The organism is Casimicrobium huifangae (genome assembly GCF_009746125.1).
GTDB lineage: Bacteria > Pseudomonadota > Gammaproteobacteria > Burkholderiales > Casimicrobiaceae > Casimicrobium > Casimicrobium huifangae.
The window spans coordinates 4305278-4362948 of sequence record NZ_CP041352.1 but is presented as its reverse complement, the minus strand read 5'-3'; the positions used below and the strand labels follow the sequence as shown (position 1 = coordinate 4362948).

Annotated in this window: 47 protein-coding genes, 1 tRNA gene and 1 pseudogene (2 of these 49 running past the window's edge); 36 read left to right on the top strand and 13 right to left on the bottom strand. The window is 62.7% G+C overall.

The genetic code is table 11. The features are described 5' to 3' along the window. Both FKL89_RS19700 and FKL89_RS19695 read right to left on the bottom strand, forming a co-directional pair. Window positions 1-193: the beginning of an ATP-binding protein gene (locus tag FKL89_RS19700; protein WP_156864410.1), read on the bottom strand. 1283 nt of this gene lie to the left of the window's left edge; 193 of the gene's 1476 nt are visible here — the first part of the coding sequence; it begins with the start codon at window positions 191-193; its stop codon lies off the left edge, out of view. A gap of 191 nt (window positions 194-384) precedes the next feature. After that, a complete protein-coding gene (locus FKL89_RS19695) occupies window positions 385-894 on the bottom strand; it encodes a peroxiredoxin (RefSeq protein ID WP_156864409.1) in 510 nt (169 codons plus the stop codon). 130 nt (window positions 895-1024) lie between these two features. Between FKL89_RS19695 and FKL89_RS19690 the strand changes: the two genes are divergently transcribed. The 17 genes from FKL89_RS19690 (at window position 1025) to FKL89_RS19610 (ending at window position 19789) form a co-directional block, all read left to right on the top strand. Next, entirely contained in the window at window positions 1025-1813 is a 789-nt protein-coding gene (locus tag FKL89_RS19690; protein ID WP_156864408.1) for an inositol monophosphatase family protein, read from the top strand. Between the two features lie 49 nt (window positions 1814-1862). Beyond that, complete coding sequence (locus FKL89_RS19685) at window positions 1863-2624, top strand: ABC transporter permease (RefSeq protein ID WP_162527602.1); 762 nt, start codon at window positions 1863-1865, stop codon at window positions 2622-2624. Further along, window positions 2621-3778, top strand: coding sequence for an ABC transporter ATP-binding protein (locus FKL89_RS19680; protein ID WP_156864406.1), 1158 nt, complete (start codon window positions 2621-2623; stop codon window positions 3776-3778). Before FKL89_RS19685 ends, FKL89_RS19680 begins: the two co-directional genes overlap by 4 nt. Before the next feature lie 312 nt (window positions 3779-4090). Continuing rightward, window positions 4091-4474, top strand: coding sequence for an ATP synthase subunit I (locus FKL89_RS19675; protein WP_162527601.1), 384 nt, complete (start codon window positions 4091-4093; stop codon window positions 4472-4474). Window positions 4475-4539: 65 nt separating this feature from the next. Next, a complete protein-coding gene (gene atpB, locus FKL89_RS19670) occupies window positions 4540-5361 on the top strand; it encodes a F0F1 ATP synthase subunit A (protein ID WP_156864404.1) in 822 nt (273 codons plus the stop codon). Window positions 5362-5447: 86 nt separating this feature from the next. After that, window positions 5448-5720, top strand: coding sequence for a F0F1 ATP synthase subunit C (atpE, locus tag FKL89_RS19665; RefSeq protein WP_156864806.1), 273 nt, complete (start codon window positions 5448-5450; stop codon window positions 5718-5720). 36 nt (window positions 5721-5756) lie between these two features. After that, window positions 5757-6227 (top strand): F0F1 ATP synthase subunit B, encoded by a 471-nt coding sequence (locus FKL89_RS19660; RefSeq protein ID WP_156864403.1) that lies wholly within the window; start codon window positions 5757-5759, stop codon window positions 6225-6227. 2 nt (window positions 6228-6229) lie between these two features. Further along, window positions 6230-6766, top strand: a complete 537-nt coding sequence (locus FKL89_RS19655) for a F0F1 ATP synthase subunit delta (protein WP_156864402.1) — start codon at window positions 6230-6232, stop codon at window positions 6764-6766. Window positions 6767-6802: 36 nt separating this feature from the next. Continuing rightward, window positions 6803-8344, top strand: coding sequence for a F0F1 ATP synthase subunit alpha (gene atpA, locus FKL89_RS19650; protein WP_156864401.1), 1542 nt, complete (start codon window positions 6803-6805; stop codon window positions 8342-8344). A 34-nt stretch (window positions 8345-8378) separates the two neighbouring features. Further along, a complete protein-coding gene (gene atpG, locus FKL89_RS19645) occupies window positions 8379-9257 on the top strand; it encodes a F0F1 ATP synthase subunit gamma (RefSeq protein ID WP_156864400.1) in 879 nt (292 codons plus the stop codon). Between the two features lie 45 nt (window positions 9258-9302). Continuing rightward, window positions 9303-10712 carry a F0F1 ATP synthase subunit beta gene (gene atpD / locus FKL89_RS19640; protein ID WP_156864399.1) on the top strand — a complete coding sequence of 470 codons (1410 nt, stop codon included), beginning with the start codon at window positions 9303-9305 and terminating at the stop codon, window positions 10710-10712. A gap of 9 nt (window positions 10713-10721) precedes the next feature. Next, complete coding sequence (locus FKL89_RS19635) at window positions 10722-11135, top strand: F0F1 ATP synthase subunit epsilon (RefSeq protein ID WP_156864398.1); 414 nt, start codon at window positions 10722-10724, stop codon at window positions 11133-11135. Window positions 11136-11270: 135 nt separating this feature from the next. Continuing rightward, entirely contained in the window at window positions 11271-12830 is a 1560-nt protein-coding gene (gene glpD, locus FKL89_RS19630; RefSeq protein WP_162527600.1) for a glycerol-3-phosphate dehydrogenase, read from the top strand. After that, window positions 12827-13654: a Cof-type HAD-IIB family hydrolase gene (locus FKL89_RS19625; protein ID WP_156864396.1), complete on the top strand. Its 828-nt coding sequence runs from the start codon at window positions 12827-12829 to the stop codon at window positions 13652-13654. Before glpD ends, FKL89_RS19625 begins: the two co-directional genes overlap by 4 nt. Beyond that, the gene (locus tag FKL89_RS19620; RefSeq protein ID WP_162527599.1) at window positions 13651-14172 is read left to right on the top strand and encodes a DUF1499 domain-containing protein; all 522 of its coding nucleotides are present in this window, start codon (window positions 13651-13653) and stop codon (window positions 14170-14172) included. Before FKL89_RS19625 ends, FKL89_RS19620 begins: the two co-directional genes overlap by 4 nt. A gap of 162 nt (window positions 14173-14334) precedes the next feature. Then, window positions 14335-19572 (top strand): beta strand repeat-containing protein, encoded by a 5238-nt coding sequence (locus FKL89_RS19615; RefSeq protein ID WP_162527598.1) that lies wholly within the window; start codon window positions 14335-14337, stop codon window positions 19570-19572. A 140-nt stretch (window positions 19573-19712) separates the two neighbouring features. Further along, window positions 19713-19789: transfer RNA gene (locus tag FKL89_RS19610), tRNA-Met, on the top strand. A 29-nt stretch (window positions 19790-19818) separates the two neighbouring features. Here FKL89_RS19610 and FKL89_RS19605 read toward each other — a convergent pair. After that, window positions 19819-21414: a M81 family metallopeptidase gene (locus FKL89_RS19605; RefSeq protein WP_156864393.1), complete on the bottom strand. Its 1596-nt coding sequence runs from the start codon at window positions 21412-21414 to the stop codon at window positions 19819-19821. A gap of 161 nt (window positions 21415-21575) precedes the next feature. On the opposite strand from FKL89_RS19605, the gene FKL89_RS19600 reads away from it, so the two are divergent. Next, window positions 21576-23141, top strand: coding sequence for an ABC transporter substrate-binding protein (locus FKL89_RS19600; protein WP_156864392.1), 1566 nt, complete (start codon window positions 21576-21578; stop codon window positions 23139-23141). 3 nt (window positions 23142-23144) lie between these two features. Here FKL89_RS19600 and FKL89_RS19595 read toward each other — a convergent pair whose 3' ends face one another. Continuing rightward, window positions 23145-24065 (bottom strand): histidine phosphatase family protein, encoded by a 921-nt coding sequence (locus FKL89_RS19595; RefSeq protein ID WP_156864391.1) that lies wholly within the window; start codon window positions 24063-24065, stop codon window positions 23145-23147. Window positions 24066-24476: 411 nt separating this feature from the next. Between FKL89_RS19595 and FKL89_RS19590 the strand changes: the two genes are divergently transcribed. The 3 genes from FKL89_RS19590 to FKL89_RS19580 all read left to right on the top strand — a co-directional run bounded on the left by FKL89_RS19590 (window position 24477) and on the right by FKL89_RS19580 (window position 28667). Next, a complete protein-coding gene (locus FKL89_RS19590; protein WP_156864390.1) occupies window positions 24477-25247 on the top strand; it encodes a TetR/AcrR family transcriptional regulator in 771 nt (256 codons plus the stop codon). Between the two features lie 33 nt (window positions 25248-25280). Then, a complete protein-coding gene (locus FKL89_RS19585) occupies window positions 25281-26579 on the top strand; it encodes an acetyl-CoA C-acetyltransferase (RefSeq protein WP_156864389.1) in 1299 nt (432 codons plus the stop codon). 144 nt (window positions 26580-26723) lie between these two features. After that, the gene (locus FKL89_RS19580; RefSeq protein WP_156864388.1) at window positions 26724-28667 is read left to right on the top strand and encodes a 3-hydroxyacyl-CoA dehydrogenase NAD-binding domain-containing protein; all 1944 of its coding nucleotides are present in this window, start codon (window positions 26724-26726) and stop codon (window positions 28665-28667) included. Between the two features lie 21 nt (window positions 28668-28688). Here FKL89_RS19580 and FKL89_RS19575 read toward each other — a convergent pair whose 3' ends face one another. Next, window positions 28689-29765 carry a potassium channel family protein gene (locus tag FKL89_RS19575; protein ID WP_156864387.1) on the bottom strand — a complete coding sequence of 359 codons (1077 nt, stop codon included), beginning with the start codon at window positions 29763-29765 and terminating at the stop codon, window positions 28689-28691. Here FKL89_RS19575 and FKL89_RS19570 point away from each other — a divergent pair. Next, entirely contained in the window at window positions 29757-31838 is a 2082-nt protein-coding gene (locus FKL89_RS19570; protein WP_156864386.1) for an O-linked N-acetylglucosamine transferase family protein, read from the top strand. The two genes, FKL89_RS19575 and FKL89_RS19570, sit on opposite strands and share 9 nt — an antisense overlap. 123 nt (window positions 31839-31961) lie before the next feature. On the opposite strand, the gene FKL89_RS19565 is transcribed toward FKL89_RS19570, so the two are convergent. After that, a complete protein-coding gene (locus FKL89_RS19565) occupies window positions 31962-32867 on the bottom strand; it encodes a phosphoribosylaminoimidazolesuccinocarboxamide synthase (protein ID WP_156864385.1) in 906 nt (301 codons plus the stop codon). On the opposite strand from FKL89_RS19565, the gene FKL89_RS19560 reads away from it, so the two are divergent. Then, the gene (locus FKL89_RS19560) at window positions 32851-33396 is read left to right on the top strand and encodes a GNAT family N-acetyltransferase (RefSeq protein ID WP_272953712.1); all 546 of its coding nucleotides are present in this window, start codon (window positions 32851-32853) and stop codon (window positions 33394-33396) included. The two genes, FKL89_RS19565 and FKL89_RS19560, sit on opposite strands and share 17 nt — an antisense overlap. Window positions 33397-33633: 237 nt before the next feature. Here the strand turns inward: FKL89_RS19560 and FKL89_RS19555 are convergent, their stop codons facing one another. The 5 genes from FKL89_RS19555 to FKL89_RS19535 form a co-directional block, all read right to left on the bottom strand. Beyond that, window positions 33634-35001, bottom strand: a complete 1368-nt coding sequence (locus FKL89_RS19555) for an NAD(P)/FAD-dependent oxidoreductase (RefSeq protein WP_156864383.1) — start codon at window positions 34999-35001, stop codon at window positions 33634-33636. Between the two features lie 151 nt (window positions 35002-35152). Then, on the bottom strand, window positions 35153-35806 hold the full coding sequence (locus FKL89_RS19550; protein ID WP_156864382.1) for an amino acid ABC transporter permease: 654 nt from the start codon (window positions 35804-35806) through the stop codon (window positions 35153-35155). Between the two features lie 75 nt (window positions 35807-35881). Then, window positions 35882-36565 carry an amino acid ABC transporter permease gene (locus tag FKL89_RS19545; protein ID WP_156864381.1) on the bottom strand — a complete coding sequence of 228 codons (684 nt, stop codon included), beginning with the start codon at window positions 36563-36565 and terminating at the stop codon, window positions 35882-35884. Between the two features lie 203 nt (window positions 36566-36768). After that, window positions 36769-37560 carry a transporter substrate-binding domain-containing protein gene (locus FKL89_RS19540; protein ID WP_156864380.1) on the bottom strand — a complete coding sequence of 264 codons (792 nt, stop codon included), beginning with the start codon at window positions 37558-37560 and terminating at the stop codon, window positions 36769-36771. A 120-nt stretch (window positions 37561-37680) separates the two neighbouring features. Further along, window positions 37681-38589, bottom strand: a complete 909-nt coding sequence (locus FKL89_RS19535) for a LysR family transcriptional regulator (RefSeq protein ID WP_156864379.1) — start codon at window positions 38587-38589, stop codon at window positions 37681-37683. 108 nt (window positions 38590-38697) lie between these two features. Between FKL89_RS19535 and xdhA the strand changes: the two genes are divergently transcribed. From xdhA to FKL89_RS19475, 12 genes and pseudogenes are all read left to right on the top strand, one after another. Next, the gene (gene xdhA / locus FKL89_RS19530) at window positions 38698-40257 is read left to right on the top strand and encodes a xanthine dehydrogenase small subunit (RefSeq protein ID WP_238363438.1); all 1560 of its coding nucleotides are present in this window, start codon (window positions 38698-38700) and stop codon (window positions 40255-40257) included. Window positions 40258-40350: 93 nt separating this feature from the next. Beyond that, a pseudogene (gene xdhB, locus FKL89_RS19525) lies at window positions 40351-42699 on the top strand (xanthine dehydrogenase molybdopterin binding subunit); the annotation flags it as partial. 79 nt (window positions 42700-42778) lie between these two features. After that, window positions 42779-43729, top strand: a complete 951-nt coding sequence (xdhC, locus tag FKL89_RS19520) for a xanthine dehydrogenase accessory protein XdhC (RefSeq protein WP_238363437.1) — start codon at window positions 42779-42781, stop codon at window positions 43727-43729. Between the two features lie 106 nt (window positions 43730-43835). Further along, window positions 43836-45353, top strand: a complete 1518-nt coding sequence (locus FKL89_RS19515; protein WP_156864377.1) for an ABC transporter ATP-binding protein — start codon at window positions 43836-43838, stop codon at window positions 45351-45353. Then, entirely contained in the window at window positions 45350-46075 is a 726-nt protein-coding gene (locus FKL89_RS19510; protein ID WP_156864376.1) for a hypothetical protein, read from the top strand. Before FKL89_RS19515 ends, FKL89_RS19510 begins: the two co-directional genes overlap by 4 nt. Before the next feature lie 435 nt (window positions 46076-46510). Beyond that, window positions 46511-47590, top strand: a complete 1080-nt coding sequence (locus FKL89_RS19505) for an ABC transporter permease (protein WP_156864375.1) — start codon at window positions 46511-46513, stop codon at window positions 47588-47590. Continuing rightward, window positions 47590-48510, top strand: coding sequence for an ABC transporter permease (locus FKL89_RS19500; RefSeq protein ID WP_156864374.1), 921 nt, complete (start codon window positions 47590-47592; stop codon window positions 48508-48510). Before FKL89_RS19505 ends, FKL89_RS19500 begins: the two co-directional genes overlap by 1 nt. 78 nt (window positions 48511-48588) lie before the next feature. Next, complete coding sequence (locus tag FKL89_RS19495; protein WP_156864373.1) at window positions 48589-49740, top strand: BMP family ABC transporter substrate-binding protein; 1152 nt, start codon at window positions 48589-48591, stop codon at window positions 49738-49740. A 716-nt stretch (window positions 49741-50456) separates the two neighbouring features. Then, window positions 50457-50735, top strand: coding sequence for an FHA domain-containing protein (locus tag FKL89_RS19490; protein WP_156864372.1), 279 nt, complete (start codon window positions 50457-50459; stop codon window positions 50733-50735). A gap of 6 nt (window positions 50736-50741) precedes the next feature. After that, window positions 50742-51044: a hypothetical protein gene (locus FKL89_RS19485; RefSeq protein WP_156864371.1), complete on the top strand. Its 303-nt coding sequence runs from the start codon at window positions 50742-50744 to the stop codon at window positions 51042-51044. Between the two features lie 193 nt (window positions 51045-51237). Continuing rightward, window positions 51238-51897 (top strand): sterol desaturase family protein, encoded by a 660-nt coding sequence (locus FKL89_RS19480; protein WP_162527597.1) that lies wholly within the window; start codon window positions 51238-51240, stop codon window positions 51895-51897. A gap of 26 nt (window positions 51898-51923) precedes the next feature. Then, window positions 51924-52712, top strand: a complete 789-nt coding sequence (locus FKL89_RS19475) for an InlB B-repeat-containing protein (RefSeq protein ID WP_156864369.1) — start codon at window positions 51924-51926, stop codon at window positions 52710-52712. Between the two features lie 4 nt (window positions 52713-52716). On the opposite strand, the gene FKL89_RS19470 is transcribed toward FKL89_RS19475, so the two are convergent. Beyond that, the gene (locus FKL89_RS19470; RefSeq protein WP_156864368.1) at window positions 52717-54675 is read right to left on the bottom strand and encodes a sensor histidine kinase; all 1959 of its coding nucleotides are present in this window, start codon (window positions 54673-54675) and stop codon (window positions 52717-52719) included. Between the two features lie 3 nt (window positions 54676-54678). After that, window positions 54679-57021, bottom strand: a complete 2343-nt coding sequence (locus FKL89_RS19465) for an ATP-binding protein (protein ID WP_162527596.1) — start codon at window positions 57019-57021, stop codon at window positions 54679-54681. A 61-nt stretch (window positions 57022-57082) separates the two neighbouring features. Between FKL89_RS19465 and FKL89_RS19460 the strand changes: the two genes are divergently transcribed. After that, window positions 57083-57671, top strand: partial view of a LuxR C-terminal-related transcriptional regulator gene (locus FKL89_RS19460; RefSeq protein ID WP_238363436.1) — the 5' portion only. Its footprint extends 86 nt past the window's final position; only the first 589 of its 675 coding nucleotides appear in the window; it begins with the start codon at window positions 57083-57085; the stop codon falls past the right edge of the window.

The window sequence follows — 57671 nt, the reverse complement described above, 5'->3', positions numbered from 1 at the left end:
GGTTTTCCTCGATGCCGAAAAGCCGTGCACTCGGCGGTGCCCCAGGTTTCAGGTCTTTCGCATCGCCGATGCCAATAGCGATGATGCCGCCGTCGGTGTTGGCAAAGGCGCAGACGGTTTCCATCATTCGCGTGGCCTGCCCTTTGCCAATGCGCTTGAAATCCAGCGTACGGCTTTCCGCTGCGGCGAGCAACAGCTCATGCGTGCCTTGGCGCGTTCACTGGGTAGATCAATCATCACTTGAAGAATTGTTAGGCACTCGGATGTTCGTGAATTGCAAAGGATGTAACGAACCAAAAGCCTAGATTAAAGCCTTGTCCAGAACTAAATATGAAAAAAGCCCGGGACGCTGGCGCGTGCCGGGCCTTGCGGGTGACTCGTGGCCTAGCCGAGCTGCGCCAGCATGTTCTCCGCAAAGGAGCAGTTGGCTGGGCCGACGCCTTCGACGTTGACCTGCTTCACAACACCATTTTCGACCAGCAGCGAGAAGCGCTGGCAGCGCACACCCATGCCCTTGGCGGTAAGGTCGAGTTCGAGGCCGAGTGCCTTGGTGAAGGCGGCGGAGCCGTCGCCCAGCATGCGGATCTTGTCGCCGACGTTCTGCGAGCGGCCCCAGGCGCCCATCACGAAACCGTCGTTAACCGCCATGCAGACGATGGCGTCGACGCCTTTCGCTTTCAACGCGTCAAAATTCTTCAGGTAGCCCGGCACATGCGAGCCCGAGCAGGTGGGCGTGAACGCGCCCGGCAGGCCGAAGATGACCACTTTCTTGCCGGCGCAGAGGGCCGCAATGTCCACCGGCTGCGGCGGCATCGGGCAGTTCTTGCCGTCGTCGTAGCCGATCGATTCAACCAGAGTGCCGGCGGGGAGCGAGTCACCAATCTTGATGGTCATGAGTATTCCTTTCAGGAAATGACGAAAGACGAAGGACGAGTGACGATCAGTGAGAAATGACTTGCGTCATTCGTCATTGGTCAATCGTCATGGCGCGCTGCGCCCCAAATCAACGAAAATCATAGTCGATATGAATGACCTTTCCGAGTTCAAGGCCTTTGCCGAACGCCTTGCCGAGCTGGCGCGGCCCATTGCCCGGCACTACTTCCGTTCCGACGCCGCCACCCTGGGCACGATCGACAAGCCGGACGCCACACCGGTGACACTGGCCGACATGGCCATTGAACAGCGGCTGCGCGACGAGATTGCGGCTGTCTACCCGGCGCACGGCATCCTCGGCGAGGAGCACGACAGCGTCAACCTCGGCGCTGAATGGGTATGGGTGATCGACCCAATCGACGGCACCAAGGCCTTTACTTGCGGCAAACCGCAGTTTGGCTCATTGATCGCGCTCACGCACTGCGGCGTGCCGGTGGTGGGCGTGATCGATCAGCCAATCACGCAGGAACGCTGGGCTGGTGTCAAGGGCACGGGGTCGTGGTTCAACGGGCAGCCTGTGCGCGCGAACGCGCAGGTGAAACCGCTCGCCGAGACTATCGTGCTGGTGACGACGCCAGACCAGTTCACCGGCGCCGGTGCTGCCGCGTTCGAGCGGCTGAAGCGGGCCTGCAAGGGCGTTTACTACGGCGGCGATTGCTACAACTACGCGCTGATTGCCTCGGGGCACGTTGATCTTGTGGTCGAGATGGGTTTGAAGACGGTGGACTTCGCCGCGCTCATCAACCCGATCGAAGAGGCCGGCGGCGTCTGCCTCGACTGGTCTGGCCAGCCGCTGACGCTGGCGAGCGACGGCACCATCGTCGCTGCAGCGAATCGGGCGTTGGCAGATGAAGTGCTGCGGGTGCTGGAGACAGCGTGATGCCGGTTCATTTTCGTCATTCGTCATTGGTCATTCGTCCTTGACGCAGATGAACCCCCTCTTCCGCGCCCTCGTTGAACGCGAGCTGAAGAATCGCTTTCTTGGCGGCGTGCTGTCGCCGGTGTGGTGGCTGGCGCAGCCGCTGTTGACGCTGGGCGTCTATGCGCTGGTGTTCGGGCTGTTCATGCGCTCGCCGGTGCCGGCAAAGTACGGCGACAGTTTTGTTGCCTACCTCGCCGTCGGGCTGTGGCCCTGGCTGGCGTTTGCCGAGAGCGTTACCCGCAGTGCCACTGCGCTGATTTCGCAGTCTGCGCTGATTACCAAGACGGCGTTGCCGCGGGCGTGGGTGCCGCTGTCGGTGGTGCTGGTGACCTTCGCGCTGAACTGGCTGGCGCTGACGGTGATTGTGCTGCTGTTTAAGCTGCTCGGCTTTTCGGTGCACCTCAGCGGCATTTTGTTCTCGCTGCCCACTTGGTTCGCGCTTGGTCTCACGGCGATCGGTCTGGCGTGGGTCGTCTCGACGGCGCAGGTTCTGGTGCGTGACGTCGAAGGCATGCTGGGGCCGCTGTTCATGCTGCTGTCGTTCGTCTGCGGCATCCAGTACGGACTGGATTCGATCCCGGCGGCATGGCGCGACGCGGTGCTCGCCAATCCGTTCACGCATGCGATTGCGCGCCTGCATGACACCTACCTCGCGGGCGCAGGCCCTGCATTGGCGGACGCGTGGTTGCTGGCGGGCGCTGCGCTCGTCGCGCTGCTGGGTTACGCCTTCTTCCGCCGCGTGGCGCCGCATGTGGATGACTACCTATGAGTGAAGTCCTGCTCGGCATCCATCACGTTGGCAAGGTCTACCCGCGCATCGGGCGTCACGGGGCTGGCGTGGCCGCACTGGCGCGGCTGCTGCTGGCGCGGCCGGCGACGGACGGCTTCGTCGCGCTTGCCGACATCGATTTCACGGTGCGTCGCGGCGAATCGCTGGCGCTGGTGGGCGAAAACGGCGCCGGCAAATCAACGCTGCTGAAGATCATCGCCGGCGTGTTGCAACCGACGACCGGTCGCGCTGACCGCGTGGGCTCTGTGGGCGCACTGCTCGAGCTCGGCGCCGGCTTTCATCCCGAATACACCGGCCGCGAAAATCTCAAACTCGCCGCTGCGCTGCAGGGGCTGACCGGCGCGGCGTTCGACGCCCGACTCGACGAGATCATCGCCTTCGCTGACATCGGCGAGCACATCGACGCGCCGATCAAGACCTATTCGAGCGGTATGGTGGTGCGGCTGGGCTTCGCGCTGGTGACGGCGCTGAAGCCCGACCTGCTGATCACCGACGAAGTGCTCGCGGTCGGTGATGAGTCCTTCCAGAACAAATGCATTGCGTGGATGGAGCGTTACCTCGCGGACGGCGGCACGCTGCTGCTGGTCTCGCATTCGCTGTATCACGTCAAAAAACTGACACAGCGCGCAGTGTGGCTCGACCACGGCCGCCTGCGCATGATCGGCGCCAGCCACGAGGTGGCGATCGCTTATCAGGCGTTTCACGAGGCAAAGCAGGCCGACGCCAAGACTGACGCGGCGGCAGTGGATTCCGCTGCGCTGGGGCAATACGCGGTGACTGATCTCTCCATCGAACGCTGCGATGCGGACGGCCTCAGCCTGCATGGCAGCCTCAAAAGCCGCGACGGTCGGCGGCCACATGTGGCGCTGGGCGTGGTGCGCATTGACGGCACGCCGGTCTACGGTACCACCAGTGAAATCGACGGCGCGGTGCTGAACGAAACCGCTGCAGGCAACTTTGAGTTTGCGCTCACTTTCTCCGATTGGCGCTTGCTGCCGGGCGCGTACCGTCTGCGCGCTCACGCGCTCGACCCGGAAGGCATGCGCGTCTACGACACCGTGGAACGCGACTTCACGGTCGCCGGCGACTCGCGCGAGCTCGGGTTGGTCCGCCTGCCGCATCACTGGAACTGAGCAGCTTTTTTGCTGTAACCCCCATTCGCTGTGGGCGTAGCGCCTAAAAAGCTAATTATCGACTTATGATTGTTTCTGGCTACGCGCCCAGATTAAATGGGCGTTTCGCCAGAAAGATGTTGCCTGTGCTGTGCCGCTTGACGGTCAATAATGACCGTTTGTGCGTTGCACAAAAGTCTTCTAACTGACTATAATTGTGGGCTTTGTTCGATTGGCGTCAGGCAACTGCCGCTGGCAACAGGAAACTACAGGAAGCGGTCGTCGCAGCGTTGTCGCGGCGGCCTTCATGGAACCCCCGTATCGTCCAGCCGCATGTTGAACGACATCAGTCTGCAAAACCCGACCATCACCCGGATGCTGTATCTGCAGCTCGGGATCACGGTCGGATTCGCTGTGATCGCAGGATTCATCTCGGGGGAGCATGGAGCCGTCTCCGCCACACTGGGCGGGCTGACTAACGTCTTCGCCTCGCTGATCTTTGTGTTCGTGGCCAACTTTGGTTTACGCCACTCGAACGGTGCCGGGCTCTGGCCTCTGCTTCGGGCGGAACTCGTAAAGCTTGTGTTTATTGCCATTCAGCTCGGTGTAATTCTCAAGTTCTACGATGCGCTGGTTGTGCCAGCAATGTTCGCGACATTTTTGGTGACTTTGCTGGCGTGGCGGGCAACTCTGCTCACCGGTGCCGGCAAACAATAAGAAACAAGACGTCCGGCTTCGGCCTTACTTCAACCTGCTCAATACTGACCTGACTGCACCCTGCCATGTCTGAAGCCAGCTCCGCGGTTCTCACGCCGACCGAATACATCCAGCACCACCTGACCAACCTGCAGGGGACGTTTGGTGGCAATCAGATCAACCTTGACTCGGTCATCATGGGCTGGGGGCTCGGCGCCATCGTGTTTGGTCTGCTGTTTGTGCTTTCGCGCGGTGTCAAACAGGATGGCGTTCCGGGCAAAGCGCAAGCTTTCTTCGAGCTGCTGTACGACTTCGTCGACGGTCAGGTGAAAGACATGTTCCACGGCAACCGCCGCTGGATCGTTGCCGTCGCTTTCACGGTGTTCGTCTGGATTCTGGTGATGAACTCGGTCAAGTTCCTGCCGGTGGACGCCATTGCCTGGTTCACCGAGCACGTGCTGCACCTGCATAACTGGAAGCCTGTGCCGACTGCTGACCTCAACACCACGCTCGCCATCTCGCTCTCCGTCATCCTGCTGGTGATGGTCGAGAGCGTCAAGGCCAAGGGCCTCGGTGGCTATATCCATGAGCTGACGATGACGCCGTTCCATGGTGGCAACATCATCGCCAAGATCGTGCTGTTCCCGATCAACTTCCTGTTCCAGATGATTGAGCTGCTGTCGAAGCCGCTGTCGCTCGCGCTGCGTCTGTTCGGCAACATGTACGCCGGCGAAGTGATCTTCCTGCTCATCTCGCTGCTCGCCGCGGCCGGTATCGGCGGCGTGATCGGCGGCGCCCTGCTGCACGCGGGCTGGGCCATCTTCCACATTCTTGTTGTGCCCCTGCAGGCGTTCATCTTCATGATGCTGACGGGTGTGTATCTGGCAATGGCGCACGAACACCACTAAGGTATCGTCAGCGCCGCACTAACGGTTTTCACTTAGCTACTTACTACTACTTACTGAAAGGAAACAAAATGGAAGTCATCCAAAAAATGATGGTGCTGGCCTCGGTTCAGGGCTACACCGCCATCGCCGTCGGCATCATCATCGGCCTCGGCGCGCTCGGCGCCTGTATCGGTGTGGGCGTGATGTGCTCGAAGTTCCTGGAATCGGCCGCCCGCCAGCCGGAACTGATCCCGCAACTGCAAGGCAAAGTGTTCCTGCTGCTCGGCCTGATCGACGCGTCGTTCATTATCGGTGTCGGTATCGCGATGTTCCTCGCGACCAACAACCCGCTGCTGAACGCCGTTCTCAACGTCAAGTAATCACGGCCACTCAAACTTTTTGAACGGAGTCGCCGCATGAATCTCGGCATGACACTCCTGCTGCAAGGCATCGGCTTTTTCATCTTTCTGTTTGTCGTCTACAAGTTTGTGCTGCCGCCACTGGCAGACGCTGTAGAAGGCCGCCGCCGCCAGATCGCTGATGGTCTGGCCGAAGCCGAGAAAGGCAAAGCCTCGCTCGCCATTGCGCAGAAAGAAGTCGACAAGCTCATCGCGGAGGCCAAGGCCAAGGCGGCTGACATCGTCGCGCAGGCTGAAAAGCAGCGCAACGTGACGATCGAAGCGTCGAAAGCCGACGCCAAGGCCGCCGGCGAGCGTGAAAAGCAGATGGCTGCAGACGAAATCGCGCAGCTGTCGGTCAAGGCCAAAGAAGAGCTGCGCGACCGCGTGGCTGATCTCGCGGTGGCGGGTGCGCAGCGCATCCTCAAGCGCGAAATCAATCCGCAGGTCCACTCCGATCTGCTGGCGCAACTCAAGGCTGAGCTGTAACCATGGCTGAACTCGCGACCATCGCCCGCCCGTACGCCGAGGCCGCGTTCGCGCTCGCCCGCGACGGCGGCGCGCTGCCGAAGTGGGCCGAGACGATGAGCCTGCTGGCTGCCGTCGTCGCCGACCCGAAGGTCGCTGGCGCCGTCGACAACCCGAAGCTCTCGTCCACGCAAAAGCAGTCGCTATTCACCACGGTGCTCGGCGACAAGCTCGATGCCGGCACCACGCAGTTCGTCAAAGTGCTGCTTGAGGCTGATCGCGTCAAACTGCTGCCGCAGATCAACGAGCACTTCCAGGCGCTGAAACGCGACAACGACAACGTGGCCCGCGCCACCATCGTGTCGGCCTTTCCGCTGACCGATCAGCAGCGCGATGAGCTCAAGGGCGCACTCGCCAAGCGTTACGGTCGCCAGATCGAGACGGTCGAAGAAGTTGACGCCAGCCTGCTCGGTGGCGCCCGCATCCTCGTCGGCGATCAGGTGATTGATCGCAGCGTCGTCGGCCAACTCAACAAGATGTCACGCCAGATCAAGGCGTAACCACCAAAAGAACAGACCTCCGTGCTGGAGTAAGCAATGAATTTGAATCCTTCTGAAATCAGCGAACTGATTAAGGCCAAGATCGCGAACCTCGATGTTGGCAGCGAAGTGCGGACCCAGGGCACGGTGGTCTCGGTGACCGACGGTATCTGCCGCGTGCATGGTCTTGCCGACGTGATGCAGGGCGAAATGCTCGAATTCCCAGGCAACACCTTCGGCCTCGCGCTGAACCTCGAGCGTGACTCGGTTGGCGCCGTGGTGCTGGGTGCCTACGAGCACATCACCGAAGGCGACGTCGTCAAGTCGACGGGTCGCATTCTGTCGGTGCCGGTCGGTCGCGAACTGATCGGTCGCGTGGTCAACGCGCTCGGCGAGCCGGTCGACGGCAAGGGCCCCATCAATGCGAAAGAAACCGACGTGATCGAAAAGGTCGCGCCGGGCGTGATCGCACGTAAATCGGTGTCGCAGCCGGTGCAAACGGGCCTCAAGTCGATCGACTCGATGGTGCCGGTCGGCCGCGGTCAGCGCGAACTGATCATTGGGGACCGTCAGACCGGCAAGACCGCCGTCGCAATCGACGCCATCATCAACCAGAAGGGCAAGGACCTGATCTGCGTTTACGTCGCGATCGGTCAAAAGGCCTCCACCATCGTCAACGTGGTGCGCAAGCTCGAAGAAGCTGGCGCCATGGCCTACACGATCGTGGTCGCTGCCTCGGCGTCGGACTCTCCCGCGATGCAGTACCTGTCGGCTTACGCCGGCTGCACGATGGGCGAATACTTCCGTGATCGTGGTGAAGATTCGCTGATCGTCTATGACGATCTGTCGAAACAGGCCGTGGCCTATCGTCAGATCTCGCTGCTGTTGCGCCGTCCGCCGGGCCGCGAAGCGTTCCCGGGCGACGTGTTCTATCTGCACAGCCGCCTGCTCGAGCGCGCCGCTCGCGTAAATGAAGATTACGTCGAGAAGTTCACCAAGGGCGCCGTCAAGGGCAAGACCGGCTCGCTGACCGCGCTGCCGGTCATCGAAACGCAAGCCGGCGACGTGTCGGCATTCGTTCCGACCAACGTGATCTCGATTACCGACGGCCAGATTTTCCTTGAGACCGATCTGTTCAACGCCGGTATCCGTCCCGCGATCAACGCCGGCATTTCGGTGTCTCGCGTCGGCGGTGCTGCTCAAACCAAGATCATCAAGAAGCTTGGCGGTGGCGTGCGCCTCGCGCTCGCGCAATACCGCGAACTCGCGGCCTTCGCACAGTTCGCATCCGACCTCGACGAAGCGACCCGCAAGCAGCTGGAGCGCGGCCGTCTGGTGACCGAACTCATGAAGCAGGCGCAATACGCCCCGCTGTCGGTATCGGAAATGGCGTTCACGCTGTTCGGCGTCAACAATGGCTACTTCGACGACGTGCCTGTTGCCAAGGCACTGGCTGCCGAGAAGGCGCTGCACAAGTACATGGCGACCAAGTACGCCGACCTGACCAAGCGCATCGAAGACACCAAGGATCTCTCGAAAGACGACGAAGCCGCGCTGCATGCTGCGGTGAAAGACTTCAAAGCCAACGGTTCCTACTAATCCTCCCGCCAAGTAAAAACAGCGAAAGCAAAAAATGGCTGGCTCAAAAGAGATTAGAACCAAGATCAAGAGCGTGCAAAACACGCGCAAGATCACCAAGGCGATGGAAATGGTCGCCGCATCCAAGATGCGCAAGGCGCAGGAGCGGATGCGTGCGGCTCGTCCGTACGCCGACAAGGTGCGCAACATCGCGGCGCACATGTCCGAGGCCAATCCCGAGTACCGTCATCCGTTCCTGATCAAGCGCAGCGGCAGCAGCAAGGCCGGCATGATCGTGGTGACGACCGACAAGGGCTTGTGCGGCGGTCTCAACACCAACATCCTTCGCGCGGTGGTCGCCAAGCTCAAGGAACTGGAAGCGGCCGGCAACAAGGTGCAAGTCACGGCGATCGGCAACAAGGGCTTCGGTTTCATGAACCGCATGGGTGCCACGCTGGTGTCGCACGTGATCGGTCTGGGTGACACGCCGCATCTCGAAAAGCTGATCGGCGCCGTCAAGGTGCAGCTCGACGCCTACGAAAAGGGTGAAGTGGATTCGGTGTATCTGGCATACACCCGGTTCATCAACACCATGAAGCAGGAAGCCGTGGTGCAGCAACTGCTGCCGCTTACGTCCGACAAGCTCGAGCAGAGCGCCGAAGAGAAGCGCGCCTACAGCTGGGACTACATCTACGAACCGGATGCGCAAACCGTCGTTGACGAATTGCTGGTCCGCTACGTGGAAGCCCTCGTGTATCAGGCCGTTGCCGAGAACATGGCGTCCGAGCAGTCGGCGCGCATGGTGGCGATGAAAGCCGCGTCGGACAATGCCAAAAATGTGATCGCCGAGCTGCAGCTTAGCTACAACAAGGCACGCCAGGCCGCCATTACCAAAGAACTCTCCGAGATCGTCAGCGGCGCAGCCGCGGTCTGATGAGCCGGAACCAAAGAACTAGCGATTGAAAAACAGGACAAGACGATGAGCACGAATCAAGGCAGTATCGTTCAGTGCATCGGCGCGGTGGTGGACATCGAATTCCCCCGCAGCGCGATGCCCAAGGTATATGACGCGCTGACGCTGGACGCCTCGGCCACCCACTCGGGTGTCGAAGCCGGTCTGACGTTCGAAGTGCAGCAGCAGCTGGGCGACGGCGTGGTGCGCACCATTGCGCTCGGCTCGTCGGACGGCCTGCGCCGCGGCATGGCCGTGAACAACACCGGCGCCGCGATCTCGGTGCCGGTTGGCAAGGCCACGCTGGGCCGCATCATGGACGTGCTCGGTCGCCCGATCGATGACGCCGGTGCCATCCCGACCGAAGAGCGTCGCGCGATCCATCAAAAAGCACCGCTGATGGAAGACCTGAAGCCGACCACCGAGTTACTCGAAACGGGCATCAAGGTGATCGACCTCGTGTGCCCGTTCGCCAAGGGCGGCAAGATCGGCCTGTTCGGCGGCGCCGGCGTGGGCAAGACCGTGACCATGATGGAGCTCATCAACAACATCGCGAAGCAATACGGTGGTTACTCCGTGTTCGCCGGTGTGGGTGAGCGTACGCGTGAGGGCAACGACTTCTACCACGAGATGGAAGAGTCGAAGGTGCTTGACAAGGTCGCGATGGTGTTCGGTCAGATGAACGAACCCCCGGGCAACCGTCTGCGCGTCGCGCTGACTGGCCTCACGATGGCCGAGAAATTCCGCGACGAAGGCCTCGACATCCTGTTCTTCGTCGACAACATCTACCGCTACACGCTGGCCGGTACCGAAGTGTCCGCACTGCTCGGCCGTATGCCTTCAGCCGTGGGCTACCAGCCGACGCTGGCCGAAGAAATGGGCCGCCTGCAGGAGCGCATCACGTCGACCAAGACTGGCTCGATCACCTCGATCCAGGCCGTGTACGTGCCTGCCGACGACTTGACCGATCCGTCGCCTGCGACCACCTTCCAGCACTTGGACGCCACTGTCGTGCTGTCGCGTGACATCGCCGCGCTGGGCATCTTCCCGGCTGTGGATCCGCTCGACTCGACGTCGCGCCAGATCGATCCGCTCGTGATCGGTGAACAGCACTACAGCTGCACGCGTTCCGTCCAGGCCACGCTGCAACGCTACAAGGAGCTCCGCGACATCATCGCGATTCTGGGCATGGACGAGCTGGCTCCCGAAGACAAGCTGGCCGTTGCGCGCGCGCGCAAGATCCAGCGCTTCCTGTCGCAGCCGTTCCACGTCGCCGAAGTGTTCACCGGTTCACCAGGCAAGTACGTGTCGCTCAAGGACACGATCCGCGGCTTCAACATGATCGTGAATGGCGAATGTGACCACCTGCCGGAGCAGGCGTTCTACATGGTCGGCACCATCGAAGAAGCGTTCGAAAAAGCGAAAACTCTTAACTAAGAGAAGCTGATGTCAACCATCCACGTAGACGTCGTCAGCGCGGAAGCCTCGATTTTCTCGGGCGAGGCGAAGTTCGTCGCGCTGCCAGGCGAATCGGGCGAGCTGGGCATCCTGCCCAAGCACACGCCGCTGATCACGCGCATCAAGCCGGGTGCTGTGCGCATCGAGAAAGCCGACGGTAGCGAAGAGTTCGTCTTCGTCGCCGGCGGCATCCTCGAAGTGCAGCCGAACGTGGTGACGGTACTCGCCGACACCGCGATCCGCGGCCACGACCTTGACGAAGCGAAGGCCAACGAAGCCAAGCAACGCGCCGAAGAGTCCTTGCGCAACAAGGATGCGGCGATTGACTACGCTGCCGCGCAGGCCGAACTGGCTTCCGCCGTGGCACAACTCGCGGCCATCCGCAAGCTGCGCCGAAAGTAAGCGAACGCTACGGTCGAAAAGAGGCGACTGCGGTCGCCTTTTTCTTTGGCGATTCTGGCGACTACCTGTGCTTGCGGTTGTGGAATGACGGCACGCTTGCAGCGTAGGGCCGCCAGCGTTCGCTACCATTGCGGTATGCAGTCGGCACCTTACTCGCAGCAAGCCCCCGTTGATCTCCTCGTCATCGGCGGTGGCATCAACGGCGCCGGCATTGCGCGCGATGCGATTGGGCGCGGCCTTTCGGTCCTCCTCGTTGAGAAGGACGACCTAGCTGCGCACACCTCGCAGTGGTCGTCGAAACTCATCCATGGTGGCCTGCGCTATCTGGAGAACTACGAATTCCGACTCGTTGGCGAAGCGCTGGCCGAGCGCGAGGTGCTGCTGCGCGTCGCCCCGCATCTGATCCGCCCCCTGCAATTCGTACTGCCACACGAGCCGCATCTGCGGCCGAAGTGGATGCTCCGCGCCGGCCTGTTTCTCTACGACCGGCTGGGTGGCTGGAGCGGCCAGAAGCAGACGCTGCCGAAGTCATTCGCTGCGAATCTCCGGAAAACCGCTGAGTCAAACTGGGGCGCCGGCCTCAAGGCGAAATTCACCGACGGCTTTGTCTACTCCGACGCACAGGTCAACGACGCTCGCCTCGTCGTTGAGAACGCGAAAGACGCCAGGGCACGTGGCGCTGATGTTCGGGTCGGTGTGCGCTTCGTAGGCGCGCAGCGTGTGCCGGCGCCAGAAGGCGCGAATGCACGTTCGATCTGGCAGGCAACCATCGAGGACGTGGCCACTGGCGCATGTGAGACAGTTCACGCCCGCGCGATCGTCAACGCCTCCGGTCCCTGGGTCAAGGCGTTGCTGTCGAGCATCGACACGCCGACGACCAGGGAAACGGTCAAACACGTCAAGGGCTCGCACATCATCGTGCCTCGCGTGCACGAATCGCCGCACGCCTACATTCTGCAGAACAGTGACGGCCGCATCGTCTTCGTCATCCCGTACTTTGAACGCTTTTCGCTGATCGGCACTACCGACGTGCCCGTCGCTGAATACGAAACGCCCGCGATCACTGACGACGAAACACAGTATCTGCTCGATCTCGCCAACACTTACCTCGCCAAATCGCTCACGCGGGACGACATCGTTGCGACCTACGCCGGTGTGCGACCGCTCTACGACGACGGCGACGACAACCCGTCCGCGATCACTCGCGACTACACGCTGAAGCTCGACGCCCAAGCGGATTCACAGGGCGCCGGTGCACCGGGTGCGCCGCTGCTAAACATCTACGGTGGCAAGATCACCACCTATCGCAAACTCGCTGAACACGCGCTGGAAAAGCTGCTGCCATTCTTTCCCAATGCCAGCCGCGCATCGTGGACGCATGCGCCGCTGCAAGCCGGCGCAACGCCCGACGCGTTGGCGGATGTCGCTCAAGCATTGCAATCCAGAGGACTCACTGCGGCGTACGCCAATCGCCTGATGCATCGTTATGGCCTCGCCGCAGAATCTGTGATCGCCCAAGGTACCGGCGAGATATTTGACGACACATTCAGCGAAGCCGAAATTCCGCATCTGCGTGACCATGAGTGGTCACGTTCTGTCGATTCCATGTTGCAGCGGCGCACCAAGACAAATCTGCTGGCGAGCGCCGAGAGCTTGCCACGCATCCATGCGGCCATCGCGACCGCGTTGAAATGACGTCGACGCCACGCCTGCAACCGCTCGCGACGCTGGACAAACAGGCGCTCGCTCGCGTCGACTATCTGCTGTTCGATGTCGACGAAACCTTCACCACGCACGGCCTGATGCACGCCGAGACCTATGCCACGCTGTTCGCGCTGCGCGATGCGGGAATCACCGCCGTACCGGTGACCGGGCGCCCTTCGGGTTGGGGCAATGTCATGCTGTCCACCTGGCCCATCGAAGCCTGCGTCACCGAGAACGGTGGCGTCATCTCGTGGAAGGATCATGAAAGTGGCCGCGCCATCCAGCGTGTGATTCACGAGGAACATCGCGGCACGGGTTACATCGAAAAATTGCGGCAGTTCGGCGCGCGGATCGCTACGCGGTTCCCGCAGGTGAAGGTGAGCGCTGATCAACCCTATCGCCTCACCGATCTCGCGATCGACTATGCCGAGCAGGTGCCGCGGGCGGCGGACGACATCGTTGGACAGATCGTCACGCTGATGCGCGCAGAGGGCTACCTCACCGCAGTAAGCAGCATCCACATTCACGCCTACTATCCAGCCAACGAAAAGGCCGATGGCGTCTACCCGTTGATGCAGCAGGCGTTTGGGCTCAGCCGTGACGATGTGCACGCGCGCGCGGCGTTTATCGGTGATTCCCCGAACGATGCCTCCCTGTTTGCTGCAGTGCCGCTGTCGGTGGGCGTTGCCAATGTGCAGACGGCGCTGGCGAAAATTCCGGTTGCGCCGGCATGGCTGTGCTCACGAGATTGCGGTGCGGGCTTCGTCGAGTTTGCCAATCACCTGCTCGCGGCCCGCCGCATCGGAGTCCAATGATGATGGTTGTGCTGCGCGTCGCTGCATTGCTGCTGCTTGGGGTGGTCTCGGCTTTCATGCTCTGGATAATGTTTGTCAACCTCGCCGGTCGCGAGAACTCGCGCTGGTTTGGCGGTAGACCGGGCACGCTGGGGGTGCGCGACGGCAAGCTAGCACCGCCCAAAAGCACGCCCAACAGCGTGGTCAGTGAAGGCATTGACCCGGCACATCCCGCGTATGTCGCGCCCATCACCTACAGCGGCGATTCCTCGGTCGCGATGGCACGACTCGGCGGCGTGCTGCAGCGCCTGGGCGGCGTGACCCTGATCCGGGTCGAACCGACTTATCTATACGCCGAGTGCCGAACCAAAACCATGCGCTTTGTTGATGATTTCGAAGCGCGCATCGACCCTGTCGCGCACGTCATTCACGTCCGCTCTGCGTCCCGGCTTGGGCGCAGCGATCTGGGCGTCAACCGCGCCCGCGTTGAGCTGGTGAGACGCGAGTTTGTGGCGGCAGCGGCTGCTGCGGCCAATTGACACAGCGAGCGGGAAATTCAAGACATTGGCATGATGCCCACTGATGTCGTTGTCGCAATGAAACTGCGTCGGCGTTCTCCAGCGTGCGGTGCCAAAATCTCATTCGTAAATAGCCTAGTGCGCGCTGCAGTCGCGGCACGCTCAATTTCTCCGGGGGCCTCCATGAATCGCGTTGTTGAGCGGTGCGGCAGTTTCGTTCGCATCATTGTCAGTGTTTGCTGTGTAGCCGCTACTGCGATGTGTGAAACCGCGTTTGCGGCTGATGCGCCTGGCTTGGCGCTCGCCGGCAGCAAAGGCCAGGTTGAGACCACTGCCAGCATCATGGCACGCGCTGCGGTGACCCCACCCGCCGGACCAAGGCCCGTACTCCGGCTGCAATACCCAGATCGCAGCCAATTGCCGGACAATCCTGCCGCGCCTGCAACCTCGGGGATATCGGGCGGCGATATTCCCAAGGCGTCCGACGTAAGGAAGGCATCGCATACGACCGGCCTCTCGTTCGATGCAGTGACGCTTTCTGATACAGGCAACTTCCCGCCCGACTCAATGGGGACGGTCGGCCCGACGCAGTTCATCGCGGCAACCAATGGTCGCATCCGATCGTTCACCAAGGCAGGCGTTGCCGACAGCGTTCTCGACGTCGATCCGAACGTGTTCTTTGCGTCGGTCATGACGCCGGTCGCGGGCGCCGTGGTTCTCAACTTCACCAGCGACCCACAGATACGCTACGACCGCTTTACGGGGCGGTGGTACATCAGCATCATCGACATCCCGTGCACCAACGCTACCTGTACGACCACGGCGCCCAACCGCTGGCTGCTTGCAGTCAGCAACAATGGCACCATTTCCGGCAGCACGATCTGGTCGTTCTTTCAGTTTCAGGCCGATCCGGATCCCGGCACCAATTTCTGTGACTACCCTTCACTGGGCGTTGATGTCAACGCGCTCTACGTCGGCTGCAATATGTTCAGCAATGCCGGCTCCTTCCAGGGCACGAACGGCTACGTCATTCGCAAGTCATCGATTCTCGGTGCCGGGCCTATCACAGTGACCATGTTTGCGAATATGGTGTCGGGTGGTGCGGGCTCCGGGCCATTTGCACCAAGGGGTGTCGACAATTACGACGCCACAGCCACGGAAGGGTACTTCGTCGGCCCTGACAACGCCACGTTCAGCACCCTGATGTTCCGTCGGATCAGCAATCCCGGATCGGCCACGCCCACCATCTCTGCCAACATCAGCATGACGGTGCCGACCACCACGTTTCCGAACCGTGTAGAACATGCCGGCAATACTGGCGGCGCGAATGGCAATCTCGATAGCCTGGATGACCGCCTGTACGCTGCGATGATTCGCAATGGGCGCTTGTGGACCGCGCACAATTTTCGCGTTAGTGCTGCGGGCGTCGCCAGCACCGCAGCCGCGGCTCGCAACGCTGTCCGCTGGTATGAGGTGCAGAACCTGACCACTACGCCGACCCTCGTTCAGTCCGGGACTGTGTTCGACAACGCTGCCACACGTGCGGCAGCCAGGCAATACTGGATTCCGTCAATTGCGGCTAGCGGACAGGGCCATGCGGTTGTCGGTTTCAGCATGGCGGGCGTTGTGGGGGCCACCCCTGCCTACGCCAGCCGCCTCGCCGGTGACACGCTCGGCACCATGGACGCACCGCCCACCACCGCAGCGACCACTTTTGGCACCACCACGTCCAACTACAACCCGGCTGCGGATCCCGGTGGCGGCTCCGGCCGCCGCTGGGGTGACTACTCCTACACCGTCGTTGATCCGATTGACGACATGACGATCTACACCGTGCAGGAGTACAACCAGGCGTTGAACAGCTACGCAGTCCGCGTTGGCAAGCTGCTTTCACGGCCACCAGCGACGCCGACCTGCTCGGGCAGTCCGATCACTTTCACCGGTCCGACCGGCAATGTTGTCATCAATGCCACATCGACAGCAGGCTCCGGTTTTTACGATCCGGGCGCCAATTTGCCCCCACCCGCATTGCCGTTTAGTCACATCAGTGCAACGGTCACCAACGCGACCGTCAACAGCGTCACCTACAACTCACCGACCCAAGTCACGCTCAACATCACAGCGCTGGCCTCCGGTTTGCAAAATGTCACGATCACCAATCCCGATGGACAAAGCGTGACGGCCAACGGCTGCATTAGCGTTCAAGCCGCTGATCTCGGCATCACCGTCACAGACGGCGTCACGACGGCGACGCCGGGTGGATCTGTCACCTACACCATCACCGCGTCCAACGCTTCGTCGGTCGCAGCCACTGGCGCTACAGTGGCGGATACGTTCCCGGCTGTTCTGACGTGTACCTGGACATGCGTCGGCGCTGGCGGCGGCACCTGCACGGCCAGCGGCGCCGGCAACATCAGCGACACCGTCAATTTGCCAGCGGGTGCCAGCACCACCTATACCGCGGCTTGTGCAATCTCTGCCGCCGCGACTGGCACGTTGAGCAATACCGCGACCGTCACCATTGCCGGCGATCCCAATGCGGCGAACAACAGCGCGACGGATACTGACACGCTGACGCCGCAGGCCGATTTGTCGATCACCAAGACGGACGGCGTGACGACTGCGACGCCAGGCGGCTCGGTCACGTACACCATCACTGCCAGCAACGCCGGCCCGAGCAACGCGCCCGGCGCGACAGTCGCTGATACATTCCCGGCGAGCCTCACCTGCACGTGGACCTGCGTTGGCGCCGGCGGCGGCATTTGCACGGCCAGCGGTTCAGGCAACATCAGCGATACAGTCAATCTGCCGGCGGGTGGTAGCGTGACCCATACGGCGAGCTGCACTATCTCCGCGAGTGCGACCGGGACGCTTAGCAATACCGCGACCGTCGCTGCACCTGGTGGTGTCACCGACCCGACACCGGGAAACAATAGCGCGACTGACAGTGACACCCTCTCGGCAAGCGCTGATTTGGCAATCACGGTGACTGATGGGGTGACGACGGCAACGCCGGGTGGATCAGTGACCTACACCATCACGGCCAGCAACGCCGGCCCCAGCGGAGTCACTGGCGCGACGGTTGCCGATACTTTCCCGGCGAGTCTCACCTGCACCTGGACCTGCGTGGGCGCTGGCGGTGGCACCTGCACCGCCAGCGGCTCCGGCAACATCAGCAACACGGTGAATTTGCCAGCGGGTGGCAGCGTGACTTACACCGCGAGCTGCGCGATCATGGCGAGCGCGATAGGGACGCTGAGCAACACCGCAACAGTGACTGCGCCCGGCGGCGTTACTGACCCAACACCGGGCAACAACTCGGCAACCGATACAGACACGCTCTCTGCCAGCGCTGATCTGGCGATCACGGTGACTGACGGCGTGACAACGGCCACGCCGGGCGGATCGGTGACCTACACCATCACTGCGAGCAACGATGGACCGAGCAACGCACCCGGTGCAACTGTGGCCGACACGTTCCCGGCAAGCCTCACGTGCACGTGGACCTGTGTCGGTGCCGGTGGAGGGACTTGCACTGCAAGTGGCTCCGGCAACATCAGCAACACCGTGAACCTGCCTGTGGGTGGCAGCGTGACTTACACCGCGAGTTGCGCGATCTCGGCGAGCGCGACCGGGACACTGAGCAACACCGCAACAGTGACTGCGCCTGGCGGCGTCACTGACCCAACACCGGGCAACAACTCGGCAACTGACACCGACACGCTCGCTGCGAGCGCCGATCTGGCGATCACCAAAACTGACGGAGTGACAACGGCCACGCCGGGCGGATCGGTGACTTACACCATTACTGCGAGCAATGCCGGACCGAGCAACGCGACTGGTGCAACGGTGGTGGATACGTTCCCGGCCTCGCTCACCTGCTCGTGGACTTGCGTAGGTGCCGGTGGCGGCACCTGTACGCCCAGCGGATCCGGCAACATCAACAGCACTGTTAACCTGCCGGCCGGTGGTAGCGTCACCTACACAGCAAGCTGTGCGATCTCTGCTGCGGCCACAGGCACGCTGAGCAACACGGCAACCGTCGCCGCCCCTGGCGGCGTGACCGACCCCGCTCCCGCCAATAACTCGGCAACCGATACCGATACCTTGTCGGCGAGTGCTGATCTGGCAATCACCATCACCGATGGGGTGACAACCGCAACACCTGGCGGTTCTGTCACGTACACGATCACGGCCAGCAATGCCGGACCGAGCAACGTGACCGGTGCGACAGTCGCCGACACGTTCCCGGCAAGTCTCACCTGTACGTGGACCTGCGTCGGCGCTGGTGGCGGCACCTGTACCGCCAACGGCTCCGGCAACATCAACAACACCGTTAATTTGCCGGTTGGCGCCAGCGCGACATACACGGCAAGTTGTGCAATTTCGGCAGCAGCCACGGGCACGCTGAGCAACACGGCAACCGTCGCCGCGCCGGGTGGTGTGAGCGATCCCGCTCCCGCCAACAACGCTGCAACTGACACAGACGCACTTGCCGGCAGCGCCGATCTCGCGATCACCATGACCGACAGCGTAACTACTGCCGTACCGGGCGGATCGCTGACTTACACGATCACCGCCAGCAACGCCGGACCCAGCAACGCCAGCGGCGCCACCGTGAGTGACACCTTCCCGGCTTCCCTTACCTGCACCTGGACTTGCGTTGGCGCCGGTGGCGGCACCTGCCCTGCATCTGGCAGCGGCAACATTGCCAGCAGCGTCAATGTGCCCGCCGGGGCCAGCGTCACCTTCACCGCCACTTGCGCTGTGTCGGCGACAGCGATCGGCAACATAAGCAATACGGCGACCGTCGCCGCTCCCGCTGGCGTCACGGACCCGACCTCAGGCAACAACTCGGCCACCGACGTCGACACCGTGGTTGGTTCCCAAGTGACGGCCACAAAAACAGCGTCGGGTACTTTTGTGGTGGGCAGCACTGTCACTTACACGATCATCCTGGGCAACGCTGGCCCCGGCCCGCAAGGTGACAACCCTGGCAACGAGTTGACCGATGTCTTGCCAGCGACGCTGGCGCTGATTTCCGCAACTGCCAGCAGCGGTACAGCGGTGGCAAGCGTTCCGACCAATACGGTCACATGGAACGGGTCCATCCCGGCCGGTGGGTCGGTAACGATCACCATCACTGCGACGATCCTGCCCGCCGCGAATGGTGCTTCCGTCTCCAATCAGGCAACGGCTGCGTTCGATGCCGATGGCAATGGCAGCAACGAATCGTCGGCCTTGAGCAACGATCCGCGACAGGTGGGCAGCAACAATCCAACGGTTATCTTCGTTGCCGATACACGTGTGATTCCGGCCTTGTCGCCACTCGCACTCGCGTTGTTGGTGCTTATGCTCGCGACGCTCGCAACCCTGGCTGGCAGGCGCATCCGTTCGCGCATTGCTGGCCATGGCAAATGATTGATTGAGCGAATTGGGGCGCGGGGCCGATATTCCCTGGTGGCCAGCGCCCGGTCACGTTTTGACAAGCAGGCCGAAATTGGCGAAAATACAAGGCTTCGCAAAGCAGGCGCCACAAAAGTGCGCTGCGCTGGTGAAACGGCGCTTTAGCTCAGTCGGTTAGAGCGATGGAATCATAATCCACAGGTCCGGGGTTCGAGTCCCTGAAGCGCCACCAGATTCAAGACGCCGCGACAGCGGCGTTTTTCATTGTCGAGCTGCAAAGACCGCCGGCTCGCCCACCTGCCACCCCCAGTCATCATCCAGCGGGTAGATCGGCCGTGGCACATGCTGATACGGCACATTCTTCAGCACGGGTGTGGTGAGCCCCGGCACGTCAACCTCGACGATCTGCGCATCGGGGAAAAACTCGTCTGCCCAGGCGCGGAAGTGGCCGCGTGACTTGATGATCAGCGATCGCTGCTGGCGGATATCGACGCCGAGCGCTTCCATGAACACCGGGTCTTTCGCCTGTTGCCGGACGCTGACGACGATCACGTCGATACCGCCGACCCGCAACCGGGCGCAAGGACCAAGGCTGATGGCGTGACCAGCTGCAATACCGCGACGGCCGATGAATTCACCGTCGTGCAACTGCGCGACGGTCGCCTCTGCCTCGAAGTGACCCGACAGTGGGTGCGTTTCGTCGCGATTGAACCGCGCATGAAAGCGCGTACCGACGCCCAGCTGATGCGCCTCGGCCGCCAGCGCCGGATCGTAGAAAATCGCCAGCGTGCAACCGGTGACGCCAGCCTCGTGAAACGCCTTGAGGATCCACACGGTATTGGCGCGTCCGCCGCCGCCTGCGTTGTCAGCTACATCGGCAAACAGCAGCGCCGGTGCCGTTGTATCGCGCGCAACCGCAAGTGCCCGTTGCGTCGCATCGGCGAGCGCAGTCAAGCGCGGCACGTAGCGCGCGCGATCTGCCCACGCGCGCGTCGCAACCTCCTTCGCGGTGGCGCGTGCAGCGTCGGCCGTCTGTGCACACACGATCACGCTCATGCCCGCTTTCGGCGTATCGCCCAGTGTGAAGCCAGACAGGACGCTCACGTTACGCAGGTCGTCATTCAATAGTGATTGACCGTAGTGAATGATGTCGCCGTACGGCGTACTCGCGCCCGGCTTGCGCTCGGTGTTCTGGGTGACTGATGGCGGAATGAACGGCAGCTTCACAAACGCGCGATGCCAGCGGCGACCGCTCGCCAGCGACTCACGCAACGCCTGCGCACACTCGGCACCACGCTCGTGCGTGTCGATATGCGGATTGGTCAGGTAGGCCGCAAGATAGTCGGCATGCTGCACCATGGCCGCGGATACGTTGCCGTGCAGATCGAGTGTGGCCAGCACAGGCACAGCATCGCCCACGACGGCGCGCACCGCCGCGAGCATTGCGCCGTCGGGATCGGGCTCGACGGTCGCTATGGCGGCACCATGCAGCGAGAGGAACACCGCATCAAGCGGCCCCTCAGCGAGCGCAGTTTGCAGCGAGGCGACAGTGGAGGCGATGATCGCATCAAACCACGCCTGATCGACCGGGCCACTGGCGCCCACCGCCGCTGCGATCATTGGGACTGGTGTCCACGCGCCAGTCCGCTGCATCTCGTTATGAAAACCGGCCAGACAGCCTGGTGAGCGTGGATGCTCGCTGGCAAGATCGGCCAGCAACGCATTGGGTTCAATCAGTACGTTCTGCGCGAACTCCTCGCGGGTGGCGACCGGGGAATGGGCATTCGACTCGAGCATGAAACTGCCGATGGCGACACGTGGGTTGGCGGTAGGTGGAATTTTTTGCTCGGTGTTCATCTTGAATGCTGTAGCTTCCTATTGCCGTCATCCTCGCGAAGCGGGGATCCAGTGGTCGGTGTTTCCTCATGAGGTGTACCCCGCGTTCCCCGTGACCGGCTGGATTCCCGCCTGCGGCGAGAATGACGTCAAATCGGTTTATTGGTCAGGACTTGTAGATTATGAGTATTCGTTTTGTTGCTGCTGCGCTCGCGTTTCTATCCTGCGTGCTGTCGACGTGGAGCGGCGCACAAACTCTCACGCTGGGCACGAAACTGGAGCTCAATACGCTTGATCCGCACTTCTTTAACGCCTTCCCGACCGGATCGTCGCACTCGACGATCTACGAGGCGCTGGTCAGCAACGATGAAAACCAGAAGCTGCAACCGGCGCTCGCAACCAGCTGGAAGATTGTCAACGACACGACGTGGGAATTCAAACTGCGCAAGGGCGTGAAGTTTCATGACGGCAGTGACTTCACCGCTGACGATGTGATAGCGACCTACGAACGCGTGCCCAACGTGCCGAACTCGCCGAACTCGTTTGCGCAGTTTGTACGTGGCATTGCCAGCATCAGCAAGCAGGGAGATGACACGCTTGTCATCCGTACGAAACAGCCGAACCCTAAGCTCGCGTTCGAGCTGTCGCGGGTGCTGATCGTGCCGGCGAAAATTGCCAGGAGCGCAACGACCGCGGATTTCAATTCGACCAGGGCCGCAATTGGCACCGGACCGTACAAGGTCAGCGAATGGGTGAACGGTGACCGACTCGTGCTCACGCGCAACGACGCCTACTGGGCGGGCAAGCAGCCTTGGGCAAAAGTCACCGAAAAAGTCATTGCCAAGGACCCGACCCGCGTCGCGGCGCTGCTGACCGGCGAGGTCGACGCTATCGACCTGCCCGCGATTGCCGACCTGCCGCGCCTGCGCAACGACAAGCGCTTCACGCTCAGCAAGGGCCCGGCTGGCCTCGTGCACTACATCGCGCTGGATTCGGCGCGCGACGTCTCGCCGAACGTGGCCGCGAAAGACGGCAAGCCGCTCGCGAAAAATCCGTTGAAAGACTCGCGTGTGCGCAAGGCGCTGTCACTCGCGATCAACCGCAACGCCATTACCGAGCGCCTGATGGAAGGCAGTGCCGTGCCGGCCTCGCAGTTGGTGCCCACCACCTATCCCGGGACCAGCCAGAAGCTCAAGCCCGACGCTTTCGATCTGGCCAAAGCGCAGGCGCTATTGAAAGAAGCCGGGTGGAGCGACGGCTTCCGCATCGTGCTGACCGCCACCAACGATCGCTATCCAAACGATGCTGCCATCGCGCAAACGATTGCCCAGATGTGGACCAAACTTGGACTCAAGGCCGAGGTCGAGGCGATCCCGGGCAGCGTGTTCTTCGGTCGCGCCAGCAAGCAGGACTTCAGCGCGTTCGCCGCGCAATACGGGTCCGAGGAGGCCGGATCAGGTATCCGAGCACTGATCATGACGCCGGACCCGGCCATCGGCGCTGGCACCGCCAACCGTACCCGCTACAGCAACAGCAAGGTCGACGCGCTGGCACGCGAGGCGCTGATGCAGATGGACGAGACCAAGCGCAGCGCCTGGCTGGAAAAGGCGATCGAGGTGGCCATCGAGGATCAGGCCTTCATCCCGGTTTTCTACCCGATCTTCGACTACGCTGCGAAGAAAGGCCTGAAGGTCACCCACCGGCCCGAGCGGCGGTTCAATGCGCTGATGGTGAAGCCTGAGAAGTAGCCGTCACCAAGTCCTTGCTGGTTGCTGCGCCTGCAGGGCGCGCGAGCGTAAGGATCCTGCCAGCAGCTTCTCCAGTGTGTTCAGTCGGGAAGGTGCTCCGCTGTCGGCGTAGTTGCCGGCATCCGGGCAGAGATTGATGGCGCGGATCACCCAGTCGTTCGGCCCCACGTCCAGCACATTGATGCAGCCGGGGCTGTGCTCAATGCGGCCGAAATAGTCGTTGCCGGCGCCGAGCGCGTGCGACAGGATGACGTTGTTGACCAGCCCATGCAGCACCAGCAGCGCGCTGTCCCAGTTTGGGTCGGCCTGCAGCTCGCGCAGCTTCGGCAGCACCCGCTCCTGCACTTCGCGCACTGTCTCGCCGTTGCCAAAGCGACCGTCGGGGCCGACCCTGGGCTCGGTCAGCGCGAGGAAGGCACGCGGCAGGTCGGCCGTTGCGATGCCGCTGGTGCCGCCGGATTTCATTTCGCGCCAGGCCTCCACCTTGGCCGGTTCGCCGGCGACGCCTGCGGCAGCGAGCACGCGCGAGGCCGTCTCCTGCGTGCGCGGCAGCGTGCTGGCGTACACACGGTCGAACTTCTTCACACCCAGCGCGGCGAGGTATTTGCCCGCCGCATCGGCCTGTGCACGGCCCTTCTCGCTGAGCACCACCAGATCCGGGTCAGCCACTGGCTTGCCCTGGGCGTCGAAATACACCACATCGCCGTGCCGCAGCAGATAGATGCGGCGTCGTTGCGGCGGCGTCCACGGCGCGGCGGTCACTGCATCGGCGGTTGCGGCCGGGCGCGTCGGCGCCGGTTGCGCGCTGGCGATGCCGACAGCAAGCCCGGCGCTCAGGCCCGTGGCGGCAAAAGCCGCCAGCAAAAACCGGTGGGCCGTGGCGTGGCGCACAGATTGGTTCGATAGCGAAAGAACGGCGTGCATGGGCGCTCCACGACAGACTGAACGCCGCATTGTGGCACCCGCATGGAGCCGATGGCTCCACAAATTTCGGCCGGGCATACGGAGGCAACTATTCAGTAAAACCCGCATTCCATCTGGGCTCAGCAACCGGAAATGCAAAAAGTCGGTTTCCAGCGTTTCTCCCTTCTTTGCCCTGTACCGACGCCATTTCATCAAAAAGCTGCTTGTCTCAACGGCAGCGCAGACAGGCCACTAGAGCCACCTTTCTATCGATTTTTCGTGCAATCTCGCCAAACTTTCAGGCAGAATCAAACAATTGTTTGAATCAATCGATTCAAAGCGCGGATAACCCAAGCGGCGGCCGGTGAACTGGCTGGCCGTCCGGCAACCCCGCAACACACTGGTAACGCATCACGTCACAAGGGGGACACCATGGCGTTCGAAATGCTGATGAATAGCAACTTTCCGGCACTGAAGATCCGCGAACGGCAGACCGGCGCGGCACGCAACGATGGTCGCGTCGCGACCAAGACGCGCATCCTCGCCGCCACCGAAAAACTCTTCATCCAGCACGGCTACGACGCCACCAGCCTGCGCGCCATCACCACCGAGGCGGCGGTCAACCTGGCCGCGGTGAACTATCACTTTGGCAGCAAGGAGGAACTGTTCGCGCTGGTGCTCACCACCCGCCTTGACGTGCTGAATCTCGAACGCGTGCGCCTGCTCGATGCACTGGAAGCCGCCGGCGCCGACGCTGCGCACAGCGTGGAGCAACTGATCACGGTGATGTTCCTGCCGGCCCTGCAACTGGCGCGCGACGCCGAGCGCGGTGGCAGTGACTTCCTCAAACTGCTCGGCCGCGCCTACGCCGATCCGTCGCCTTTCGTGCGTGACCTGCTGGCCGAGCGCTATGCCGCGCAGGACACCCGCTTCGTGCAGGCGTTTGCCAAGGCCTTGCCGGACCTGGCGCCACAGGATCTCACCATGCGCTTGCACTTCGTGCTCGACGCCATTTCATCCACACTCGCCAGCGAAGACGCGCGCAAACTGATGACCACGCTCGCCAGCACCAGCAACGGCGCGCTGGAGGAAGACGCAGCCGTGCTCGCCCACCTTGCACCCTTCCTCGCCGGCTCCCTGCGCGCCCGCGTGAACCAGAACGCCCAGGTCCGTGCCATCCGCGCGGTGCTCGCGTTCGCGTGATCAACACTCAAGAAACACAGACAAGGATTCAGCATGGCATCCGCCCTTCGTGAACCCATTTACGTCGTTGACGGCACCCGAACGCCGTTCCTGAAGGCGAAGAACGCGCCGGGGCCGTTCTCCGCGTCCGACCTCGCCGTCGCCGCCGGTCGTGCGCTGCTGGCGCGACAACCGGTCGATCCCAAAGCGCTGGACGAGGTGATTCTCGGCTGCGCCAACCCGTCGCCGGATGAAGTGAACATTGGCCGCTACGTTGCCATGCGCCTCGGTTGTGGTGACAAGGTGACCGGCTGGACGGTGATGCGCAACTGCGCCAGCGGCATGCAGGCGCTCGACTCGGCGATCAACAACATGCTCGCGGGCCGCAGCGAACTGGTGCTCGCCGGTGGCGTTGACGCCCTCTCGCGGGCGCCGCTGCTCTACAGTGAAAAGATGGTGCTCTGGTTCGCCGCACTCGCCAGTGCGCGCACCATGGGCCAGAAGGTTGGTACCTTTGCCAAACTGTCACCTGCCGCGCTGCTGTCGCCGGTCATCGCGTTGATGAAGGGCCTGACCGATCCGAAGGTGGGCCTGCTGATGGGGCAGACCGCCGAGAACATCGCATTCCGCTTTGGCATCACCCGCGCCGAGATGGACGCATTCGCCGCCGAGAGCCACAAGCGCGTGCTGGCGGCGCAAGCGGAGGGCCGCTTCAAGGACGAACTGGTGCCGCTGATTGACGGCAAGGGCAACGTCTATGCAGCAGATGACGGTGCTCGCAGCGATTCGACGCCCGAGAAACTGGCCAAACTCAAACCCTTCTTCGACAAGAAGTACGGCAACGTGACGCCGGGCAACAGCTCGCAGATCACCGATGGTGGCGTATGGCTGCTGCTGGCGACCAGGGCGGCTGTAGAGAAGAACAACCTCTCCGTGCTTGGCAAGATCACCGACACGCAGTGGGCGGGCTGCGACCCGGCGCAGATGGGCCTCGGCCCGGTGTACGCGTCCACGCCGATCCTCAAGCGCAACGGGCTCGGCCTCAACGACCTCGACAGCATCGAGATCAACGAGGCCTTCGCGGCGCAGGTGCTCGCGTGCAAGCGCGCGTGGGAGGATGAGAAGTTCTGCAAGGACGAGCTTGGCCTCGATGGTGCGCTCGGTTCGATCGACATGAACAAGCTCAACGTTGACGGCGGCGCTGTAGCGCTGGGTCACCCGGTCGGCGCCTCCGGCGCCCGCATCGTGCTGCATGCGCTCAAAACTCTCAAGCGCACCGGGGGCAAGCGCGCTCTCGCGACCATTTGCATCGGTGGCGGGCAGGGCGGCGCCATGTTGGTAGAGGCTGCCTAGAACCCCTCCCCCTCGTGGGGGAGGGGTAGGGGAGAGGGGGCGGTGGCGAAATGGCCAGCGCGAGCGGGATATCAACCGTCACCCTCTCCCCGGCCCTCTCCCCTCAAGGGAGAGGGAGCAAAACTGCGACACACAGGAATTGACATGACTTACGAAAACTTCAAACTCCGTACCGACGAGCAGGGCATCGTCTGGGTCGGCATCGACGTGGCAGGCAGCAACGTCAACACGATGGGCACGCCGGTGCTGGCCGAGCTGGCCAGGCTGCTTGACGAATTTGACGCGCAGCCGCCGAAGGGTGTGGTGTTCCATTCGCTGAAGTCTTCCGGCTTCATCGCCGGCGCCAACATTCAGGAGTTCGAGGCTATCGGCAAAACCAACGATGTTGCCGCAGCGACCAAACTGATCCTCACCGGCTACGACCTCTACGACCGCCTCGCGGTCGTGAAATACCCGACCCTTGCCCTGATCAAGGGCTTCTGCATGGGTGGCGGCCTGGAGTTGGCAATGGCCTGCCGCTACCGTGTGGCGGTCGACGATCCCGGCACGCGCATGGGTCTGCCCGAAGTGATGCTTGGCATCCTGCCGGCGTGGGGTGGTGTCAAACGCCTGCCGCAACTGGTCGGCGCGCCGGCCGCGTTTGACCTGATGCTCTCTGGCAAGACCGTTGACGCGAAGAAGGCAAAGAAGCTCGGCCTCGCCGACGAAGCCGTGCCGCCGCGCATCATGTGGAACACGGCCAGCGGCGTGCTCGCTGCCTCCCCGACGCCGCGCACCCTGCCCTTCGCACAAAACCTCATGACCAACGGCTTCCTGCGCGGCTACGTCGCCTCGCAGGCGAAGAAGCAGGTCGCCAAGCGTGCGCGCCCGGAGCACTATCCGGCCCCGTACGCGATCATCGATCTCTGGCAGAAGTACAACGGTGATGTGCACAAACCTGCGGCGACCGAATCCTGTTCGATGCAGTCGCTGCTGTCGCATTCCACGGCGAAAAACCTGATCCGCGTGTTCGGCCTGCGTGAAAAGCTCAAGGCGCAGGCCAAGGGTATCGACTTCAAGGCAAAACATGTGCACGTGATCGGCGCCGGGGTCATGGGCGGTGACATCGCTGCGTGGTGCGCACTGCGCGGCATCACTGTCACGCTGCAGGATCTCGATGCGGCCCGTATCGCGCCCGCGATCAAGCGTGCGGCCGACATGTACAGGAAGCGCCTGCGCGACGAACGCCGAATCCGCGACGCCATGGACCGTCTGCAGCCGGACGTGACCGGCGACGGCGCGAAGAAAGCCGACGTGATCATCGAGGCGATCGTCGAGAACCTCGGCGTCAAGCAGAAGGTGTTCGCGGAACTTGAGGCGAAAGCGCGCCCGGACGCCATTCTCGCCACCAACACGTCATCAATCCCGCTCGAACAGATTGCCACGGCGCTTGCCAATCCGGCGCGCCTCGTCGGTGTGCACTTCTTCAACCCGGTCGCGCAGATGATGCTGGTGGAGATCATCAGCGGTGCACAGACCAATCCGGACGTGGCGCGTAACGCCACCGCCTTTGTCGATCAGATCGACAAGCTGCCGCTCGCCTGCAAGAGCGCGCCAGGCTTCTGGGTTAACCGCATTCTTGCGCCCTACCTCACCGAGGCGATGCGCTGCCTCGACGAAGGCATCACGCCCGAGACACTCGACGAAGCCGCGCTCGCGTTCGGCATGCCGATGGGGCCGGTGGAACTGGCTGATGTGGTCGGCCTCGACGTCTGCGCCGCAGTGGGTCAGGTCGTGGGTGGTGAAGAAGCGCTCAGGAACGCGCCGAAGAAACTCGCCGCGAAGCTCGAAGCGAAGGAACTCGGCAAGAAGACCGGTAAGGGCTTCTACACCTGGGTCAGCGGCAAGCCGCAGAAAGGCAGCGCCAGCGCGGTGCCGGCAGGACTCACCGAGCGCCTGATCACGCCGATGCTCAACGAGGCGAACAAAGCCCTGGCTGAAGGGGTAGTGACTGACAGTGACCTGGCCGATGCCGGTGCGATCTTCGGTTGCGGATTTGCGCCGTTCACCGGCGGTCCATTCAACTATCAGCGATCAAAGTCCGCGTAGGCAGCGCTGAGCGCACGCAGTTCAGCTGATGCGACGCTCGGCGATGTAGTACACCACCTGCCCCGGTCCAACGTGTTTGCTGGCCGGCGCATTGAGCGACAGGCCGTTGCCACGCGCGTCATCGGCAACGGCGACCACGGTGGCGTTGTGCCGCAGCTTGTAGTCGCTCATCAATTCGCCATACGTCGTCAGCGCAGCGTTGTCCGGAATCTTCAGACTGAATAGCGCGCTGCCGGTCATCACCGACAGCAAATCGTGATGCACGCGGGAGCTGCCAGGGTCCTGCGCGGCACGCACCAGCATCGCCGTGTCGGCACTGACCATTGCCTCCGCACGCGGGCAATGAGCGACCAGCAGATCGGCAAATGCCTGTTGCTGGAAGTGCGCCACCAGATGCCCGTCGCGGTTGTAGGCCGACGCAGCCAGCGCTGCTGCCAGCGTGTCGTTGTCATCATGCCCGAGCGCGATGATGACCGCCGCGCCCGCTGTACCCGCCCGGTCATGCAGGCGCTTCTCCGACAGTGCCGTGTCGCGGACGAACTTGACCAGTGTTGGCATCGGGTTCTCGATATCCTTGGTCGAGCAGACCACGATCTCGCGTTCGGCGCGCCCGATGTCATGGATGATCTCTTCCACCATGCGTTGTGTGCGCATTCCCTGCCAGCCAAGGATGACGATGTGGCCGCCCAGGTAGGAATAATCGGCTTCACCACACATGCGGCGCCTCCATTGGATCGAAAGATAGTGAACGAACTTGGTGATGCTGGTGGTGAACAGGATGATGCCGCCCGGCATGATCCAGAGCGACGCCAGTAGCCGGCCGCTGACGGTCTTCGGCGAAATGTCGCCATAACCGACCGTGGTGACGGTGGTGATGTAGTAATAGAAAAACGCGACGATCTCCGTGATCTCACCAGTCTCGAACAGCCACATCAGCCTGGCCGAGACCGCGTAGTGCAGTGTGAACGCACCCAGCAGCGACCACCAGGTCAGACGGGTGACCTGCGAGTAAAGCGTCTTGAGAAAGTGCGACAGGCGCTTCGGGTTCATGGCGGCGCGATTGTGGCACCACTGCCCGGCAATGACAAAATGCCGCATGCCCGTCGCTTTGTCGCCCCTGCTCGTTCACTGCGCCATTGCGAGGTCGCGGTGAGCGCAGCGATCATTGATCGGGCGCTGCAGGCATTGCGTACCGGTGACGTTGACACCGCCATCCGCGCGATCGAGTCGGCCCCGGCTGCTACACGCAACACACAAGCCGCGCAGCGCACACTGGCGGCCGCGCAGGCGCAGCGTGGCGACCTGACGGCAGCCGATGCTGCCATCCAGCGCGCGCTGCGCTATCCACCGCTGGAACCAGCCACGCGCGCGCTGGCCGGACGCATCGCGCTCGACCGCAAGCAGCCAGAGCAGGCGTTTCCGCACTTCGAGGCGCTGGTGCAACTGCTGCCACAGCAGATGGCGTTCTGGCGCTTCCTGTGGGACGCAGCCACCACGCCGCTGTCGCAACAACGTGCGCTGCAACTGGTCCGCGCGGCGTCGCTCGACGCCAGTGCCGACGTGCATGTCGCCAGGGCAACGGCGCGCGCACTGATGGATACCGGCGCGGTGGCGGAGGCGCTTACGCTTGGGCGTGACACGGCAGTGCGACATCCACAATCAAACATTGCGCGCTGGCTCTGGCTGCGACGGCTGGTGGATGAGGCACCACTTGATGCCTGGCGCGAACTGCAAGCGCCGCCGGCCCGTGCGCTGGAAGCGCTGCCACGAGAGGCGACGCTCGACGCCGACGCCGTCGATGCCGCGCTGGTCGTGCCGGAGCAGTACCCTGACGATGCGGCGATAGATCGGTGGCGTGAGCGTTATGGCAGTGGTCTGCGGGCGATTCTTGACCGGTTGCCGCAGACCACACTGACCGACCCGCAACGCGCCGGGCTGGTTCGTCACACCGCATTCCGCCTCGCCTATCACGGGCGCGACGACCGTGCATTGCAAACGCTACGTGGCGATTTGCTGGCAATGCTGATGCAGCCGCTGACGCCGCCGTCCCTGTCGCCACCTGTCCCGCGTGACAAGCTGCGCGTGGCCTTCGCCTCGAAGCACCTGCGTGACTGCACGGTGGGCCACTACTTCAAGCGCTTCTTCACCGATCTTGCCGACGGACGCATCGAGGTGTTTGTCTACGCCTGTGGCGATCGCGATGCCTTCACCGATGAAGTCGCGAGTCGTGCCACCTTGCGGCACTTCGCCGATGACGATGCTGCCCTGCTGGCCATCGCTGGCGCCATTGCCGCCGATGCGCCTGACGTGCTGATTTACCCCGAGATCGGCATGGAGCCGCTGATCGAAAAGCTCGCAGCGATGCGCCTGGCGCCGCTGCAGTGCGCAATGTGGGGGCATCCGGTCACGACAGGATTGCCGACGATTGACGTGTTCGTCAGCGCAGCCGCGCTGGAGCCTGCCGACGCCGTGACGCACTATCGTGAGCGGCTGCATTTGCTGCCGGGGTTGGGCACCTGCTATCCGACACCACCCGCCGCTTCGGCCTTGTCGCGTGCCGCGCTCGGATTGCCGGCCACCGGCACGCTGGCCATTTGCGCGCAATCGCCGTTCAAGTGGAGCCCGCAGTTCACACGCACGGTGGGCGAGATTCTGGTGGCGTCACCGGAGGCAACGCTGTTGGTGTTCGACAGCCCGATCGCAAGCCGCTCGCGGGTGTTCGATGCCTATTTGCAGCATCACTTCGCACCGCTGGGCGTCGAGATCGCGCGCCGCGTGCTGCGCCTGCCGCAGCGCAGCCGCGCCGACTTCCTCGCCGTGCTCGCCCACAGCGATCTCGCGCTCGACAGTTTTGGCTTTTCCGGCGGCAACACCAGTCTGGATGCGCTCTCAGTCGGTCTGCCGGTGCTCACGCTGCCGGGCGAGTTCATGCGCGGCCGGCAGACGATGGCGATGCTGCGTTGCCTGCCAGAGCGCGTTTCCTCGGCGCTGCTCGCTACCGATGCTGCGGACTACGTGTTGCGCGCCCGGCGGCTACTGACGGATAGCGCCCTCCGTGCCGGGCTGCGTGCGGCGATCACCGCCAGCGCGTCAGCGTTGTTCAACGATCCAGCGCCGGTGCCTGCGTTACGCGCTTGGCTGCATGACCAGCAAATCGCTCACCGTGAGTAGCTTTCTGCTGAATCGGCGGCCATAAGCGGCACGACGCCAATTTTGGCGCCAAGTCGATTTCTTGAAAAACCCCCAGTTAGCCCAACGCGAACGCGGCTTTCACAAAAAAGCTGAAGCGACGCGCTACCGCGTCAACCGGTCAAACGCTTCCTGATACTTCGCCGCCGTCTGCGCAATCACCTCGAGTGGCAAGGTCGGCGCTGGCGCCTTCTTGCCCCAGGGCTTGCCATCGATGCGCACGCTCTCCAGCCAGTCGCGCAGAAACTGCTTGTCGTAACTCGGCGGATTTTTGCCCGCAGCAAACGCGGCCTCGTAGCCCTCCACCGGCCAGTAGCGCGATGAATCCGGCGTCAGCACTTCGTCCATCAGCGTCAGCGTGCCGTTCTCGTCGAGGCCGAATTCAAACTTGGTGTCGGCGATGATGATGCCGCGCGTGAGCGCGTAATCGGCGGCGCGTGTGTAGAGCGCAATCGCGGCCTCGCGCACCTGCTTCGCGAGCGGCTCGCCCACGATCTCGCACATGCGAGCGAACGAGATGTTCTCGTCGTGCTCGCCCATCTCGGCCTTGGTCGCGGGCGTGAAGATCGGCGCCGGCAGCTTGCTCGCGTTCTTGAGCCCCGCCGGCAGCGGCACGCCGCACACCGATTGCGACTGCTGATACTCCACCCAGCCCGACCCGGCAAGATAGCCGCGCACCACGGCCTCCACCGGCAGCGGCTTCAGCCGCTTCACCAGCATCGAGCGGCCGGCCACCTGCGCGCGCTCGGCGTCGGTCACCACACTTTCCGGCTCGTCACCGGTCAGATGGTTCGGCACGATGCCGGTCAGCTTGTCGAACCAGAACAGCGCCATCTGCGTCAGCAGCGCCCCCTTGCCCGTGATCGGCTCACCCATGATCACATCGAACGCACTGATGCGATCCGACGCCACCATCAGGATGCGGTCACTGCCCACCGCATAGTTGTCGCGCACCTTGCCGCGCGCGAGAAGTGGGAGGGAGGTTAGTTGGGAGGTGTGGACGGGGTTCATAGCAGAATTATCGCCTCCGCACGAATTTCCGGAATTCGCCATTTTCGACACCCAATTTGCACTTCGTACCGCACGACTCCTGATCAGCAAGGCCAAGAGTCCGGATATGCCGGCATTGGCTGCGATCTGGGCGGATGCGGATGTGCGGCGATATCTTGGCGGATCGATCAGCAGAGATGAGGCGCTTGCCCGCGTTGATTCGCGGGTAGCGGCAGGACAACTCTGCGCAGTTCGCTTGTACGGGAACGACCGTATCATCGGATGCGTTGTTCTCGAAGAAGTGCGTCCGCTCGAACTTGAGGTTTCCTATCTGTTCAACGTCGATGCGTGGGGTTATGGATACGCGACTGAGTCGGTATCGGCCGTCGTCGAGAAGATACGCGACAGGTTCAACGGCTACGAAGTGGTCGCCAAGACACAGGCGGCGAATTTGCCGTCGCGACGGCTACTCTCGCGCCTTGGATTCCGAATGGAGCAGGAAATCATCGAATTCGGTGAGCCACAGGCGATTTTCAGGCAGCGTCTGTAGGAGCGGCGCTGCCGCGACCTTGTTGAACAACCCGTTGGTCGCGGCAGAGCCGCTCCTACAGTTTGCGCTCCGATTTCGGTTCGAATGATTCACTCCCCGCCACCACCCGCGCCGTCCCGTTGAACGTCATGTACGACCATGCCCAGTTCGCAAGCGCGTAGTGCGTAGGCTGGGTTGAAAACCCAGCACCATCGCAGAGACGAACAATGCTGGGTTTCCAACCCAGCCTACGGCCTATTACCGCGCTGACGCTTTGTTGTCGAACGCCTCATTCCCCGCCACCACCCGAGCCGTGCGGTTGAACGTCATGTACGACCACGCCCAGTCCATCAGCACGACGAAGCGGTTGCGGAAGCCGATCAAGAAGTAGACGTGCACGAACAGCCAGAACAGCCACGCGAAATAGCCGCTGAAGCGCAGGTGGCCGACTAGCGGCACCGGCACATCGACGACGGCGGACTTGCGGCCGATGGTGGCGAGGGCGCCGTAGTCGATGTAGCGGAACGCCTGCGGCGCGCGCCCCCCGACGCGCGCAAGGATGTTCTTTGCGGCCACGCGGCCCATCTGCTTGGCGCCGGGGCTGACACCGGGCACGGGTTTGCTGCTGCCGTCTTTCTCGTGACTCTTGGCCAGCGCGAGATCGCCGATGACGGAAATCTCCGCGTGACCCGCGAGGGTGAGATCAGGTTCGACCGCAATGCGCCCAGCGCGATCCACCGCACCCTCGGGCAAGGCGCAAGCGCGTGCGAGCAGCCGGCCCAGCGGCGATGCCGCGACACCTGCCGCCCACACCACGGTTTTGCAGGCGATCATCTGCTCGGTGCCGTTGACGGTGACGCGGATGCCTTCATCGTCGATCTGCGTGACCTTGTGCGCGAGCAGCACCTCAACGCCTAGCGCTTCCAGCTGCGACTTCGCTTTTGCTGAAAGCTCCGGCGGAAACGCCTGCAGCACACGGTCACCGCCTTCCACTAGCAGTACACGCGCCCTGCGTGAGTCAATGCGCCTGAATTCCTCGGGTAGTGTGTGCCGTGCGATTTCGGCCAAGGTGCCGGCCATCTCGACGCCCGTTGGCCCGGCGCCGATCACGGCGAAGGTGAGCCAGGGCTCGCGCGTGGCAGTGTTCGCTTCAGGCGCAGTCGAATTGGCGTTCCGCTCCGCATGTTCGAACGCGAGCAACACACGACGACGAATCTCGAACGCGTCTTCCAGCGTCTTGAGGCCCGGTGCATGCGTGGCCCACTGATCGTTGCCGAAATAGCTGTGCGTTGCGCCAGCGGCGACGATCAGATGGTCATACGACACGCGCTCCCCGTTCTCAAGCACCACGGCGCGCTGCGCAACGTCAATGTCGACCACATCACCGAGCAGCGTCGTCACATTGCGCTGCCGGCGGAACAGGAAGCGCGCTGGCGCCGCAATCGAAGGCGCGGAAAGCCCCGCCGTCGCCACCTGATACAGCAGCGGCTGAAACAGATGATGATTGGTGCGGTCGATCAGAGTGATCTCAACAGCTGCGGAACGCAGCGCCTTCGCGGCTTCCAGTCCACCGAAACCACAGCCGATGATGACGATTTTCGGGCGGGAGGATGTGGCGTTCGACATAGGTGAAAGTCTATGTCAGGGCGGTGACCGTTCCTTGATTCATCAGACCCTTCGACAAGCTCAGGGCGAACGGGAAGTTGGCTGTCTGCCGCATTCCACCATCACCATCACCCTCTCCCTGGCCGTCTCCCCTCAAGGGAGAGGGAAGACATTACCGCCCCGCCACCGCCAGCCGCAGCTCCAGCCACTTGCTCCACCATGACAGCGGGTAGCAGAGCGCAAAGTAGAACAGCGCGACGAAGCTGTAGACGAGGAACGGCTTGAACGTGACATTGGTGATCATCGTGCCGGTTTTGGTGATCTCGACAAAGCCAATGATTGAGGCGAGCGCCGTGCCCTTGATCACCTGCACCATGAAGCCCACCGTGGGCGCAATCGCGATCTTCGCCGCCTGCGGCAGCACGATCAGCCGCAGTTGCTGCGCAAACGAAAGACCAAGGCTTTTCGCCGCCTCCCATTGGCCCTTCGGTACCGCGTCAACGCAGCCACGCCAGATCTCGGCGAGATAGGCGCTGGAGTAGAGCGTCAGGCAGACCGATGCGGCAATCCACGGTGACACCGGAACGCCGAGCGCGGCGATACCGAAGAAGGCGAGAAAGAGCTGGATCAGCAGCGGCGTACCCTGAAACACCTGCACGTAGCCACGCACAGCGAGGTCCGCGATGCGGTTGCCACCCACCCGTGCGTAGAGCAGCAGCAAGCCGACGACACCGCCGCCGATGAAGGCCACCAGCGAGAGCACGATGGTCCAGCGAGTGGCCATGAGGAGGTTACGGACGATGTCCCAGATGGAGAAATCAACCATGGAGACTGCTCGCTTCGTTCGACGGAACACGGTCTGGATTCCCGCCTTCGCGGGAATGACGGCAATAGGAAAGCATCAGCGTGCCCCCGCCTTTGCCGACGCACCAAACAGGAATCGCGGCCCGACCCAGGTCAGCACGCGGCGCACCGCAATCGCCAGCAGCAGATAGATCGCGCCGGCGATGATGAAGCTCTCGAACGCACGGAAGTTGCGGCTCTGGATCAGGTTGGCGGCGTAACTCAACTCCTCAGTGGAGATTTGCCCACAGACGGCCGAGCCCAACATCACGATGATGATCTGCGACACCATCGCGGGCCACACCTTGGCGAGCGCGGGCGGCAGCACGACCAGACGGAACATTTGCAGGCGATTGAGGCCGAGCGCCTTTGCCGCGTCGTACTGCCCGCGCGGCGTGGCATCCAGCCCGGCGCGCACGATCTCGGTGGCGTAAGCGCCGAGGTTGACCACCATCGCGATGATGCTGGCGATCTCTGGCGTGAGCTTGACGCCTGCCGCTGGCAGGCCAAAAAACACGAAGAACAGTTGCACGATGAACGGCGTGTTGCGCACCAGTTCCACATAGGTCGCGGCAATCCGTGCCAGCGGCTTTGCGCCATACGCACGCGCCCATGCGCAGACGACGCCAACGATGCCGCCGAGCACGGCGGAAAGCGCCGTCAACCCAAGCGTCCACGCCACACCCTTGACCAGCAGCGGCCACTGCGCGAGGACAGCGAGGAAGTCGAGTTCGATTTTCATGGGTGCCGCGCCTTTGGCGCGGATGACGAGAGACGAATGACGAAGGACGGTGAAACAAGGACGAAAGACGAAGGACGAGTGACGTATAGCAATCGCGTAGTCGACATGCGAAGCAAAGCAAAAAGCCTTCGACAGGGCGCGAAGTAGGCACTCACTGTTTCGTCATTCGTCATTGGTCTTTCGTCCTGTCGCGCAAAGCGCGACTAATTCGGCAACTCCCCCGCCGGGCGCCCGAGCCATTTCTGCGCCATCTTGTCGATGTCGCCGGATGCTTTTGCGGCTGCGATGATCTCGTTCACCTTGAGGCGCAGTTTGTCTTCTCCCTTGGCGACGCCGATGAAGTTCGGCGAATCTTTCAGTACGAATTTGTATTCGGCAGAGAGGTTCGGGTTACGCGCCATCATGTTGCCCGCGACCGAGGCACCGGTCGCCATCAGCACGGTCTGGCCGGAGACGAAGGCGCTGACGGTGGCGTTGTTGTCCTCGAAGCGCTTGATGTCGGCGCCGCTGGGGGCGATCTTGGTCAGCTCCATGTCCTCGATGGCGCCGCGGGTGACGCCGATGCTTTTGCCAGCAAGGTCAGCCGCGCCCTTGACGGTCACGTTTTTCGGGCCAAACACGGCCTGGAAGAACGGCGAATACGCGGCGGTGAAGTCAATCACCTTCTCGCGCTCGGGGTTCTTGCCGAGCGTGGAGATCACCAGATCGGCCTTTTTGGTTTGCAGGTACGGGATGCGGTTGGCGCTGGTGACGACGACCAGTTCAACTTTCACGCCGAGCTTGCCGCCAATGTAATTCGCCATGTCGATGTCGAGCCCCTGTGGTTTGAGGTCGGTACCAACAAAGCCGTAGGGCGGAAAGTCGGTCGGGATGGCGATCTTGATTTCCTTTGCCTTGAGGATGTCGTCAAGGGCCGTTTGGGCGTGGGCTACCGGCGCGCCAGCAGCGACGACGGTGGCAAGCGCGACGGTCAGACAGCGGGCAAAACTCTTCATGATGAACTTTCTTTGCAAGATTGGGCGCCAATCAAAGCGCGGTCGGTGATGGGTGAGCAATTGGTGTGCCGGAAAGCCCATTCCCCTTGCCGTCTGAACGAGCGGCAGGATACGTCGCGTTCAGGCTGTCGCCACGGAAGCCACCTGTTCGCGCAGCCAGCGTGCGGCGGGCGCCGTGTGGGTGCGCTCATGCCAGAGCTGATAGAAACGCAGCGGCGGGAAGTCCAACGGCGCCGGCAGGATGCGGATCGGCAGGAATTTGGCGTAGTGTGCGGCGAAGCGGCGACCGGTGGTGAAGATCAGATCGGTCGTAATCAGCACGTAGGGCGCCACGTGAAAGTACGGCAGCGAGACGCGGATGTCGCGCTTCACGCCAAGCTTGTGCAGGTGGTCGTCAATGGCACCGCGCACGCCACCAGCATAGCGCACCGGCGCCAGGTGTTGCGCACCCAGATAGTCGTCGGCGCTGATGGCCTCTTTCTTTGCCAGCGGATGCCGCTCCGAGACCATGCAGACCACTTCATCGTCGAACAGCGGCGTAGTGCGCAGATATTCCGGCGGGCGCGGCCAGTTGCCGATCACCACGTCCAGCTCACCTTCTTCCAGCAGCCGCTCGAAATCCACATCCAGCGACAGTGGCCGCACGTTCAGACGGCCATTGGGAACCGCGCGACGGAAGCGTTCGATCAGGTTGGAGAGGAAAAAGGCGTCGAAGTAGTCAGGCGCACCAACGCCAAAGACCCGCTTTGACTTCGCCGGCTCGAAGGGCTCGGCCTGCACGAGGATGCTGTCGATGGCGTCGAGCGCGGCACGGGTGGGGCCAAGCAGGCCTTCCGCGCGTTCGGTGGGCGTCATGCCGTTGCGGGTGCGCACCAGCAGTTCGTCGCCGGTGATTTCGCGCAGCCGTTTCAAGGCGCTGCTGACGGCGGGCTGTGTGATGCCGAGTCGGTCGGCGGCGCGCGAAACACTGCGCTCCTGCAGCACCAGATACAGCACCCGCAACAGATGGGTGTCCAGCGGCTCGGCCATGTCGTCCCCGTCGCGCCCCGGCGTGCGCCTGTCCCGACGCTGATGCCTGAAATAAGGCGAAGCTTATCAGCCGGGCGATAACGTGCGGCTATAGTGCATGAAATTTGCATGCACTGTGTTTTCATGGCGTCATCGGGCAACTATCTGCGCTTTCTGCTGAACGGATCATTGGTTGAGTTGACCGGTGTCGACCCGCATCGCACGCTGCTCGACTGGCTGCGCGAGGACATGCACCGCACTGGCACCAAAGAGGGCTGCGCCGAGGGCGATTGCGGTGCATGCACCGTCGTGGTCGGCGAGCTGGCGAAGGACGCTGCCGGTCGCGACCGTGTGCAACTGGCGCCGATCAACGCCTGCATCCGCCTGCTGCCCACGCTCGACGGCAAGGCGGTATTCACCGTGGAAGGCCTCAAGGCCGCCAGCGGTGCGCTGCATCCGGTGCAGCAGGCGATGGTGGACTGTCATGGCTCGCAGTGCGGCTTCTGCACGCCGGGTTTCGTGATGTCACTGTTCGCGGTGTTCAAGACGGAGGCGTCGCCCACGCGCGCGGCCGTCTGCGAGGCCATTTCCGGGAATCTCTGCCGCTGCACCGGCTACCGGCCGATTCTCGACGCCGCGCAGGTGATGTACCAGCAGGCGGAACTCGCTACTCAAAGCGCCGGTAGCGAAACGGAGCGTTGGCGATTCGCGCCGGCGACACCGGCGGGGGGCGGCGAGCCGATGCCCGGCGAGGCCGAGCTTGCAGCGCGACTGGTCGCGTTGCAGCGCAGCGAAGCGCTTGTCCTGACATCTTCCCGCGGCAACTTCCTGGCGCCGCGCAGCGTGCCCGAACTGGCCGAGGTGGTACTGGCGCATCCCGACGCGTGGCTTCTCGGTGGCGGCACCGATATTGGCTTGTGGATCACCAAGGCGCTACAGACCAGCGCGACGATCATCTACACCGGCGAAGTTGCTGCGCTGAAAGTCATCGACGAGACGGCGGACGGCCTGCGTATTTGCGCAGCGGCGCCGCTGGAGGCAGCATTCCGCGCCATGAACCGCGTCTACCCGGAGCTGGCGCAGGTGTGGACGCGTTTCGCATCGCGCCCGATCCGGTCCAGCGGCACGCTCGGCGGCAACGTCGCCAACGGCTCGCCGATTGGCGATTCAATGCCCGCGCTGATGGCGCTGGGTGCGCGCGTGGTGCTGCGACGCGGCGAGGAAACGCGAACCATTGCGCTGGAAGACCTTTACGTTGACTACAAGAAGCAGTCACGGCGACCGGGCGAGTGGATTGAAGCGATCCTGTTGCCGCCACGACCGTCACCCGCGACTGGCGAGTTTGTGGTCGCTGCCTACAAGAACTCAAAGCGCAACGAGCAGGACATCTCCGCCGTGTTCGCGGCGTATGCCATCATGATCGACGGCGGCGTCGTGACGAGCGCCCGCATCGGCTACGGTGGTGTCGCAGGTATTCCGAAGCGCGCCGCCGCTACCGAGCGTGCGCTCATTGACCAGCCGTGGAACGAAGCGACCGTGCGTGCGGCCATGCAGGCGATGACGCACGACTTTACGCCGATGTCTGACATGCGGGCGACGGCGGCGTACCGTATGCAGATCGCACAGAATCTGCTGCTGCGCTTCTGGCTCGAAGCAAGCGACAAGAGGACAGAGGTGCGGGTGTGTTGATGTCGGGCAAACAACTGTAGGAACGGCTCTGCCGCGACAGCGCAGCGGTCATCCAGACAGGGTCGCGGCGGAGCCGCTCCTACAGGGGGCTTTATGAACACCGTGACCGATCCCGTCCAGAAGAACATCGACTTCGCAGGCGGTGCCATCGCGGTGTCGCAGCGCCACGAGTCCGCGCATCTGCACGTCACCGGCGAGGCGGTCTACACCGACGACATCGCAGCCCCGCGCGGTACGCTCGCCGCCGTCATCGGCTACGCGCCCGCAGCGCACGCCGGGCTACGCAATGTCGATCTGGCGGCGGTACGCGCGGCGCCGGGTGTGGTGGCTGTGTTCACGGCGGCGGACGTGCCCGCAGTGAACAACTACGGCGGCATCAAGCTTGACGATCCCATCCTCGCCACTGATCTGATCGAGTATCACGGCCAGCCGGTATTCCTTGTGGTGGCCGACAGCCATCTCAAGGCCCGCAAGGCTGCGCGTCTGGCGAAATGGGATCTCGACCTCCGCACGCCAATCCTCAGTATCGACGACGCACTGGCCGCGAAAAGTTACGTGCTCGATCCGGTCACCACCGGACGTGGCGATGCCGATGCTACCTTGGCCAGCGCACCGCATCGTCTGCAGGGCAAAACACAGCACGGCGGGCAGGACCACTTTTATCTCGAAGGTCATGTCGCGCTTGCCATCCCGCTGGAAGACGGGCAATTGCACATTCACTGCTCAACCCAGCATCCGACCGAGGTGCAGCACATCGTGTCGCGTGCGATGGGCGTGGCGGACGCGAAGATTCGCGTCGAATGCCGTCGCATGGGCGGTGGCTTCGGCGGCAAGGAGTCACAACCCGCGCTGTTCGCGGCGCTGGTGGCGATTGCGGCGTCGAAGCTCGGCGTCGCGGTGAAGCTGCGGCTTGACCGCGATGACGACATGATCATCACCGGCAAGCGGCATCCGTTCCAGTTTGAGTACGACGTCGGCTACGACGAGCGTGGGCGCATTCTCGGCGCTGACTTCATGCTGGCGTCCGACTGCGGGTATTCGGCCGATCTCTCGGGCCCGGTCAATGCGCGCGCGGTGTGCCACGTTGACAATGCGTACTACCTGGAGCATGTGCGCATCCGCAACTTTCTGTGCAAAACGCACAAAGTCTCGAACACCGCGTTCCGTGGCTTTGGCGGGCCGCAGGGCATGTTCCTGATCGAGCAGATCATGGACGAAATCGCTCACGCACTCGGCCGCGATCCGCTTGATGTGCGCGCTGTCAACTTCTACGGCCTCGCTGACCGCAACGAAACGCATTACGGTCAGCCGGTCGAAGACAACATCCTGCATGACATCGTGCCCGAGCTGGAGCGCCGCAGTGACTATCGCGCGCGTCGCGCCGCCTTGCGCGCCCAGAACGACGCGAGCCCGATCGTCAAGCGTGGCATTGCATTGACGCCGGTGAAATTCGGTATCTCGTTCAACGCGACGCACCTCAATCAGGCCGGTGCGCTGGTCAATATCTATTCCGACGGTTCGATCATCGTCAACCATGGCGGCACCGAGATGGGTCAGGGCCTGTTCACCAAGGTGCAGCAGGTGGTGGCCGAGGAGCTGGGCGTGGTGCCCGCGCGCGTGCGCGTGTCGGCGACCGACACCAGCAAGGTGCCCAACACCAGCGCCACGGCAGCGTCCAGTGGCAGCGATCTCAACGGCATGGCTGCCAAAGATGCCTGCCGCAAACTGCGTGCGCGGCTGGCGGAATTCGTGGCGCAGAAGTGGGGCGTTGATTCTGGTGCCGTGCGTTTTGTGGCGGACGGTGTCGAGGCCGACACTGCGGACGGTTTGCAGCGCTGGACCTTTGATGATCTGGCGCACAAGGCCTGGTTCGGTCGCGTGTCATTGTCGGCGCAGGGCTTTTATCGCACGCCAAAGATTCACTGGAACGTGAAGACTTTCAAGGGCAGGCCGTTCTACTACTTTGCCTATGGCGCCGCCTGCGCGCAGGTGGCGATCGACACGCTGACCGGTGAGATGAAGGTGGAGCGCGTTGATCTTCTGCACGACGTCGGCAGCTCGCTCAACCCGGCGCTCGACAAGGGGCAGGTCGAAGGCGCCTTCATTCAGGGTATGGGCTGGCTGACCGGCGAAGAGCTGGTGTGGAATGCCAAGGGCGTGCTCACCACCCATGCGCCGAGCACCTACAAGATTCCGACCGCCGCCGACGTGCCGGAAATTTTCAATGTCGGGCTGGTGGAGAACTCGCCCAACCGCGAAGACACCATCTATCGCAGCAAGGCGGTGGGTGAGCCGCCGTTCATGCTTGCGTTTGCCGTCTACCACGCAGTTCGCGATGCGGTGAGTGCCGCTGGCGACTATCGCGCTGCACCGCAACTCACTGCGCCCGCAACGGCGGAGGCGATTCTGCGCGCAGTTGACGAGGTCAAGGCCAGGATGGCACGGTGGACGACGATAGGCGGCATGATCTTCCCGGACGGCACCACTATCGACGAGTATCTTGATCGTCTGGAATCGGGCCGTGCTTAGCGTTGCCGCACAAATTGTGGCGACACTCGACGGCCGGGTTCCCGCCATCTGGGTCTGCATCAGCAGTGCACGTGGCTCGGTCCCGCGCGAAGCCGGCGCCGCGATGCTGGTCACGGCGGACGACGCCAGCGGCACCATCGGTGGCGGGCATCTCGAATACAAGGCCATTGAGTTTGCGCGCGAATGCATAGCTGCGCGGCAGACGCTGGCAACCCGGCGCCACTTTCCGCTCGGGCCGGCGCTGGGGCAATGCTGTGGCGGCGCCGTCGAGTTGACCTTTGTACCGGTGCAGGCCGCTGATCGTGCCGACTGGCAGCGGCTGGCTGACACCGCCGAGCGCGGCGGACGCTTCCAGTGGTCACTGCCGCTGGACAGTGGCGGCGTTGCAGCGCTCGATCTGGCGTTCACGCCGTGGCATGTCTGGGTGTTTGGCGCCGGGCATGTTGGCCGGGCGATCGTGCAGGTGCTGGCGGCGTTGCCGTGCCGCGTCACCTGGGTTGACTCACGCGAGGAGCCGTTTCCGGCTGCGCTGCCGGCGGGCGTGCGCCTGGTCGCCACCGATGATCCTGCGCGCGAGGCCGCGCGCATCCCGGCGGCTGCGGACGTGCTGGTGCTGACCCATTCGCACGCGCTCGATTTCGACATCACGCTGGCACTGCTGCGTCGCGACGACCTTGGCTACGTCGGCGTGATCGGCTCTGGCACGAAAGCAGCTACATTTCGCAAACGCCTTGCCGCTCGCGGCCTGTCGGACAATGAGATCGCACGCATGGTCTCGCCGATCGGTCAGCCCGCGGCGCGGTCCGCAGCCGTCACGCCAGCAGCTCAGCGCTGGGCAGCCAGCAAACATCCGGGGGTCATTGCAGTGAGTGTCGCGTCCGAACTGATTGCACGGCAGCAGCTTTTGCCGCGAACCCACATTCCAATGCGGGCTGAAGCGTGAAAATGGCAAAAGTCGACTTCAGCCAAAAATTCCTTGCTAGCCCCGTGCTGATGAGGGTTGCAGCACAGAGTTGTCAGGCTGCAACCGTCGTCAACAAGGCTTGGCGATGAGCACCCCGCGCCTTGAAGTCAAAAACGTCACCAAGCGCTACCCGAGCGTGGTGGCCAATAGTGACGTCAGCCTGGTGGTCGCACCCGGCGAAATTCACGCCGTGCTCGGCGAGAACGGCGCCGGCAAATCGACGCTGATGAAAATCATCTATGGCGCCGTCAAGCCGGACGAAGGCGAGGTGCGCTTCGACGGCAAGCCGAGCCATATTCGCAACCCGCAGGAAGCGCGTGCACGCGGCATCAGCATGGTGTTCCAGCACTTTTCGCTGTTCGAGACGGTGACCGTGGCCGAGAACATCTGGCTCGGCCTCGACAAATCGCTCTCGCTCGCGGATGTACGCGAACGCACGGTGCGCAAGGCGAAGGAATACGGCCTCGACCTTGAACCCGACCGCCCGGTGCATTCGCTGTCGGTCGGCGAGCGGCAGCGCGTCGAGATCGTGCGTGCGCTGTTAACCGATCCGAAAGTGCTTATCCTCGATGAGCCGACATCGGTGCTGACGCCACAGGCGGTGCGCACGCTGTTCGTCACGCTGCGTCAGCTCGCGGCGACCGGCTGCAGCATCCTCTACATCAGTCACAAGCTCGACGAAATTCGCGAGCTGTGCACCAACTGCACGGTGCTGCGCGGCGGCAAAGTCACCGGCACGGTTGATCCGCGCAACGAGAGCAATGCGTCGCTGTCGCGCCTGATGATTGGCGCCGAGCCGCCCAAGCTCAATCACCGCGCGGTGAGCACCGGCGCTGTCGCGCTGTCGGCACAGAACCTCAGCATCGCGACGGACGACCCGTTTGGTGTCTCGCTGAGTGACATCGCGTTCGAAGTGCGTGCTGGTGAGGTGGTCGGCATCGCCGGTGTGTCGGGCAACGGCCAGCAGGAGCTGCTGGCTGCGCTCTCGGGCGAAAGCACGCGCGCCCCGGCCGGCAGCATCCGCCTGTTCGGCAACGACATCGCCCGCCGCAACCCGCGTGTGCGTCGGGCCGGTGGCCTGCACTTTGTTCCCGAAGAGCGCTTGGGTCGTGGCGCGGTGCCAACGCTCTCGCTGGCGTCGAACACACTGCTCTCGCGTGCCAGCCAGCTCGTCGGCCGGCCCCCGCTCGGCTGGGTATCGCCGAAGGCTACAGCCGCGCTCGCCGCCGACATCATCCAGAAGTTCAACGTCAAGGCCGGTGGCCCGCAATCGGAAGCGAAAAGCCTCTCCGGCGGCAACCTGCAGAAATTCATCGTCGGCCGCGAGATCAGCGCGAAGCCGAAAGTGCTGATCGTCTCGCAACCCACCTGGGGCGTTGACGTCGGCGCCGCCGCGCAGATTCGCGGCGAACTGCTTGAACTGCGCGACGCTGGTTGCGCCGTGCTGGTGGTCAGCGAAGAGCTCGATGAACTGTTTGAAGTGTGCGACCGCATGCACGTGATCGCCAAGGGGCGGCTGTCGCCCTCGATCGCGACGAACGAGGCGACGGTGGAGAAGATTGGCGAGTGGATGAGTGGATTGTGGGGAGGGGTGGCGGCATGAACCTGCGCTTGCTCGCTGGTGCCAGCAAGCCGGGTCTCGGCCCGGCGGCCGAGTTACTTTTGGCATTGCCCAAAAGTAACCAAAAGGCTAGCCCCTGCACCCCGCCGATTTCCTCCAGTGCTCGCGTTGCGCGGGCCGAAAACAAATCGCCCGAAAGTTGCGCTGACGCGCAACCAGTGGGCTCATGGTTTTCGGCTTGGACCGCGCAACACTGCGCGCTTCGGGGCGGGGTAAAGGGGCGAACCAACGCAACAAATGATTGCTTCGCGATGAGCGTCAGCAAACCCGGATTTGGGCATCTGGACTACACCACAGCAGGCGTTGGTCAAAAGGCGATACTGATTCTCGGTCGTTGCTGTGGCGCAATTCTGACGTTGACATTGTCGGCTTGCGCGTCCGTCGGGGTAGCTCCAGTACCGTACTCACAGCAACAAGACGGAGCAAGGCAGCCCTTCGGTTTTCTGGTTGGCAAGATGCCAGATGACCGCACTTACATCGAGTTCCAAGGGTCGCCGCTCGTAAATAGCTTCGAGGAAATGGAGCAATACGTATTGAATAAAGCGCGAGAAGTGTGCAGCAACGGCCTGAGTGAAATCAGACTTTCCCGGGGGTTGTGGTTCGTTAACGTTAACGCACTCGGGAGACCAGCGTTGGGCCTTTTGCCGACGACCGGACGAACAGAAGCTTTTCCGAAGGTGAGCGGCGATGTGCAGTGCAAGTAGCAGTCGCAACGTCGTCCCTCGCCACCGCGTCCTTGCGACCCATCGCGAAGCGATCAAGCATCGATTCGAACGGGTCCCCGTGGATTCGCCCCGAGGAGCGCAGCGGCAGGCGGTCCAAGCGGCGCAGTGTGAGTCCACCGGTTGCGCGTCAGCGCAACTTTCGGGCGATTTCTGCGACGCCCGCCTGACGCGAGCACCGCAGGAAACAGGCGAATCGTCGGGGTCGCCTTTCTTTGGTTCCTTTCTTTGGCGAAGCAAAGAAAGGGACTGGCCCCGCGCGGCCACAAAGCGCGCTGGCGGTACTCATTGCTCGTGTTCGGAACCCGACCGTCACCGTCACCCTCTCCCTAGCCCTCTCCCCTCAAGGGAGAGGGGACTAAAAGCGTTCGCGGTTCGACAAGCTCACCATGATCGGGTCGGGCGGAGGATGCCCTCATGCTGAAACTCGAAGCCCGCCCTCAGGCGTCAAAATTCTGGGGCATCGCCTCGCCGCTCTTGGCGCTGGCGATCACGGTGATCATCGGCATCGGCATCTTCCTGCTGATGGGCAAGGATCCGGTCAAGGGATTGACCGTGTTCTTCTGGGAACCGATCAAATCCGCCTACGCGTTGTCGGAGCTGGCGGTGAAGGCAACGCCGCTGTTGCTCATTGCGCTGGGGCTTGCCGTCTGCTATCGCGCCAATGTGTGGAACATCGGTGCCGAAGGGCAGTTCGTGGTCGGCGCGATTGCTGCCGGTGGCGTGGCGTTGCTGGCGGACAAATCAACCGGGCCGTGGATCATCCCGCTGGTGGTGCTGGCGGGCGTGCTGGGTGGCATGTTGTGGGCGGCGCTGGTGGCGCTGCTGCGTGACCGCTTCAATGCCAGTGAAATTCTGGTCAGCCTGATGCTGGTCTACGTGGCCGAACTGGTGCTGGCTTATCTCGTCTACGGGCCGTGGAAAGACCCGAACGGCTACAACTTTCCGCAGACCAAGACGTTCGAGAAAGTGACGCAGATTCCGCGCTTGATGGACGGCTCGCGGGTGAACGTGGGCCTGCTTGTGGCGCTGTTCGGCGTGGCGGGCATGTGGATTTACATGTTTCGCACCTACATCGGCTTTCAGTTGCAGGTGGGTGGGCTGGCGCCGCATGCGGCGAAGTACGCCGGGTTCTCGTCACGCCGCGCACTGTGGACGGCGCTGCTGGTGTCTGGTGGCATGGCTGGGCTGGCCGGCGCGATCGAAGTGGCCGGACCGATCGGGCAACTCACGCCCTATGTGCCGGCGGGCTATGGCTTTGCCGCGATCATCGTCGCGTTCGTCGGCCGCCTGCATCCGGTTGGCATTGTGTTCTCGGCGGTACTGATGAGCATGTTCTACATCGGCGGTGAGCTCGCGCAATCGCGGCTTGGTTTGCCGAAGTCATTGACCGGCGTGTTCCAGGGCCTGCTGCTGTTCACGCTGCTGGCTTGCGACACACTGATCGCTTATCGCATCAGGCGCACCGTTGCCGCCAAAGCCGGAGGAGCGAAATAATGGAACAGTACGCGCTCCTGATTGCGGCCACGCTCAATGCGGGCACCGTGCTTGCCATCGCCGCACTCGGCCTGCTGATCAACGAGAAATCCGGCATCGTCAACCTCGGCGCCGAGGGCATGATGCTCTGCGCCGCCATCGCCGGCTTCGCCACGGTCGTGCATACCGGCAACGACTGGCTGGGGTTTGCTGCCGGCATGGGCGCTGGCGCCTTGCTGGCCGGACTCTTTGCGCTGCTGGTCATCTGGCTCAACACCAATCAGTACGCCACCGGCCTTGCGCTCTCGCTGTTCGGTGCCGGTTTTTCGGCGTTCGTTGGCACCCGCTACGTGCAGGAAAAGCTGCCGGAACGGCCGCACTTTGCGGTGCCGGGTCTGGCCGATATTCCCTTCATCGGGCCGGCCCTGTTCAAGCAGCATCCGATGGTTTACTTCGCCATCGTATTGACAGTCGGCATCATCTGGTTCCTCTACCGCACACGCGCCGGTTTGGTGCTGCGCTCGGTGGGTGAAAGCCCCGAATCGGCGCACGCGCTGGGCTATCCGGTACGACGCATCCGGTTGCTGGCGGTTCTTTTTGGCGGGGCCATGTGCGGGTTGGCGGGCGCTTATCTGGCGGTGATTTACACGCCGCTCTGGGTAGAAGGCATGGTCGCGGGCAAGGGCTGGATCGCGCTGGCGCTGACCACGTTCGCCACCTGGCGGCCGTTGCGGGTGCTGTTTGGCGCCTATCTGTTCGGCGGTGTCACCATGATGCAGTTTCACCTGCAGAGCCAAGGGGTGGACATACCCAGTCAGTTTCTGTCGATGGCCCCCTACGTGGCCACCATCGTGGTGCTGGCACTGATTTCGCGTAACCCAACCTGGATTCGCATCAACATGCCGGCTTCAATCGGCAAGCCGTTCTATCCGGGCTCCTAGAATTGTGGCTTGTGCCACCGTTTTTGTTTCGAGTCGTCCGTCTTTCCAACTGAAATCTCACACCAAGAGGGAAACCCAATGAATAGCAAACGCACCCTGCTCGCCGCCGGCGTGGCAGCCGCACTGGTCGCCGCACTGGCCGGCTGCGGCAAAAAGGAAGAACCCAAGGCCGAGGCCGCCAAGCCGGCGCCTGCCGCCGAAGCGCCGAAGAAGGCCGAGCCGCTGAAAGTGGCCTTCGCCTACGTCGGCCCGGTGGGCGATGGCGGCTGGACCTTTGCACACGACAATGGCCGCAAGGCGGTCGAGAAGGAATTCGGTGACAAGGTCGATGCCAAGACATTTGTCGAGAAGGTGCCGGAAAGCGCCGACGCCGAGCGTGTGTTCCGCGATCTCGTCGGTCAAGGCAACAAGGTCATCTTCGGCACCACGTTCGGCTACATGGAGCCCATGCTGAAAGTCGCCGGCGACAACGCGGGCGTGAAGTTCGAACACGCCACCGGCTATAAAACCGCGCCCAACATGCGCACCTACGACAGCCGCACCTATGAGGGCGCCTACATGGCCGGCGTCGTTGCTGGCAAGATGACCAAGACCAATACGCTCGGTGTGGTCGGCTCGATTCCGATCCCGGAAGTCATCCGCAACATCAACAGCTTCACGCTCGGTGCGCAGAGCGTCAACCCGAAGATCAAGACCAAGGTGGTCTGGGTCAACGAATGGTTCAACCCACCGAAAGAAACCGAAGCCGCCACCGCGCTGATCAACGGTGGCGCCGACGTGCTGATGCAGAACACCGACTCCTCCGCCGTGCTGCAGACGGCCGAAAAGATGGGCAAGCGCGCCTTCGGCTGGGACAGCGACATGACGGCCTACGGCCCGAAGGCGCACCTTGGCTCGGCGGTGATCAACTGGGGCCCCTATTACATCAAGGCCGTGCGTGATGTGCTCGACGGCAAGTGGGAAACCGGCCAGAGCTGGTGGGGCGTGAAGGAAGGCGCGATTGACTTCGTCTCGGTCGCGGCCGACGTTCCGGAAGACGCCAAGAAGAAGCTCGAAGAAGTCAAAGCCGGCCTCAAAGCAGGCACCTTCCACCCGTGGACCGGCCCGATCGTCGGTCAGGACGGCAAGGAAGTGCTCGCCAAGGACGCCAAGGCTGACGACAAATTCCTCGGCGGCATCAAGTTCTACGTCAAGGGCGTGGAAGGCAAAGTGCCGGGTGACGGGAAGTAACAAGAAGCGGAAGGTCGAACGCGAGAGGAACCCCGGCACAACCGGCAATCGCTCCCGCTTCGACTGATGCGCGCGACGGCAATCCGTTGCAAAGGGCCGCGATCTGCGGCCCTTTTGTTTTGTTGGAGTGGCTTCGCCCCGACCGGCAAGCCAAGTTAATGGCGTTGGCGCACATCGCAGCCATGTTCGCCGACGCAGACCACAGCGCCAACGCAGTCGTTGCGCGTCACTGCCGATGGGTGCGTTGCAATGGAGGTGGCCGTGCAATGCGGCTACTAGCGTGGTGTTCCCGCACTGAAAACACCCCATCAGCGATGGCTTGATCCCGCGCCGCCCAATTGCAGGCGCTCTACGAACTCATTGAGCTGGACGTTGTCAGCGCGACGTACACAGGTAGCACGTATCTCGTAGGCAACGTGCTGACACGCGCAGACATCAACGTCGCGGTCGCCTTGGGCTCGGGTGCACTGCGTTGCGCCGTCACACAGGTGCGGCCGCGCTCAGGGCAGTCACTGCAGGCTTCGATCTACACCAAACGCATTAAGCCGTCCGTTGAATGGTCAGCGTGAATGGCGCTGCCTAGACTTCGTTTTGTCTGTGGGCACTACAACGCGGTTGTCTGCTTCGACAAGCCCCCGCTTGAGGCAGATGGCCGCGTTGCCCCGACGCCCGTCGCACTGCGACGACCCCTTCATTTCCTGACAACGTCTACACACATGAAAACTAGCTATCAAATTCTGGCGGCGGTAGCTGCTGCCTTGACCTCTGTTGCTTTCGCAGCTTCAAACATCCAGGTCAAGGTTGAGAACAAGTGCGGTGAGACAACCAAGTACACCATCCAGAAAAAGGGCAGCACGACCAATACAAGTTTGTCCGCACGCTCCAGCACCACGCACTCCCTGGAGCCGGGTGACCGCATCTGGGTGGGCAAGACGCTCGTTCACACCGTTTCCTCGTCGTCGGCATCGACCACGGCAGTGATTTGCAGCAAATAGCGGAACGTGTTTCACCTCAATGGCATGGTGTTCCTGATGCTGCTGCTGGCCGGCATGGTGGGCGTCGGTACCAGTCATCTGCCATTCGCCGGCAGTGAACGGGCGAGTGGCGCCATCGCCGGCGTCGTGATGCTGTGCGTTGATGTCTGGTGTCGCAACAGGTTGACGCTTCCTGCCGGAACAGACAGCCGCTGGTGGTCCGCACATCGTGGCGGCTTCATCGCCATCATGCCTTCGTGGCTGATGGGGCTGGTGGTGATGGCGATGGCGGCTACGCACCCGTACTGGTCTGCAGCCCATGTCCGTTGAGCAATTGCTGGTTGCGTCGGCACAGTGGCTGAACGATCACGCCACGGCAGTTGTACTGCTGCTTGCATCGCTGGCGCTTGTTTTCGAATTACTCCCTCACACGGCCGCAAAGTCTCGGCGTCGTCGCGACGCGTGGGCATACAGCTGGAGGGTCAACATCGCACTGCTCGCCTGCGCGCTCGCGATCTCCTGGATGTTTGCATCCTGGCTTTCACCCGCGTTCAGCAAGGCACTGGCAGGACGGTCCGGTTTGCTCAACGCGCTGGACATACCTGCAATTTCATATTTGCTGTGCGTCCTCGCTGGCGTGCTGCTTCTCGATCTGCTGATGTACGTCATTCATCGCGCAATGCACTCCGTCCCGTTGCTTTGGCGGTTTCATCAGGTGCATCACAGCGACGAGCACATGAACGCCAGCACGCACTTCCGCCAGCATCCGGGGCAGATGCTCGTTGTCACGCTGGTGCAACTACCCGCACTGTGGCTACTTGGCATTCCGGCGGCAAGCTGGATCTTCTATGTTGTCATCAGTACCGCACTGCAGCTGTGGCAGCACTCCACCTGTTCGGCGACGGGAAGTATCGAACGACTCGTCAAGGGGTTTGTGGTCACCCCCGCCATGCATGGTGTTCATCACGACGCGAGAGTGCAGTTTCATAACGCCAACTACGCCGCCGTGTTTGCGTGGTGGGATCGCCTCTTTCGGACGTATCGAGCATCGCCCCCTGATCTCCGGTTGGGTTTGCCTTCATCGAAGCGGGCTCGCGGGACACCTTCGCTCACGGTTCTCGACTGTCTGATGTTGCCCTTCAGGTCATCAAAGCTGCAGCCCGGCGCACTCGCCAAATTCTGATTTCGATCCAGTCCCCAAGGAAAAACATGACACGAATATCCCGCCTGTTGGCCACACTCACTGGCGTAGCGCTCCTTTGCCTGGCGCACTTTGCATCGGTTGCGCATGCCGGTATCACAAACATCACGGTGGACATCACAGTCACGACGACGCCCACGCCGACGGTGCAGCCCACGGTGAGCGGGGCATTCTCGTATGGCATTTCCTGCACCGCTCCCAGCGGCCCTGCCTACTTATGGTCACAGCCCGCAGCGAGTGGAACGATAACGGCTGCGACACCGATACACGGACAACTGGGCGCCAGCGCCTCGAACAGTCTGGCCAACATGCCGACGATGCCGAATACATGTACGGTCACGCAACTAACGCGACCGAATGCTCCAGCCGGTTATCTCTGGGTCGGTTCGCCAGCGCCTGTCGTATTGACCAACGTGCTTTTCGCCGGGAGTCCCGCGCCGTATCTCGCTGCATTTGCGAACGTGCTGTCGCTGCCAGTGGCCACCGGTGTTGCGAGTCCGCTCGGTGCAGGCACTGTTAGTTGCACGCCTTTGACAGGCGTCAACGGTACCAGCGTCTGCCAGGCGACGCCGACGTCGGGATACCGATTCAGCGGCTTCACGACCAGTGGCTGCGGTGCCGCGTCGCAGTCAAATCCATACACCACATCTGCGCTGGCTGCAGACTGCACCGTAACGGCGACCTTTGTCGCGTTGACACCCACGTCGGTACCCACACTGGATGGCTGGGCGTTGCTTGCACTGGTCGTAATGACGTTTGGCATCGCCGCTGTGTGTACGAGACGCCGGCGAGCTTAGGTGGTCACGTAGCCTGCGAGTCGATGAGCCGCGTCGCTCCCGGCAAAGTGAGTCTCACCACGGTTCCCCTGCCCGGCCGTGAATGAACCTCCAGCGGATGGCCGAGCAACCCGGCCAACCGCCTGGCCACGGCCAAGCCAAGACCGAGACCCTTTCTACGGTCACGGGCGCGATTGCCAACTTGATAGAACGCATCGAAGAGATGCGGCAAGTGCTCGGCAGCGATGCCAACGCCAGTGTCCCACACTTCCAGAAGCACCGCACCTTTCCGCGTGCGCGCGGCGACCAGCACACCACCGCGTTCCGTATAGTTGAGCGCGTTGGTGAGCAAGCTGCGCATGATGCGCCGCAGATGCCCGGTATCGCTGACCACCCAGGCGTCGGTCGCGGCAAGACGCAATTGCAGATTGCGACTGACCGCCAGTTCGCGGAACTCGGCGTCAACTTCAACGAGCAAGTCACTGACCGGAATTGCGCGTGGGTGTGCAATCGTGGCGCCGGCATCCAGCTCCGATATGTCCAGCAATTCACTCAGCAGTCGCTGCAGCGCCGCTGTGCTGTGCTGAATGCGTGACACCAGCTCAAGTTGTGGCGCACCGTTTAGCTGCGACGCCAGTGTGTCGGCGAGCAGACTGACGGCGTGAGCAGGTTGCCGCAGATCGTGGCTGGCCGCAGCAAGGAACCCGCTCTTGGCGGTGTTCGCTGCGGCCAGCGCTGCGTTGAGCTCAGCCAGCCGCGTTTGCTCGAGTTCGGCCGCACGCCTCTGCTTCAAGGCCTGATCGCGCTGCCATTCGGTGCGCTGCAACTCGGTCTGAATCTCGAGTGTAAGGCGGCGTGCACGGGCACTCTTCCCCACCAGTTCTTCATATTTGTCGAAAGCGATCTTTTGATGCGCGAGGGCCACCTGAAATTCGCCCAGCGCTTCGTTGGCGAAAGTCGCAGCATTGTGAAAACGCATCAGGTCGTGCGCGGACACATCGTTACGCCGCACCGACGCATCGTCATGCAATTTCGCGCACAGCGATTGCGTCCGGCCGTATTCGCCAAGCCGATTCCATATTTCTGCCTGCACGATTGATTGTTCCAGCGCGAAGTCTGGTGTCACGCCGCCGGCGGCGATGCTTCTCTGCAAAAAGTGTCCGGCTTGGTCGACATTGCCCGCATGCAACATGGCACTGGCAAAGGTCACGAAGTAATTCGCCCGTTGCGACGACGGGAAATGGGCTTCCATTTCCAGCAACCGCGACGCCACTGCCATCGCCTCGGCTTGGCGCGACAGGCAGTCGAGGGCCACCAGCAGGTTCATGCCACTGTTGAACCAGCCGCTGTTCAGTTCCTCCGGATGCGCCAGATCAAACACCTGCTCGGCAAGATCGAATGCCCGTTGACTGAGCTGCCGACCATCTTCAAAATTGCAAACAGCAATATTCCAGGCACCCAGATTGCACAGGGTAGATACCTCAAGCCCGGGATTGCTGGCCCGTTGCGCGAGCGACACCGCGATGGACCACACGCGCTGGCAAGCGTCGTGTTGTCCCGTGGCCAACAGTACGGCACCCTCGCCGCTGCAGGTCATGCAATGCTCGGCCGCAGCGCGCGCCGACTCGGGGAGATCGCGGTTAATTTTGTAGAGTTCGGCGGCGTGCTGGAGATTGCCGGCAAGCCGCTCGGCAAGTGCCTCCAGATCGCGGCAGTTGGCGATGCCGGCAATGTCGCCGTGTTGCTCGAAGATGCTGAGCGCCCGAGCGCGTGCCGTACGCGATTGTTCCCGCTCATTGGCCTGCCACGCCCATACCGCACAGTGATAGTGCCCCTTCGCCTCTGCCGCTGAGCCAGGGGGAGCAAGGCGCAGCATGTCGTCGACCAGTCGACGCAACTCATTGCGGCTGCGGAAGCGCGCCAGCCACGCCTGCTGATCGAGCGCCGCCAGGCGTTCGTGCAGAGTTGCGTGCGTGACGTTCATACCTCAGCTCGCCGCCGCCGAAGATGCCGACAGCAGTCGCGTCACTGCAAGTTGCAGCGCATCAGCCGAAACCGGTTTGATCAGCCAGGCCTCACCCGCCGCGTCAATCTGCGTCAAATCGGTCGCGAGGGTATCGCCCGTGACGATCAACGCTGGTAGCCACGTTTCAAGCCTGGCGCGCAACGCCGATAACGCAACCAGCCCGGTTTCTGACTCGAGCCGGTAGTCAATCACCGCAAAGTCGGGGCGAAGCGTCACGTCCTCCAGCTGGGCCAGGGCTGCTGCTGCGCTACCGGCGACGATGACGCTGCAGCCGCGAGCGGCAAAAGCAGCTGCCATGCTGTCGCGTACATCAGGTTCGTCATCGATGATCAGCGCTACCTTACCAGTCAAGTCGGCGAGGCTGGCAATCGGACGATTTTCCGGCAGGCTCGCCATCGCCACGCGTGGCAGTTGCAGGCGGAATCGCGTTCCCTTGCCAGGTCGCGATGACACCTCCAGCGGATGCGCAAGCAAGTCGGCGAGCCGACGCACGATGGCGAGCCCCAGCCCCATCCCCTTGCGCCGGTCGCGCGACGTATTACCGATCTGGTAGAACTCATCGAAGATGCGTGGCAAATGCGTCGCATCAATGCCGATGCCGGTGTCCCACACTTCGAGCAACACCATCTCGCCACGACCACGGGCACTGACCAGCACACCACCCTGTTTGGTATAGGCCAGCGCATTGGCGACGAGATTTTGCAGAATCCGCTTCAGCAGCGCCGGGTCGCTTTGTACCCAAAGGTCTGCTGCCGCCAGTCGCAAATTCAGCCCCCGATCACGCGCTACAGACCCGAATTCGTTGTCAATATGCAGTAGCAAATCAGTGACGGGCATTGCAGTCACGGCAGCATGGGTGATCCCGGCGTTGAGGCTGGAAATGTCGAGCAACTCCGACAGCATGCCGTTCATGGTGCGCATGCTTTGCTGGATGCGTGTCACCATGTCGCGCGCTTGGCCGGCCGCCACCTGCTCGACCAGCGTGTCGGCGAACAGGCCGATAGCGTGCACAGGCTGCCTCAGATCATGGCTTGCTGCGGCCAGGAAGCGGCTTTTATCGGTGTTGATCGCCGCCAGCGCCCGATTGAGGTCGGCCAGACGGCCACGCTCCTCTTCGGCGGCGTGCTGTTCGGCGAGCGCTTCATCGCGCTGCCACTCAGCAAGCTGCACTTCGTATTCCATCTGGAGCGCCAGTCGTTTGGCGCGCGCACTCTGGCCGACCAGCAGCTCATATTTGGCGAACGCCTCCTTCTTGAAGTGCAGCGCCGAGCGGAAGTCTCCCAACGCCTCGGCCGCCTGTGTGGCGGCGTTGTACAGGCGCATCAGGTCAGTCGGCAGTGATACCTGGTCGAAGTCCGACCCGGATTCGATTGCCTGCCGGCAGAGCTCGAATGCTTCGGCATGACGACCCTGCGCGTTGCGCACTTCGGCACAAACCCAATACCACTCCACGGTACGCAGCGTCACGCCGGGGTCGGCAACAACTTCGGCACGATCGAGAAACGCTGCCGCCTCCGCCAAATCTCCGGCATGCAGGAAGACTGCTGCGAACTTGGTGAAGTAGGCCGAACGCTTGGCGGGCAACAACCACGCTTCGCGCGCCAGTAGCTGCAAGGCCACATCCCGCGCTTCGGCAGGGCGCCCGAGAAAGAAGAGCGAAAGCATCCAGTTGGTCCCCGACGTGACCCACGGCGCACGGGCACCGGCCACATCGGCGAGCGCAAAAGCCTCGCGGCACATCTGCTCCGCATCTTCGAAATTGTGGATGTCGGCGTGGAAACCACCGAAGTTGCCGAGCGCGTTGGCAGCGAAAACGGGGATACCCGTTTGCCGGGCTGCCGTCAGCGCGGCCGAAAAGCTGCGCATCGCGTTGTCCAGGTCACCGAGATCGCCGTAGCACAGCGCTCGAATGTTGAGCGCAACGTAGCGCGCTTCGGCGAGTGGTTCTTCCTCGTTTGATCTGGTCGGTTCATCGAGGGTGGCAAGCGCAGCGCCGCTATCGCCGGCGCGCAGCAGGATGAGCGCCTTGACAACCCGCAGCCGGTCAATGCCGGGCGTGTAGTGGTGCCTTTCGAATGCAGCGAGCGCTTGGGCGTGTAGCTCGCCGGCACCAGTCTGATCGAACAGGGCAAGGCGGTGCCAGGCGTGATGAAAGCTGGCCAGAGCGGCGGCCAGGCTATCGGCAGGCGCACTGGCCGCCAGCGCGTCGGCCGCCTGCTTGAGCTCCAGCGGGTCTCGGAACCGGGTGCGCCACACCGCGCGATCCAGCGCCTCGATCTGCGACCGCGCTACACTCGAAAACACTGGGGCGGCTGCGTCGTCGTTGCGTGCGCTGCCCGGTTGCCCAGTCACCCAATCCCTCTCCATGCCAGACAGCATATCGCTACTGATCGCCGACGACCACGAGCTGGTACGGCTCGCTTTGCAGCATGCATTGCGGCCACTGGCCGATGCGCTGGATCTGTTCACAGCAGATGACGCTGCCAGCACCGAGGCAGCGCTCGCGGGTCGTTCGCTTGCAGGTGCGCCGGTTCAGGTGGCCCTCATTGATTGGGGCATGCCGGGGGTCGCCGGCATTGCGTGGTTCCGGACACTCATCGCTGCCAATCCGGCGACCCGCGTGGTGGTGATGTCCGGTGCCGAGAACCCAACCACCGTGCGTGAGCTGCTGGCTGCTGGCGCTGCAGGATTCATCCCGAAGACCGACTCCGCCGCCGTGATTTTGCAGGCGCTGCGATTGGTGCTGGCCGGTGGCACCTACGCTCCGGCGCGATTGCTGTCGGCCGATGCTGCGGTGACGTCGAACCGCGAGGCAGGGAAAGACACACTAAACCCGGGGATCGACGCCCTTACCGGGCGGCAACTCGATGTGTTGCGGCTGCTCGCCAAAGGCATGCCAAACAAACTGATCGCTCGCGAACTGGCCCTGTCGGAAGGCACCATCAAGGTTCACC

Coding starts and splice junctions, on each gene's coding strand:
- atpG (WP_156864400.1), top strand. CDS start 8,379: ATGGCTGGCTCAAAAGAGATTAGAACCAAGATCAAGAGCGTGCAAAAC.
- atpA (WP_156864401.1), top strand. CDS start 6,803: ATGAATTTGAATCCTTCTGAAATCAGCGAACTGATTAAGGCCAAGATC.
- FKL89_RS19475 (WP_156864369.1), top strand. CDS start 51,924: ATGACACGAATATCCCGCCTGTTGGCCACACTCACTGGCGTAGCGCTC.
- FKL89_RS19500 (WP_156864374.1), top strand. CDS start 47,590: ATGGAACAGTACGCGCTCCTGATTGCGGCCACGCTCAATGCGGGCACC.
- FKL89_RS19690 (WP_156864408.1), top strand. CDS start 1,025: ATGAATGACCTTTCCGAGTTCAAGGCCTTTGCCGAACGCCTTGCCGAG.
- FKL89_RS19685 (WP_162527602.1), top strand. CDS start 1,863: ATGAACCCCCTCTTCCGCGCCCTCGTTGAACGCGAGCTGAAGAATCGC.
- FKL89_RS19555 (WP_156864383.1), bottom strand. CDS start 35,001: ATGTCGAACGCCACATCCTCCCGCCCGAAAATCGTCATCATCGGCTGT.
- FKL89_RS19605 (WP_156864393.1), bottom strand. CDS start 21,414: ATGAACACCGAGCAAAAAATTCCACCTACCGCCAACCCACGTGTCGCC.
- FKL89_RS19660 (WP_156864403.1), top strand. CDS start 5,757: ATGAATCTCGGCATGACACTCCTGCTGCAAGGCATCGGCTTTTTCATC.
- FKL89_RS19615 (WP_162527598.1), top strand. CDS start 14,335: ATGAATCGCGTTGTTGAGCGGTGCGGCAGTTTCGTTCGCATCATTGTC.
- atpD (WP_156864399.1), top strand. CDS start 9,303: ATGAGCACGAATCAAGGCAGTATCGTTCAGTGCATCGGCGCGGTGGTG.
- FKL89_RS19515 (WP_156864377.1), top strand. CDS start 43,836: ATGAGCACCCCGCGCCTTGAAGTCAAAAACGTCACCAAGCGCTACCCG.
- FKL89_RS19550 (WP_156864382.1), bottom strand. CDS start 35,806: ATGGTTGATTTCTCCATCTGGGACATCGTCCGTAACCTCCTCATGGCC.
- FKL89_RS19635 (WP_156864398.1), top strand. CDS start 10,722: ATGTCAACCATCCACGTAGACGTCGTCAGCGCGGAAGCCTCGATTTTC.
- FKL89_RS19675 (WP_162527601.1), top strand. CDS start 4,091: ATGTTGAACGACATCAGTCTGCAAAACCCGACCATCACCCGGATGCTG.
- FKL89_RS19545 (WP_156864381.1), bottom strand. CDS start 36,565: ATGAAAATCGAACTCGACTTCCTCGCTGTCCTCGCGCAGTGGCCGCTG.
- xdhA (WP_238363438.1), top strand. CDS start 38,698: ATGCACTGTGTTTTCATGGCGTCATCGGGCAACTATCTGCGCTTTCTG.
- FKL89_RS19510 (WP_156864376.1), top strand. CDS start 45,350: ATGAACCTGCGCTTGCTCGCTGGTGCCAGCAAGCCGGGTCTCGGCCCG.
- FKL89_RS19695 (WP_156864409.1), bottom strand. CDS start 894: ATGACCATCAAGATTGGTGACTCGCTCCCCGCCGGCACTCTGGTTGAA.
- FKL89_RS19595 (WP_156864391.1), bottom strand. CDS start 24,065: ATGCACGCCGTTCTTTCGCTATCGAACCAATCTGTGCGCCACGCCACG.
- FKL89_RS19470 (WP_156864368.1), bottom strand. CDS start 54,675: ATGAACGTCACGCACGCAACTCTGCACGAACGCCTGGCGGCGCTCGAT.
- glpD (WP_162527600.1), top strand. CDS start 11,271: ATGCAGTCGGCACCTTACTCGCAGCAAGCCCCCGTTGATCTCCTCGTC.
- FKL89_RS19620 (WP_162527599.1), top strand. CDS start 13,651: ATGATGATGGTTGTGCTGCGCGTCGCTGCATTGCTGCTGCTTGGGGTG.
- FKL89_RS19575 (WP_156864387.1), bottom strand. CDS start 29,765: ATGCGGCATTTTGTCATTGCCGGGCAGTGGTGCCACAATCGCGCCGCC.
- FKL89_RS19535 (WP_156864379.1), bottom strand. CDS start 38,589: ATGGCCGAGCCGCTGGACACCCATCTGTTGCGGGTGCTGTATCTGGTG.
- FKL89_RS19680 (WP_156864406.1), top strand. CDS start 2,621: ATGAGTGAAGTCCTGCTCGGCATCCATCACGTTGGCAAGGTCTACCCG.
- FKL89_RS19495 (WP_156864373.1), top strand. CDS start 48,589: ATGAATAGCAAACGCACCCTGCTCGCCGCCGGCGTGGCAGCCGCACTG.
- atpE (WP_156864806.1), top strand. CDS start 5,448: ATGATGGTGCTGGCCTCGGTTCAGGGCTACACCGCCATCGCCGTCGGC.
- FKL89_RS19590 (WP_156864390.1), top strand. CDS start 24,477: ATGGCGTTCGAAATGCTGATGAATAGCAACTTTCCGGCACTGAAGATC.
- FKL89_RS19655 (WP_156864402.1), top strand. CDS start 6,230: ATGGCTGAACTCGCGACCATCGCCCGCCCGTACGCCGAGGCCGCGTTC.
- FKL89_RS19490 (WP_156864372.1), top strand. CDS start 50,457: ATGAAAACTAGCTATCAAATTCTGGCGGCGGTAGCTGCTGCCTTGACC.
- FKL89_RS19565 (WP_156864385.1), bottom strand. CDS start 32,867: ATGAACCCCGTCCACACCTCCCAACTAACCTCCCTCCCACTTCTCGCG.
- FKL89_RS19625 (WP_156864396.1), top strand. CDS start 12,827: ATGACGTCGACGCCACGCCTGCAACCGCTCGCGACGCTGGACAAACAG.
- FKL89_RS19580 (WP_156864388.1), top strand. CDS start 26,724: ATGACTTACGAAAACTTCAAACTCCGTACCGACGAGCAGGGCATCGTC.
- FKL89_RS19585 (WP_156864389.1), top strand. CDS start 25,281: ATGGCATCCGCCCTTCGTGAACCCATTTACGTCGTTGACGGCACCCGA.
- FKL89_RS19480 (WP_162527597.1), top strand. CDS start 51,238: ATGTTTGCATCCTGGCTTTCACCCGCGTTCAGCAAGGCACTGGCAGGA.
- FKL89_RS19570 (WP_156864386.1), top strand. CDS start 29,757: ATGCCGCATGCCCGTCGCTTTGTCGCCCCTGCTCGTTCACTGCGCCAT.
- FKL89_RS19505 (WP_156864375.1), top strand. CDS start 46,511: ATGCTGAAACTCGAAGCCCGCCCTCAGGCGTCAAAATTCTGGGGCATC.
- atpB (WP_156864404.1), top strand. CDS start 4,540: ATGTCTGAAGCCAGCTCCGCGGTTCTCACGCCGACCGAATACATCCAG.
- FKL89_RS19600 (WP_156864392.1), top strand. CDS start 21,576: ATGAGTATTCGTTTTGTTGCTGCTGCGCTCGCGTTTCTATCCTGCGTG.
- FKL89_RS19540 (WP_156864380.1), bottom strand. CDS start 37,560: ATGAAGAGTTTTGCCCGCTGTCTGACCGTCGCGCTTGCCACCGTCGTC.